Source organism: Xanthomonas sp. DAR 35659 (genome assembly GCF_041242975.1).
GTDB lineage: Bacteria > Pseudomonadota > Gammaproteobacteria > Xanthomonadales > Xanthomonadaceae > Xanthomonas_A > Xanthomonas_A medicagonis.
On the sequence record NZ_CP162488.1, the window covers coordinates 1,180,067 to 1,236,682 of the forward strand.

The 56,616-nt window shown below is 70.0% G+C and carries 48 protein-coding genes, 1 other RNA gene and 1 pseudogene (2 of these 50 only partly in view); 22 read left to right on the top strand and 28 right to left on the bottom strand.

Annotated elements, in window-relative coordinates; all coding sequences use genetic code 11:
- Positions 1-526 carry the 3' portion of an SDR family oxidoreductase gene (locus tag AB3X07_RS05030; RefSeq protein WP_369943311.1) on the top strand. Its footprint begins 290 nt before the window's first position, so 526 of the gene's 816 nt are visible here — the last part of the coding sequence; the start codon falls outside the window, past its left edge; the stop codon is at positions 524-526.
- A 388-nt stretch (positions 527-914) separates the two neighbouring features.
- On the opposite strand, the gene AB3X07_RS05035 is transcribed toward AB3X07_RS05030, so the two are convergent.
- Positions 915-2,150: a phosphodiester glycosidase family protein gene (locus tag AB3X07_RS05035; RefSeq protein ID WP_369943312.1), complete on the bottom strand. Its 1,236-nt coding sequence runs from the start codon at positions 2,148-2,150 to the stop codon at positions 915-917.
- On the bottom strand, positions 2,140-4,791 hold the full coding sequence (locus AB3X07_RS05040) for a TonB-dependent receptor (RefSeq protein WP_369943314.1): 2,652 nt from the start codon (positions 4,789-4,791) through the stop codon (positions 2,140-2,142). The genes AB3X07_RS05035 and AB3X07_RS05040 overlap by 11 nt, the downstream gene beginning before the upstream one ends.
- A 160-nt stretch (positions 4,792-4,951) precedes the next feature.
- Here AB3X07_RS05040 and AB3X07_RS05045 point away from each other — a divergent pair, with 160 nt between their 5' ends.
- Together AB3X07_RS05045 and AB3X07_RS05050 are read left to right on the top strand one after the other, a co-directional pair.
- Entirely contained in the window at positions 4,952-6,112 is a 1,161-nt protein-coding gene (locus tag AB3X07_RS05045) for an ROK family transcriptional regulator (protein WP_369943316.1), read from the top strand.
- A gap of 135 nt (positions 6,113-6,247) precedes the next feature.
- Positions 6,248-6,670: a VOC family protein gene (locus tag AB3X07_RS05050; RefSeq protein WP_369943318.1), complete on the top strand. Its 423-nt coding sequence runs from the start codon at positions 6,248-6,250 to the stop codon at positions 6,668-6,670.
- Positions 6,671-6,673: 3 nt separating this feature from the next.
- On the opposite strand, the gene AB3X07_RS05055 is transcribed toward AB3X07_RS05050, so the two are convergent.
- The gene (locus AB3X07_RS05055; protein ID WP_369943320.1) at positions 6,674-7,543 is read right to left on the bottom strand and encodes an ion transporter; all 870 of its coding nucleotides are present in this window, start codon (positions 7,541-7,543) and stop codon (positions 6,674-6,676) included.
- A gap of 215 nt (positions 7,544-7,758) precedes the next feature.
- Between AB3X07_RS05055 and AB3X07_RS05060 the strand changes: the two genes are divergently transcribed.
- Positions 7,759-8,991 (top strand): acetylornithine transaminase, encoded by a 1,233-nt coding sequence (locus tag AB3X07_RS05060; RefSeq protein WP_369943321.1) that lies wholly within the window; start codon positions 7,759-7,761, stop codon positions 8,989-8,991.
- Positions 8,992-9,504: 513 nt separating this feature from the next.
- On the opposite strand, the gene AB3X07_RS05065 is transcribed toward AB3X07_RS05060, so the two are convergent.
- Positions 9,505-10,122 carry an HAD-IA family hydrolase gene (locus tag AB3X07_RS05065; RefSeq protein ID WP_369943323.1) on the bottom strand — a complete coding sequence of 206 codons (618 nt, stop codon included), beginning with the start codon at positions 10,120-10,122 and terminating at the stop codon, positions 9,505-9,507.
- 283 nt (positions 10,123-10,405) lie between these two features.
- Here AB3X07_RS05065 and AB3X07_RS05070 point away from each other — a divergent pair, with 283 nt between their 5' ends.
- The 7 genes from AB3X07_RS05070 (at position 10,406) to azu (ending at position 17,746) form a co-directional block, all read left to right on the top strand.
- A complete protein-coding gene (locus tag AB3X07_RS05070) occupies positions 10,406-11,197 on the top strand; it encodes a TonB-dependent receptor plug domain-containing protein (RefSeq protein ID WP_369943325.1) in 792 nt (263 codons plus the stop codon).
- 41 nt (positions 11,198-11,238) lie between these two features.
- On the top strand, positions 11,239-13,101 hold the full coding sequence (locus AB3X07_RS05075; protein WP_369944656.1) for a TonB-dependent receptor plug domain-containing protein: 1,863 nt from the start codon (positions 11,239-11,241) through the stop codon (positions 13,099-13,101).
- 244 nt (positions 13,102-13,345) lie between these two features.
- Positions 13,346-14,944, top strand: coding sequence for an NAD(P)/FAD-dependent oxidoreductase (locus AB3X07_RS05080; protein ID WP_369943327.1), 1,599 nt, complete (start codon positions 13,346-13,348; stop codon positions 14,942-14,944).
- Positions 14,941-15,369: a c-type cytochrome gene (locus AB3X07_RS05085; protein ID WP_369943329.1), complete on the top strand. Its 429-nt coding sequence runs from the start codon at positions 14,941-14,943 to the stop codon at positions 15,367-15,369. The genes AB3X07_RS05080 and AB3X07_RS05085 overlap by 4 nt, the downstream gene beginning before the upstream one ends.
- 46 nt (positions 15,370-15,415) lie before the next feature.
- Positions 15,416-15,925: a RidA family protein gene (locus AB3X07_RS05090; protein WP_369943331.1), complete on the top strand. Its 510-nt coding sequence runs from the start codon at positions 15,416-15,418 to the stop codon at positions 15,923-15,925.
- A 30-nt stretch (positions 15,926-15,955) separates the two neighbouring features.
- A complete protein-coding gene (locus AB3X07_RS05095; protein WP_369943332.1) occupies positions 15,956-17,146 on the top strand; it encodes a pyridoxal phosphate-dependent aminotransferase in 1,191 nt (396 codons plus the stop codon).
- Positions 17,147-17,242: 96 nt separating this feature from the next.
- Entirely contained in the window at positions 17,243-17,746 is a 504-nt protein-coding gene (gene azu, locus AB3X07_RS05100; RefSeq protein WP_369943334.1) for an azurin, read from the top strand.
- A gap of 200 nt (positions 17,747-17,946) precedes the next feature.
- On the opposite strand, the pseudogene AB3X07_RS05105 reads toward azu, so the two are convergent.
- Positions 17,947-20,727: pseudogene (locus AB3X07_RS05105) on the bottom strand (LuxR C-terminal-related transcriptional regulator).
- Positions 20,728-20,947: 220 nt separating this feature from the next.
- Positions 20,948-22,240: a glutamate-1-semialdehyde 2,1-aminomutase gene (hemL, locus tag AB3X07_RS05110; protein WP_369943336.1), complete on the bottom strand. Its 1,293-nt coding sequence runs from the start codon at positions 22,238-22,240 to the stop codon at positions 20,948-20,950.
- Between the two features lie 335 nt (positions 22,241-22,575).
- On the opposite strand from hemL, the gene AB3X07_RS05115 reads away from it, so the two are divergent.
- Complete coding sequence (locus tag AB3X07_RS05115) at positions 22,576-25,737, top strand: TonB-dependent receptor (RefSeq protein WP_369943338.1); 3,162 nt, start codon at positions 22,576-22,578, stop codon at positions 25,735-25,737.
- A 139-nt stretch (positions 25,738-25,876) separates the two neighbouring features.
- On the opposite strand, the gene thiE is transcribed toward AB3X07_RS05115, so the two are convergent.
- The gene (thiE, locus tag AB3X07_RS05120; RefSeq protein ID WP_369943340.1) at positions 25,877-26,500 is read right to left on the bottom strand and encodes a thiamine phosphate synthase; all 624 of its coding nucleotides are present in this window, start codon (positions 26,498-26,500) and stop codon (positions 25,877-25,879) included.
- A gap of 72 nt (positions 26,501-26,572) precedes the next feature.
- Between thiE and AB3X07_RS05125 the strand changes: the two genes are divergently transcribed.
- From AB3X07_RS05125 to AB3X07_RS05135, 3 genes are all read left to right on the top strand, one after another.
- A complete protein-coding gene (locus AB3X07_RS05125) occupies positions 26,573-26,764 on the top strand; it encodes a rubredoxin (protein ID WP_369943342.1) in 192 nt (63 codons plus the stop codon).
- 340 nt (positions 26,765-27,104) lie between these two features.
- Positions 27,105-27,746, top strand: coding sequence for an SMI1/KNR4 family protein (locus tag AB3X07_RS05130; protein WP_369943343.1), 642 nt, complete (start codon positions 27,105-27,107; stop codon positions 27,744-27,746).
- 75 nt (positions 27,747-27,821) lie between these two features.
- On the top strand, positions 27,822-28,214 hold the full coding sequence (locus AB3X07_RS05135; protein ID WP_369943345.1) for a hypothetical protein: 393 nt from the start codon (positions 27,822-27,824) through the stop codon (positions 28,212-28,214).
- A gap of 444 nt (positions 28,215-28,658) precedes the next feature.
- Here AB3X07_RS05135 and AB3X07_RS05140 read toward each other — a convergent pair whose 3' ends face one another.
- The 10 genes from AB3X07_RS05140 to AB3X07_RS05185 form a co-directional block, all read right to left on the bottom strand.
- The gene (locus tag AB3X07_RS05140) at positions 28,659-29,573 is read right to left on the bottom strand and encodes a SirB1 family protein (RefSeq protein WP_369944657.1); all 915 of its coding nucleotides are present in this window, start codon (positions 29,571-29,573) and stop codon (positions 28,659-28,661) included.
- A gap of 39 nt (positions 29,574-29,612) precedes the next feature.
- Entirely contained in the window at positions 29,613-30,062 is a 450-nt protein-coding gene (locus tag AB3X07_RS05145) for a DUF192 domain-containing protein (protein ID WP_369943346.1), read from the bottom strand.
- Positions 30,063-30,239: 177 nt separating this feature from the next.
- Complete coding sequence (gene rpiA, locus AB3X07_RS05150) at positions 30,240-30,887, bottom strand: ribose-5-phosphate isomerase RpiA (protein WP_369943348.1); 648 nt, start codon at positions 30,885-30,887, stop codon at positions 30,240-30,242.
- A 93-nt stretch (positions 30,888-30,980) separates the two neighbouring features.
- The gene (locus AB3X07_RS05155) at positions 30,981-31,451 is read right to left on the bottom strand and encodes an EVE domain-containing protein (RefSeq protein ID WP_369943349.1); all 471 of its coding nucleotides are present in this window, start codon (positions 31,449-31,451) and stop codon (positions 30,981-30,983) included.
- Positions 31,448-32,041, bottom strand: a complete 594-nt coding sequence (locus AB3X07_RS05160; RefSeq protein ID WP_369943351.1) for a 5-formyltetrahydrofolate cyclo-ligase — start codon at positions 32,039-32,041, stop codon at positions 31,448-31,450. Before AB3X07_RS05160 ends, AB3X07_RS05155 begins: the two co-directional genes overlap by 4 nt.
- Positions 32,042-32,122: 81 nt before the next feature.
- Positions 32,123-32,902, bottom strand: coding sequence for an acyl-CoA thioesterase (locus AB3X07_RS05165; RefSeq protein ID WP_369943353.1), 780 nt, complete (start codon positions 32,900-32,902; stop codon positions 32,123-32,125).
- A 146-nt stretch (positions 32,903-33,048) separates the two neighbouring features.
- Positions 33,049-33,233: non-coding RNA, 6S RNA (gene ssrS, locus AB3X07_RS05170), on the bottom strand.
- Positions 33,234-33,331: 98 nt separating this feature from the next.
- Complete coding sequence (locus AB3X07_RS05175; RefSeq protein ID WP_369943355.1) at positions 33,332-33,625, bottom strand: cell division protein ZapA; 294 nt, start codon at positions 33,623-33,625, stop codon at positions 33,332-33,334.
- Complete coding sequence (locus AB3X07_RS05180) at positions 33,622-33,843, bottom strand: TIGR02449 family protein (protein ID WP_369943357.1); 222 nt, start codon at positions 33,841-33,843, stop codon at positions 33,622-33,624. Before AB3X07_RS05180 ends, AB3X07_RS05175 begins: the two co-directional genes overlap by 4 nt.
- Positions 33,844-33,910: 67 nt before the next feature.
- Positions 33,911-36,130 carry a putative bifunctional diguanylate cyclase/phosphodiesterase gene (locus AB3X07_RS05185; protein ID WP_369943359.1) on the bottom strand — a complete coding sequence of 740 codons (2,220 nt, stop codon included), beginning with the start codon at positions 36,128-36,130 and terminating at the stop codon, positions 33,911-33,913.
- A 156-nt stretch (positions 36,131-36,286) separates the two neighbouring features.
- Here AB3X07_RS05185 and AB3X07_RS05190 point away from each other — a divergent pair, with 156 nt between their 5' ends.
- The 3 genes from AB3X07_RS05190 (at position 36,287) to AB3X07_RS05200 (ending at position 39,215) form a co-directional block, all read left to right on the top strand.
- Entirely contained in the window at positions 36,287-36,832 is a 546-nt protein-coding gene (locus tag AB3X07_RS05190) for a YecA family protein (RefSeq protein ID WP_369943361.1), read from the top strand.
- Complete coding sequence (locus AB3X07_RS05195; protein ID WP_369943363.1) at positions 36,832-38,157, top strand: aminopeptidase P N-terminal domain-containing protein; 1,326 nt, start codon at positions 36,832-36,834, stop codon at positions 38,155-38,157. The genes AB3X07_RS05190 and AB3X07_RS05195 overlap by 1 nt, the downstream gene beginning before the upstream one ends.
- Positions 38,158-38,393: 236 nt before the next feature.
- Positions 38,394-39,215, top strand: coding sequence for a hypothetical protein (locus tag AB3X07_RS05200; RefSeq protein WP_369943365.1), 822 nt, complete (start codon positions 38,394-38,396; stop codon positions 39,213-39,215).
- Between the two features lie 84 nt (positions 39,216-39,299).
- Here AB3X07_RS05200 and AB3X07_RS05205 read toward each other — a convergent pair whose 3' ends face one another.
- The gene (locus AB3X07_RS05205; RefSeq protein ID WP_369943367.1) at positions 39,300-42,434 is read right to left on the bottom strand and encodes a multidrug efflux RND transporter permease subunit; all 3,135 of its coding nucleotides are present in this window, start codon (positions 42,432-42,434) and stop codon (positions 39,300-39,302) included.
- 15 nt (positions 42,435-42,449) lie between these two features.
- Positions 42,450-43,601: an efflux RND transporter periplasmic adaptor subunit gene (locus AB3X07_RS05210; protein WP_369943369.1), complete on the bottom strand. Its 1,152-nt coding sequence runs from the start codon at positions 43,599-43,601 to the stop codon at positions 42,450-42,452.
- A 165-nt stretch (positions 43,602-43,766) separates the two neighbouring features.
- Here AB3X07_RS05210 and AB3X07_RS05215 point away from each other — a divergent pair, with 165 nt between their 5' ends.
- The gene (locus tag AB3X07_RS05215; RefSeq protein ID WP_369943371.1) at positions 43,767-44,501 is read left to right on the top strand and encodes a response regulator; all 735 of its coding nucleotides are present in this window, start codon (positions 43,767-43,769) and stop codon (positions 44,499-44,501) included.
- Positions 44,498-45,586, top strand: a complete 1,089-nt coding sequence (locus AB3X07_RS05220) for an ATP-binding protein (RefSeq protein WP_369943373.1) — start codon at positions 44,498-44,500, stop codon at positions 45,584-45,586. Before AB3X07_RS05215 ends, AB3X07_RS05220 begins: the two co-directional genes overlap by 4 nt.
- Positions 45,587-45,621: 35 nt before the next feature.
- Here AB3X07_RS05220 and AB3X07_RS05225 read toward each other — a convergent pair whose 3' ends face one another.
- The 3 genes from AB3X07_RS05225 to pepQ all read right to left on the bottom strand — a co-directional run bounded on the left by AB3X07_RS05225 (position 45,622) and on the right by pepQ (position 48,394).
- Complete coding sequence (locus tag AB3X07_RS05225) at positions 45,622-46,257, bottom strand: cytochrome b (RefSeq protein WP_369943375.1); 636 nt, start codon at positions 46,255-46,257, stop codon at positions 45,622-45,624.
- 34 nt (positions 46,258-46,291) lie between these two features.
- Entirely contained in the window at positions 46,292-46,885 is a 594-nt protein-coding gene (locus AB3X07_RS05230) for a TetR/AcrR family transcriptional regulator (RefSeq protein ID WP_369943377.1), read from the bottom strand.
- Positions 46,886-47,065: 180 nt separating this feature from the next.
- Positions 47,066-48,394: a Xaa-Pro dipeptidase gene (gene pepQ, locus AB3X07_RS05235; RefSeq protein ID WP_369943379.1), complete on the bottom strand. Its 1,329-nt coding sequence runs from the start codon at positions 48,392-48,394 to the stop codon at positions 47,066-47,068.
- A gap of 443 nt (positions 48,395-48,837) precedes the next feature.
- On the opposite strand from pepQ, the gene AB3X07_RS05240 reads away from it, so the two are divergent.
- Positions 48,838-49,761 (top strand): IS110 family transposase, encoded by a 924-nt coding sequence (locus AB3X07_RS05240; protein ID WP_369938742.1) that lies wholly within the window; start codon positions 48,838-48,840, stop codon positions 49,759-49,761.
- 40 nt (positions 49,762-49,801) lie between these two features.
- Here the strand turns inward: AB3X07_RS05240 and AB3X07_RS05245 are convergent, their stop codons facing one another.
- From AB3X07_RS05245 to rph, 6 genes are all read right to left on the bottom strand, one after another.
- On the bottom strand, positions 49,802-50,143 hold the full coding sequence (locus AB3X07_RS05245; RefSeq protein ID WP_369943381.1) for a PilZ domain-containing protein: 342 nt from the start codon (positions 50,141-50,143) through the stop codon (positions 49,802-49,804).
- A complete protein-coding gene (locus AB3X07_RS05250; RefSeq protein ID WP_369943383.1) occupies positions 50,140-52,662 on the bottom strand; it encodes a DUF1631 domain-containing protein in 2,523 nt (840 codons plus the stop codon). The genes AB3X07_RS05245 and AB3X07_RS05250 overlap by 4 nt, the downstream gene beginning before the upstream one ends.
- Before the next feature lie 89 nt (positions 52,663-52,751).
- A complete protein-coding gene (hemW, locus tag AB3X07_RS05255) occupies positions 52,752-53,981 on the bottom strand; it encodes a radical SAM family heme chaperone HemW (protein WP_369943385.1) in 1,230 nt (409 codons plus the stop codon).
- A 98-nt stretch (positions 53,982-54,079) separates the two neighbouring features.
- On the bottom strand, positions 54,080-54,691 hold the full coding sequence (gene rdgB / locus AB3X07_RS05260) for an RdgB/HAM1 family non-canonical purine NTP pyrophosphatase (RefSeq protein WP_369943387.1): 612 nt from the start codon (positions 54,689-54,691) through the stop codon (positions 54,080-54,082).
- Positions 54,688-55,077: a VOC family protein gene (locus AB3X07_RS05265; protein WP_369943389.1), complete on the bottom strand. Its 390-nt coding sequence runs from the start codon at positions 55,075-55,077 to the stop codon at positions 54,688-54,690. The genes rdgB and AB3X07_RS05265 overlap by 4 nt, the downstream gene beginning before the upstream one ends.
- Positions 55,074-55,799 carry a ribonuclease PH gene (gene rph / locus AB3X07_RS05270; RefSeq protein WP_369943391.1) on the bottom strand — a complete coding sequence of 242 codons (726 nt, stop codon included), beginning with the start codon at positions 55,797-55,799 and terminating at the stop codon, positions 55,074-55,076. Before rph ends, AB3X07_RS05265 begins: the two co-directional genes overlap by 4 nt.
- A 104-nt stretch (positions 55,800-55,903) precedes the next feature.
- On the opposite strand from rph, the gene AB3X07_RS05275 reads away from it, so the two are divergent.
- Positions 55,904-56,616, top strand: partial view of a YicC/YloC family endoribonuclease gene (locus tag AB3X07_RS05275; protein WP_369943393.1) — the 5' portion only. The gene runs 148 nt beyond the window's last position; only the first 713 of its 861 coding nucleotides appear in the window; its start codon is at positions 55,904-55,906; its stop codon lies off the right edge, out of view.

Sequence of the window (56,616 nt, forward strand, 5' to 3'; positions counted from 1 at the left end):
CAGCGCGATCTGGCTGCGCGGCGCGCTGGACACGCCGATGAAGCGCTTCGACCTGATGCAGCAGGTCAATGCGCGCGGCAGCTTCCTGTGCGCGCAGGCCTGCCTGCCGCATCTGCTGCGCAGCGCCAACCCGCACATCCTGACCCTGGCGCCGCCGCCGTCGCTGGATCCGAAATGGTGGGCGCCGCATACCGGCTACACCCTGGCGAAGATGGGCATGAGCTTCGTCACCCTGGGCCTGGCCGGCGAGTTCGGCCCGCAGGGCGTGGCGGTCAACGCGCTGTGGCCGCGCACGCTGATCGCCACCGAAGCGCTGAACATGATTCCCGGTGTCGCTGCGGGCAACGGCCGGCGTCCGGAGATCATGGCCGATGCGGCGCATGCGGTGCTGACGCGCACCGCGGCCGGGTTCCATGGCCAGTTCCTGATCGACGACGAGGTGCTGGCCGCCGCCGGCGTGACCGACCTGTCCGGCTACGCGCTGGATCCGTCGCAGCCATTGCTGCCGGATCTGTTCCTGGATTGAGTGGCGTTGCGCGCGCGTGCGCGCTGGCGCGGCGGGGTGGGCACAGGGGCGTTGTGGCCGCGCCGTGCGATGCGATGCGTCCAGAGAGGCTGGCGACCCTGTAGGAGGGGCTTCAGCCCCGACCGGCATTGTCCGCGGCCAGCAAGCGTCCCGCGTCGTCTACAAGACCGGAGTCGCTCCGTAGAGAACTCCGGAAATGGACGTGCGGCCTGCTCGCCGGGCGAACGAAGGGGGCGGACTTCAGTCCCGACGCCGGCCGGTCGCGATACACCCACCGCTCGTGCATGGGAATGCGGTGGGCGCGATGGTGCGCCGTGGCACGGCGGCGAGCGGGCCTTGGGCGATCGGCGCCGCGCACATCCGTAGCGCGCCATTCCACGGCTTTGTCTCATGGCTGCACACGCACGCCGAGATGGTTGGCGACCGGGCGTTCGCGGCCGGGGATGCCGGTGTGGATGCTGCTGTTGAGCACGCGCACCTGGCCGTCCACGCGCGCGGCCATGGTGCTGGAGCCGCCGCCGTCGAGATTGATCGCGCTGCTGGCGCCGAGCTGCTCGAAGACCGCGCTTAATTCGTCCAGGGTCATGCCTTCGCTGTAGTGCGGCTGGCGACCGTCCACCACCACCAGCCACAGCGTCTGCCGCTTCGCGTCCAGGCCCAGTGCGGTGCGCGGCTCGCGTGCGTCGTAGTACGCCGCGCGGCTGGACTCGCGCGGCTGACGCCTGCCGTCGAGCAGCAGCACCGGGCCGGCGCCGATGCCGACGCGGCTGCCACGCGGGCAACCGCCGCGGCCGCGGACGATGTGCGCGCCGTGGCGGCCGGCGCAGAAGGCGCCGTTCACGCGCGCGTCTTCGGTCGCGCTGTCCGAGTCGAGGCGGCCGTCGCTGAGCGCCAGGCCTTCGGCAGTGACGCCGCTGCCGGCCAACGGCACGAAGGGCCTGTCGAGCAGGTGACCGCCGTCGAACGGCAGGAAGTAGTCGGCATTGATCGCCAGCGCCAGGCCGTGCTCGCGGACGAAGGTGCTGGTCGGCGTGGCGACGAATTCCTTGCCGCCGCTGCGCTCGCCAGGGGTGCCGACCAGTTCCAGCCCGGGCGTGCGCAGGTCGATCTGCGCGATATGCAGCATGGCCGGCACCGGCGTGCCGCGCGCCTCATGCCAATAGCGCACGCCCGGCGCCAGTGGGATCGGGGCGCTGCTGCCGTGCGGACGCTGCAGCTGCGGCTCGATCGCCACGCGCGCGCCGGCGTCGGCCGCCTGCACCGCGGCCAGGACCGCATCGAGGCGTCGCGGCGGCGTGCGCAGCAGCAGGCGGCGCTGCGGTGCGACCCGCAGCAATTGCGTCAGGTCCGCGCAGCGCGCGCCGTCGCAGCGTGCGTCGAAGCCGGCGCGTGCCGGTCCGGTCTCGGCGTCGGCGACCTGCAGGACGATGCGTGCACCATCGCCCGCGCGGCAGTCGTGCATCGCCTTCATCACGTCGTCGTCGAATGCGCCCCAGCAATCGGCACCGAGGACGGTTTCGATCGGCACGAAAGTCGGCGCGGCCGGCGCCGGTTCGGCCGCGTGGGTCGAGGCGGCGAGCAGCGCCGCGCCGAGGGGCAACAGCCAGCGCAATTCAGAACGCATAGTCCACTCCGAAGTAGTAGGCGCGGCCGTTGTCCAACTGCTCGCGCAGCAACGCCTGGTCCACGCCGATCATGCGCGAGAGCTTGGCGTCGGTGAGGTTCTTGCCCTGTACGGTGACGCGCAGGTGCTCGCCGATGCGGTAGGCCAGCTGCAGGTCGTAGGTGGTGATCGCGTCGTAGTAGCGGTCGTTGACCGGGGTGTCGGTGGCGAAGGCGATCAGCTGCTTGTCGGTGTAGTTGCCGCTCAGGCGCGCGCTGAACCGTCCCAGGTCGTACAGCAGCGAGGCGTTGGCGGTGCGCTTGGGCGACTCCATGAGCGCCGGCAGCGAACGCAGGCTGCCATCGGCCATCTGCACGTCGGCGGTGCGCGCGTCGAGCATGGTCACGTTGAACATGCCGCCGAAGTGCGCCAGCGCCGTGGGCAGGAAGTCGAAGTGGGTGTCGATCGCGGTGAACTCCACGCCGCGCACGCGCGCGTCGCTGGCGTTGACCGCCTGGGTCGTGGTGACCTGGTAGGTACCGATCAATCCGCCCGGATTGGTTTGGGTCTCGGTCGAAGTCAGACGCACGATCTCGTCGCGGATGCGCTTCTGGAACAGACCCAGCGAGACCTGCGCGTCGCGATCCGGATACCACTCCAGCGACAGGTCGAGATTGTCGGCGCGGCGCGGACGCAGCGCCGGATTGCCGATGCTGCGCGAGAGGGTGAACGCGGTGGCGCTGACCGTGGGCGTGCTGTTCTGGCCCAGGTCGGCATAGGTCGGCTGGCCGAGCGTGCGGCTGCCGGCCAGGCGCAGTTTCAGCGTCGGCGCGATGTCCCAGCCGACGTTCGCCGACGGCAGCAGGAACTGCATGCTGCTGTCGCTGCGCTGGCCGACGTAGTTGCTGGTGCTGTTCAGCGGTTGCGGCACCGGGCTGACCACCGAGCGCCGCAGGGTCTCGTTGCGCAGTCCGAACGCCAGCTGGGTGACGCTGCCGTGCCAGGTGCCCATCAGGTAGGCGGCGCCGCCGTGCTCGGCGATGGAGAAGTCGCTGAGCGTGCTGTTGCGCAGGTTGCTCGCGGCCAGCGCATAGCGGCTCGGATTGGCGGCGAAGAAGGCCGCGACCTTGGCCGGGTCGATCAGCAGCATGCAGCTGAAGTCGGCGTACGGACACACCTGCGTCGGATCGCGGCCGACATCGGCCAGGCTGACCTTGCCGGTCGGGGTGTAGCGCACTTCGTCCAGGTTGTAGCGCTGGTCCAGGCTACGGTACTGCAGGCCGGTGCGCAGGCCCCAGCCGAGCGCATCGGCGTTGGCGTTCTGGCTGTAGTCCAGTTTCAGCGTGGTGGTGTCGGTGCTGCTGTTCTCCACGCGGTTGAAGAAGTACGACTGCTGGTAGTTGGCGGCGTTGCCGTAGTAGCCGGGATTGTTCAGCGTCAGCAGCGGGCGCGCGTCGGGGCGCACCGTGTAGCCGAAGCCCAACTGCGGCGAGGCGGCGCCGACGAACACGTCCTCGCGCGTGTCCTGGCGGTAGCTGCCGCGCGCGCGGTTGACCAGGAAGTCCAGGTGCCCGGTGGGGTTGCTGATGTAGCGGCCGTCGAACTGGGCATAGCGCAGTTCGCGGTTCTGCTCGAATGCATCGGCGTCCACCTGCGCGTTGCCCTGTGCGTAGCTGCCGGTGGTGGCCGAGGCCACGGTGGCGTTGCCGCTGCGGTTGATGAACTGCGCGCGGCGCTGCTCGTCGTTGTCGTGCTCGAAGCGCCCGGCGCTGAGGTTCATCGACAGCGAATCCATATCGTCGTACTGCAGCTTGCCGAACACGCTACGGCGCTGGCGGATGTTGTCGTAGATCAGCGGGCGGAAGCGGTCGGGCGCCAGCGCCATGCCGGTGGTGTCCTGGTTCGGGGTCAGGGCCTGGCGCACGCCGTTGCGGTAATAGCTGTAGCTGTCGATCGCGGTGTCCAGCGACGAGGAGTCGCGGCGGAAGTAATCGGCTGACAGCACCACGCCGAAGCGGCCATCGGCGCCGAAGGTGTTGCTCAGCGTGCCCTGCACCTGGCCGGACGGGCCGGAATCGTGCAGGTAGCGTTGGTTCTCCCAGTCGGCCAGGTTGGCGCGGACCGCGGCGAACGGACCGGGGCTGTCGAAGGCGCTGCGCGTGCGCAGCGCGGCCACGCCGCCGATCGCGTTGGCGTCCATGTCGGCGCGAAACGACTTGTAGATGTCGACCTGCTGCGCCAGCGAGGCCGGGATCACGTCCAGCGACTGGATGCGGCGGCTGGTCTCGGTCGAGGGCAGGGCGACGCCGTCGATCAGCACCGCGTTGTAGTCGGGATTGAATCCGCGCAGGCTCATGAACTGCGCTTCGCCGCGGCCGTTGTTGATCACCATCGATACGCCGGGCACGCGCTGCAGCGCTTCGCCCAGTCCGAAGTCCGGGATCGAGCCGACGTCGTCGGCGGAGACGCCGTCGGAGATCACCTCGGCTTCGCGCTTGGCGCCGATCGCCTGGCGGATCGACAACTGCTGGCCGCTGACGGTGATGGTGTCCAGCAGGGTCGGATCGGCCGCCGGCGCGCTGTTTGCAACGTCGGTGTCGGCGGCGGCGGGGCTGGCCGCGGCGTGGGCCGCGGTCGCGGCGCTCAGCGCCAAGGCCAGCATGGAACGGCGGAGTGGGCTGCCGGAGCGGCGACAGCGGTTGGACGGACGGTGCATCTGGATCCCCCGGGGTGCGTGAGTCTGGCAATTTACTAACTCAACGTGAATTAAATATTTCACCCGCGCCCGGTATGCTTTCCGTGCCTTCCGCCACGCCGCTCTCATGCCCGTTCCCGTCGCCGCTTCGCTGCCGCCCGCTTCCCGTTCCGTGCATGCCACGCATGCCGATCTCACCGACAACGAGCGGCGCATGCTCGACAGTTTGCGTCTGTTCGGCACCGTCACCCGCGCCGACCTCAGCCGCATCACCGGGCTGACCGTGCAATCGGCGGTGCGCCTGATCGATGCCCTGGCCGAGCGCGGACTGGTGCGCATCGGTGCCTCGCTGGCGCACGGCGGTCGCGGCAAACCGGGTGCGGCGATCGCGCTCGATCCCGCGCACGGTCATACCGTCGGCTACGCGATCGCCACCGACGCGCTGTCGCTGGCGCTGCTGGATTTCAGCGGCCAGATCCGCGCCACCGCCGAGCATCCATTGCGTTCGACCGAGCCGGCGGCACTGCTGGCGCAACTGCGTGAGGCCGATGCGGCGCTGCTGGCCGAGGCCGGATGCGGACTCGGGCCGCGGCTGGGCGCGGGCGTGGCGATGACCGGGTTCTTCGTCGATGGCACCGAACGCATGAACCCGCCCGATCCGCTGCGCGAACTGGGCGCGCTGTCGATCGGCGACTGGCTGGCCGAGGCGCTGGGCCTGCCGGTGTGGGTGGACAACGACGGCAGCGTCGCCGCGGTCGGCGAGAGCCTGCTCGGGGTCGGCCGCCAGTACCGCGATTTCGCCTATCTGTATTTCAGCTACGGCCTCGGCGGCGGCGTGGTGATCGACGGCGCCTGCCTGCGCGGCGCGCACGGCAATGCCGGCGAATTCGCCGGCATGCTGCCTGGGCTGGGCCTGGAGCGCGGCACGCTGGAGCTGCTGCGGCAGATGCTGATCGAGGACGGGGTGATGCTGGCCGACGTCCGCGCGCTGGTGGCGGCCTACGATCCGTCCTGGCCGACGATCGAGCGCTGGATCGCGCGCGCGGTGCCGGGTCTGTCGCTGATCGTCTCGGCGATCACCGCGGTGTTCGATCCGCAGGCCGTGGTGTTCGGCGGGCGCCTGCCGCGCGATCTGGCGCTGCGCCTGATCCCGCAGTTGCGCATCGACAACCAGCCGCGCCGCGGCCAGGCGCGGCCGTTGCCGGTGCTGTTGCCGGCGGCGGCGATGGCCGACGCCAGCGCGGTCGGAGCGGCCACGCTGCCGTTGAAGGCCTGCTACTTCCGCTGAAGAGCTGGCGCACGGCGGCCGTGCCCGCGTCTGCACGCCGCGGGCGCTACCCTATGCGCCTGTGCCAGGACCGCGCGGCGGCACACCGCGGCGCATGGTAGTCCTGCCCGTTTCCCCCTCAATGGAGTTGTCGCGATGAAATACCTGCACGCCATGATCCGCGTCCACGATCTGGAGAAGACCAGCACGTTCTTCACCGAAGGCCTGGGCCTGCACGAGACCCGGCGCATCGAGAACGCGGCCGGCAAGTTCACCCTGGTGTACTTCGGCGCGCCGGAGAACCCGGAGGCCGAAGTCGAGCTGACCTACAACTGGGGCTCGGACGAGGACTACGGCAGCGCGCGCAACTTCGGCCACCTGGCGTTCGAGGTCGACGACATCTACGCGATCTGCGCGCACCTGCAGGCGCAGGGCGTGGTCATCAATCGCCCGCCGCGCGACGGGCGCATGGCCTTCGTGCGCAGCCCGGACCTGATCTCGATCGAACTGCTGCAGAAGGGCGAGGCGCTGGCCCCGGCCGAGCCGTGGGCGTCGATGCCCAACACCGGCGTGTGGTGAGGCTCAGGCCGCGGCGTCGGGCAGGGGCTGGCCGCAGTTGCGGCAATAGCCGGCGCCGGGGTCGTGGCCTTGCAGGCCGCAGTGCGTGCAGTTGCGTCGGTCCGGCGCGTGGCGGCGGTCGGCATCGCGCAGGCTGTTGGCCAGTTCGGCGGTGTAGATGCCGGTGGGCACGGCGATGATGCTGTAGCCGATCAGGATCAGCACCGAGGTGATGGCGCGGCCCAGCGGGGTGAGCGGGGCGATGTCGCCGAAGCCGACCGTGGCCATCGTCACCACCGCCCAGTACATCGCGGTGGGGATGCTGGTGAAGCCGTTGGCCGGGCCTTCGACCACGTACATCAACGCGCCGAAGATCACCACCAGGGTGATCACCGTGAACAGGAACACGAACACCTTGCGCCGGCTGCGCCACAACGCGTCCACCAGCAGGCTGCTTTCCTCGACGTAGCGGGTCAGCTTGAGGATGCGGAACAGGCGCAGCACCCGCAGCACGCGCACCACCAGCAGCGTCTGCGCGCCGGGCAGCCGAAACGAGATGTAGGTGGGCAGGGTCGACAGCAGGTCGATCACGCCCCAGAAGCTCAGCGCGTAGCGCAGCGGGCGCTTCACCGTGGCCAGGCGCAACGCGTACTCGGCGGTGAACAGCGCGGTGAAGCCCCACTCCAGCACGTACAGCGTGCCGGCGTGGCGGGCGTGCAGCGCCGGCACGCTGTCGGCCATGATCACCGCGACGCTGGCCACGATCGCCGCGACCAGCAACAGGTCGAAGTTGCGCGAAGACCGGGTGTCGTGCCGATAGATGATGTCGAACCAACGACGCCGCCAGCCGTGCTCGGTCGCCGGGGCGAGGTGGGAATCGAGGAAAAAGCGCATGCGCCCATGCTACCCGAGCCGCATTGCGGGCGTGGACACGCGTGCGCGGCGTAGCCGGCGCCGGCGTGCGGACGGGGCTTCGCGGCGGCATTCGGGCAGGCTCGCGTTGCCGCGGCGGACGGCGGACCACCTGTCGTTCCAGGCGCCCGCGGGCGGTCCCGGGCAGGCTGCCGGCGGACATATAATCGGAACCTTTCCCGCAGGATGTTCCCCCGATGACCGCTTCCTCCGCCGCGGATCTGATCGCCCTCGGTCAGCACTACTACCTGCCGATCTACCGCCCGCGCCAGTTGGTGCTGGAGCGCGGCCAGGGCGCCAAGGTGTGGGACAGCGAAGGCCGCGACTACATCGACCTGTCCGCCGGCATCGCGGTCTGCGGGCTCGGCCACAACGATCCGGACCTGAGCGCCGCGCTGCTTGAGCAGGCCGGCAAGCTGTGGCACACCAGCAATGTGTTCTACAGCGAACCGCCGCTGCGCCTGGCCGAGGAGCTGGTCACCGCCTCGCGCTTCGCGCGCAAGGTGTTCCTGTGCAATTCCGGCAGCGAGGCCAACGAGGCGGCGATCAAGCTGGTGCGCAAGTGGGCCGCCAGCCAGGGCCGCGCGCCGGACCGGCGGGTCATCGTCACCTTCCGCGGCAGTTTCCACGGCCGCACCCTGGCCGCGGTCACCGCCACCGCGCAGCCGAAGTACCAGGAAGGCTACGAGCCGCTGCCCGGCGGTTTCCGTTATGTGGACTTCAACGACATCGTGCAGTTGGAAACGGCGATGGCGGCCGGCGACGTGGCCGCGGTGATGCTCGAGCCGGTGCAGGGCGAGGGCGGGGTGATGCCGGCCGCGTCGGGCTTCCTGGCGCGGGTGCGCGCGCTGTGCGACCACCACGGCGCGCTGCTGGTGCTGGACGAGATCCAGTGCGGCATGGGCCGTACCGGCACCCTGTTCGCGCACTGGCAGGACCAGGTGACGCCGGACATCGTGACCCTGGCCAAGGCGCTGGGCGGCGGTTTCCCGATCGGCGCGCTGCTGGCCGGGCCCAAGGTCGCCGAGGTCATGCAGTTCGGCGCGCACGGCAGCACCTTCGGCGGCAATCCGCTAGCCGCGGCGGTGGCGCGGGTGGCGCTGCGCAAGCTGGCGTCGGCGCCGATCGCGGCGAACGTGTCGCGGCAGGCGGCGGCGCTGCGGCAGGGGCTGGCCGCGCTCAATGAGGAGTTCGCGCTGTTTGCGCAGGTGCGTGGGCGTGGGTTGATGCTGGGCGCGGTGCTGAATCAGGCGCATGCGGGGCAGGCCGGGGCGATCCTGGATCATGCCGCTGCGCATGGGGTGTTGACGTTGCAGGCCGGGCCGGATGTGTTGCGGTTCGTGCCTTCGTTGAATATCACCGATCAGGAAGTGGCCGAGGGGTTGAAGCGGTTGCGGGCGGCGTTACTGGCTTATGTCGGTACGCGTTGAGGCGGATTGCTGTGTGGGTGTCGGTTGGCTTTTGATGCGATGGCACGGCAACGGCAACGGCAACGGCAACGGCAACGGCAACGGCAATAGCAGAAGCAGAAGCAGAAGCAGAAGCAGAGCTTTCGCCTGGCGGCGAGTTACTTTTCTTTGCTTGTGCAAAGAAAAGTAACCAAAAGAAAGCACACCCTGCCTGCGCGCCCTCCGCGCTGCGCGCTCCGGGTCCGCGAATAGGACGGGATTCGCGGAAGGGGCATCCTGCCCCTGCCGCGAACGGCGCACATCCATGTGCGCCGCCCCTTCGGGGTTTTTCCCGCCCTATTCGCCGCTACGGAAGGGAACCCGATAAAGCAAAGCCACAGCAACAGCAGAATCAACAGCCACAGCCACAGCCACAGCCACACAGCAACAGCCGCAGCCATACAGCAAAAGCCACAGCAACAGCCACGGCAGGATGGCTGCGGGCGTAGTGGCAGATGCAGCGGATGCGGGCTCTGTCGGCGATAGGCGTGTCGTCTAGCCCAGGCCGTGCCGCGCGAGGGCGCGGCGCAGGGCGCGCGCGCCGCTGGCGGTCTCCGCGGCCATGCCGATCGCGCGGGCGCCGCGCACGTTGACGAACAGGTCGTCGATGAACAGGGCGTGCCGCGCCGCGACGCCGAAATGGTCGAGTGCACGACGGTACACCTCGGCCTGCGGTTTGCGTCCGCCGAGTGCGCCGCTGCACAGCACGCGCCCGCGCAGCAGCGGGAACAGCGCCGGCACGATCTGCGGGATCGCCTGCGCCATCAGGGCGCCGTTGTTGGTCAGCACGCCGATGTCGACCCTGTCGGCCAGCGCCAGGATGCGTTCGATTACGCCGGGATCGCCGCGGCTGCCGGCCACGCGCGCGGCGATCCAGTCGGCTTCGCTCACCGGCGCGCCGAGTCCTTCGCCCAGCCGCTGCAGATAGACGGCGGTGGCGATCTCGCCGCCGTCGTAGGCGGCTTCCAGTCCGGCGCCGAACAGGACCTCCCGCACCCGTGCCGTGTCGCAGTCGCAGTGGGCGGCCAGGTGCGCGATGCGTGCCGTGCGCGAGTAGGTCGCCAGCACGCCGTCGAAGTCGAGCAGCAGCAAGGTCGGGCGTGGATGGATCAACGCGGCCACCGCGTTTGGCGCTGCGCGCGACGGTGGGACATGGGGCGAGCTCCACGTGGCGGTGGCCGAGAGTAACCCACTGCCCGCGGCGATGCGCGCCACTACCCACGCCGCGATGCCCGCCCCGTCCCCGCCCACCCGCTCGCGGCGCACCTACCCGTCGGATCCGGCCGTCCGGCGTCGTGCGCTGGCTATGGTCCCTGCACGCCGCGAGTGCGGCGCCGCCGGTCGGGGAGCCGGCGCACATCCACGCCACGTCCACGTCACTTAGGGGGTCTTGACCATGAGCAAGCGCTTGAACGCCGATCGACTGGCGGAATCGGTACGCAGGGTGCTGTGCGGTGCGCGGCAACGGCACGGCGTGGCCACGCTGACGCTGCTACTGGCCAGCGCACAGGCGCTGCCGGCGCTGGCGGAGGAGCCGGGTGGCGAGGCCAAGACGCTGGACGCGATCACGGTCATTTCGACCGGCACGCGCAAGGCCAACATGGCGGTGACCGACAGCCCGGCGCCGATCCAGTTGGTGAGCGCGGACATGCTCAAGCAGTCGGCCGCACCCGACCTGATCAACGCCATCGCCAACCAGGTGCCGTCCTACAACGCCAACCAGACCGGCAACGACATGGCGAGCCAGACGCTCACCGCCAGCCTGCGCAACCTCTCGCCCAACCACACGCTGGTGCTGGTCAACGGCAAACGCCGCCACATCACCTCCAACGTCAACACCACCACCGGCGCGGCCTCGGCCGATCTGTCGTTCATTCCGGCCGCGGCGATCGATCATGTCGAAGTGCTGACCGACGGCGCCGCGGCGCTGTACGGGTCGGACGCGATCGCCGGCGTCATCAACATCATCCTCAAGAAGAACCACGACGGCGGCGAAGTGGACGCCGGTTATGCCGGCTACAAGGATGGCGGCGGCGGCACCGATGCGTGGGTGCCAATATCGGCTTCGGCAGCGACGCGGCGTATTTCAGCCTCAGCGCCGAGGTCGAGAACCGCAAGACCGTGTACCGGCTCGGTTCGTACAGCTATGCCGATTGCGTGGCCAACTACGCCGATTGCTCGGCGGTGAATCCGAGCATGGCCGAGTTCCTGGCCGACGACGTCGACGGCATGACCCTCAACGGCCGCTTCCCCAACGTCAACGCCTGGCTCAATCCGCCCGAAGTCCATCGCAAGGCGCTGTTCTTCAATTCGGGAGCGGTGCTCAGCGACACCCTGGAGTTCTACGCGTTCGGCAGCTACGGCAAGAAGACCGCGCAGTCGGAGGAGAACTACCGCCGTCCCAGCCAGGACGGCGGCTACGTCGATCCGGTGACCGGCGCGGTCAGCCACAAGTATCCGCTGGGCTTCAATCCGTCGGAGGCGTCGGACGAGGTCGACTACGAGTTGACCGCCGGGCTGAAGGGCGCGCTGGCCGACTGGTCCTGGGATTTCTCCAGCAGCTACGGCAAGAACGAGATGGACGTGTACACGCTGAATTCGATGAATTTCAGCCTGTGGCAGGACGATGGCTACTCGCCCGAGGACTTCTACGACGGCAGCTTCTGGGCCAGCCAGTGGACCACCAACCTCAACGCCACGCGCGATTTCGACCTCGGCCTGTCGCAGCCGCTGACCTTCAACGCCGGCGTGGAGTACCGCCGCGATCAGTACGGCATCGATCCGGGCGATCCGACCTCGTACTACGGCGCCGGCGCGTCCTCGTTTCCCGGCTACAACCCGCTGTTCAACACCGGCTCCTACAGCCGCCACAGCTACGCCGCCTACGCCGACGTGGTGTTCAATCCGACCGAGAAGTGGTTGCTGGACGTGGCCGGGCGCTACGAGAACTACAGCGACTTCGGCAGCAAGGTCGTCGGCAAGCTGACCACCCGCTTCGACCTCACCGACACCTTCGCGGTACGCGGCACCGCCAGCACCGGCTTCCGCGCGCCCACCCTGCAGGAAGGCTTCTACTCGGCGGTGCAGGTCGGCCCGACCAGCGCCACCCCAACCCTGCAACCGAACAGCGCGGCGGCGGCGGCGCTGGGCTTCGGCAACCTGAAGCCGGAGACCAGCACCAACTACAGCCTGGGCTTCGTGTTCCGGCCGATGCCCAACTTCGACAGCACGCTGGACTTCTACCGCATCACCATTTCCGACCGCATCGGCGTGGGCACCTTCGAGTATTCCAAGGCCGGGCAGCCGGGCGACACCAACGGCGACGGCACGCCCGATGCTGCCTACAACGCCGCACTGGGCCAGGCGCTGGTCGACTTCGGCTATCTCGGCGGCATCGATCCCGCCGCGCCGGGCGGCTCGCTCGACGCCACCGCGCGGCAGAACATCTCGGTGGCGATCTTCAACAATACGCTCAAGACCCGCACCAGCGGCGTGGACTGGGTGACCAACTACATCACCGAGTTCGACTGGGGCTCGATCGACTGGATGCTGGCGGCCAACTACAACAAGACCGAGGTGCTCAGCGCCAAGCCGGCGCCGGAGGTGCTCGGCGGCGCCACCATGTACAGCCCGGCGACGCTGATCAATCTGGAGAACAATGCGCCCAAGTATCGGGTCAACCTGGGCGCCACGTTCAACGTCGGCAAGTTCAGCCTGCGCGTGACCGAGGCGGTGTACGGGCCGCAGTACCAGCTGATAGCGCCGTACGACGAGTGGAACGGCGACATCTTTCCCGACAGCGTGCTGAGCCAGCTCGACGTGGTCGACGTCAATGGCGCGCCGTACTACAAGCAGAAGATCGGCACGATGGCGCTGACCAACGTCGAGCTGACGTTCCGGCCCACCGAACAGCTGACCGTCAGCGTCGGCGGCGACAACGTGTTCAACACCTATCCCGACAAGATCCCGTCGGCGGCGTACGACTACCTCGAGAAGAACTACCTCAGCTACTACAACTCGCCGTATCTGACCGGTAGCCCGGTCGGCTACTTCGGCGCGCGCTACTACGCCAAGCTGACCTACCGCTTCTGAGCGGTTCGAGCCCCTCTCCCACCGGGAGAGGGGTTGGGGTGAGGGTACGGCGCGAAAGCGCCTCGCGGGATTTGGTGCATGAGGCTGCGCCCGTACCCTCATCCGCCCCTTCGGGGCACCTTCTCCCGCAGGGAGAAGGAAGAGCCGGCCCTACCCACTCCATCGCGACCTACCCGCCGCACGCGGCCTGCACCGCCGCCGCGGCGGCTATGGTCGATCCGCAATCCGTGAGGCGATGTCGACGATGCAGGCAACAACCAGGGGAGTCATGACCCGCCGCCAATTGCTCGCCAGGATCGGCCTGGCCGGCGGCGGCGCGATGATGTACCAGGCGATGCACAGCCTGGGCATGGCGGCCGAATCCCGTTTCAACGGCGTGCCGCGGCTGGATGGCGACGCCAAGGGCGCCTCGGTGCTGGTGCTCGGCGCCGGCCTGGCCGGGCTGACCGCGGCCTACGAACTGCGCAAGGCCGGCTATCGGGTGCAGGTGCTCGAATACAACGCGCGTCCCGGCGGCCGCAACTGGACGCTGCGCGGCGGCGATCGCTATACCGAACTCGGCGGCTTCGAGCAGCACTGCGGGTTCGACGAGGGCATGTACCTAAACCCCGGCCCGTGGCGCATCCCGCACCATCACAAGGCGGTGCTGTCCTACTGCAAGCAGTTCGGGGTGGCGCTGGAACCGTTCGTGCAGGTCAACTTCAACGCGTTGCTGCACAGCCGCGAGGGGTTCGGCGGCAAGCCGCAGCGCTTCCGCGACATCGACGCCGACTACAAGGGGCACGTGGCCGAACTGCTGGCCAAGAGCACCCGGCAGGGCGCCCTGGATGCGCAGGTGCAGCGCGAGGACCAGGAGATCCTGCTCGAGTCGTTGCGCAACTGGGGCGCGCTGGACAAGGACTTCGGCTACGTCAAAGGCCGCGAGAGCAGCGAGCGCCGCGGCTTCGCCAAGTATCCCGGCGGCGGCCTGTCCGGCAAGCCGCAATTCTCCGAACCGTTCAGCACCCAGGACATCCTGCGCTCGCGGCTGTGGGCCACGCTGGCGGCCGGCAACAACTACGAGATGCAGACCGCGATGTTCCAGCCGGTCGGCGGCATGGACCAGATCGGCAAGGCGTTCGCGCGCGAGCTCGGCGACGCGATCCGCTACAACGCCCGGGTCACCCGCATCGACCAGGACGCGCACGGGGTCAGCGTCGCCTACCAGGACGGCACCGGCAGCGAACAGGTGGCGAACGCCGATTGGTGCGTGTGCACGATCCCGCTGTCGATCCTCAGCCGCATTCCGCTCGCGGTGGGCGAGAAGATGGCCGCGGCGATCGGCCAGGTGCCGTACGCGGCATCGGTGAAGGTGGGGCTGCAGTTCAAGCGCCGCTTCTGGGAAGAGGACGAGGCGATCTACGGCGGCATCAGCTACACCGACTTGCCGATCACCCTGATCAGCTATCCGAGCACCGGTTTCCAGAGCGCCGGCAAGGGCGTGCTGCTCGGCGCCTACGTGTGGGGACTGGAGGCGTTCGAGTTCACCTCGATGACGCCGCAGCAGCGCGTGGCCAAGGCGGTGGAGTACGGCACGCAGTTGCATCCGCAGTATCCGCGCGAGTTCGACAACGGCATCGCCGTGGGCTGGCACCGGGTGCCGTTCACCCATGGCTGTTTCGGCATGTGGAGCGACGCTGCGCGCGCCGAGCACTACGAGAACCTGTGCCGGATCGATGGCCGCATCGCGCTCGCCGGCGAACACGCCTCGTACATTCCGGCCTGGCAGGAAGGGGCCATCACCTCGGCGCTGGATGCGATCGAACGCCTGCATCGCCGTGTCGTCAATGGAGTCCGCGCATGAAACTTCAGCGTCACTGGGTGCTCGCTGCGGCGGTCGCCGCCGGCGTGCTCGCGCCGATGCTGCCGCCGGCGATCGGTCCGGCCGCGGCGCAGAGTTCCGATGCCACGCCGTTGTATCCGCAGGCCGCCTTCTCCACGGCCTCCGGCGCCACGGTGTACGCGGCGATCTGCCAGAGCTGCCACATGCCCGGCGGGCAGGGCGCGCGTGGCGGCGGCGAGTATCCGGCGCTGGCCGGCAATCCCAAGGTGGCCGCGGCGCCGTACGTGGCGATGATGGTGCTCGATGGCCGCGGCGGCATGCCCGGCTTCGCCGGCATGCTCAACGACCAGCAGGTCGCCGAGGTGGTGCACTATGTGCGCAGCCAGTTCGGCAACGACTATCCCGGCAAGCTCAGCGCCGACGAGGTGCGCACGCTGCGGCACTGAGCCGCGACCGGTTCCATTTTCCCCTTTCGACCGCGAGGAGTTCCGCATGCGCCGTTCGTTCGTTTCCCGCTCGCTCCGTGCCGGCCTGTGCACCGCGCTGTGGCTGCCCGCCCTGGCCGGTGCCGCCGAGATCGTGCGCCACAAGATTCCCGACAGTGATTTTCCGATTTCCGCGGCGGTGGAGATTCCGGCCGGCAAGACCACGGTCTATCTCAGCGGCGCGGTGCCGCGGCCGATCGATGCCAGCGCGCCCAAGGATTCGCCCGCCGCCTACGGCGATACCAAGGCGCAGACGATCAGCGTGCTCTCGCAGATCGAGGCGCAACTGAAAGGCATGGGCCTGGGCATGCGCGACGTGGTCAAGATGCAAGCGTTCCTGGTCGGCGATCCGGCGCTGGGCGGGAAGATGGATTTCGCCGGTTTCATGGAGGGCTACCGGCAGTTCTTCGGCACGCCCACGCAGCCCAACCTGCCGTCGCGCTCGGCGTTCCAGATCGCGGCGCTGGGCAATCCGCTGTACCGCATCGAGATCGAAGTGGTCGCCGTGCGTCCGTAAGTCCTTGCCCTGTCTTCCAAGGAGTCCGTCATGCAGCAGCCGTCGCGTTCGCGCCGCACTTTCCTCAAGGACGCGGCGCTGGTCGCCGCGGCCGGCTTCGGCACGCCCTGGCTGGCGCAGGCCGCGTCCGGCCCCGTGCAGGCGGCCGACGCCGAACTGGCGCCGGTGCTGATCAACGCCAACGAATATCCCGGCGGCCCGTCGCCGGCCGCGCAGCGGGCGATCGCGGCGATCGCGTCCAGCGGCGGCCGTTACCTGGGCGAGCTGCAGATGGAACTGCTGCAGACCCTTGCCGACCAGTCGGGCGTGGGGATCGATCACCTCATGGCCTACGCCGGCTCCACCGAGCCGCTGGACTACACCATGCTGGCATTCACCTCGCCCAGCGCGTCGCTGGTCACCGCCGATCCCACCTTCGAGTCCGGCTGGCGCGCCGCGGCGCGCAACGGCGCCAAGGTGATCAAGGTGCCGCTGCGCCAGGACGACGCGCACGACGTGCAGGCGATGTGCGCCGCCGACGCCAACGCCGGCGTGCTCTACATCTGCAATCCGAACAATCCCACCGGTTCGGTGACGCCGCGCAAGGACCTGGACTACGCGCTGGCGCACAAGCCCAAGGGCAGCGTGCTGGTGGTCGACGAGGCGTATCTGCATTTTTCCGACAGCGCCAGCAGCATGGTCGATCGCGTCGCCGCCGGCGACGACGTGATCGTGCTGCGCACCTTCTCCAAGCTCTACGGCATGGCCGGCATCCGCCTGGGCTATGCGGTGGCGCGGCCGGACTTGCTGGCCAAGCTGAAGTTCTACAGCGTCAACAGCCTGCCGGTGACCGCGGTCGCCGCCGGCCTGGCCAGCCTGCGCGATCCGGCGCTGGTGCCGCAGCGGCGCGCGCTCAACAGCGCCATTCGCCACGACGTGGTGCGCTGGCTCGGCGCGCAGGGCTATGCGTGCACGGCGTCGGAAAGCAATTGCTTCATGCTCGACGTGAAGCGCCCGGCGCAGGCGTTCATGGACGCGATGGCCACGTATGGCGTATTCGTCGGCCGCAGCTGGGCGCTATGGCCGAACCGCTCGCGCATCACCGTCGGCACCGCGCCGGAGATGGCACGGTTCAAGCGTGCGTTCGCGCAGGTCGCGGCCGGCAAGCGCGGCCCGTTGCCGGTGCCGGCGCCGCGGATGGCGCTGCATGATCCGATGCACGGTTTCTTCCGCAACGCCTGAGCAGCGTGCGTACCGGATGTTGCGGTGCACGAGCGCCTGTCGTTGACAAACATTCGCGCAAAGGCCGACAGTCGTGGCGATGCCGCCGCGCAGCGCATGCTGCCTTCGCATCGTGGTGCCGTTCCCATTGCCAAGGAGTTCGTCTTGAAAGCGAAGTCGTTGTCCCCTCTGCTGGTCCTCGCCGCGCTCGCGTTCGCGCCGGCCGCCTGGGCCAAGACCTGCGCGGTGACCATCACCGGTACCGACCAGATGTCCTTCGACCAGCCGCAGATCAAGGTCGCCGCCGACTGCACCGAGGTGGCGCTGACGCTCAAGCACAGCGGCAAGCTCGCCGCCGCGGTGATGGGCCACAACTGGGTGCTGACCAAGACCGCGGACTTCCAGGCGGTGGCCAACGCCGGCACCAGTTCCAGCCTGGCCGACAATTACCTGCCGAAGAACGACGCGCGGATCATCGCGCACACCAAGGTGATCGGCGCCGGGCAATCGGACACGATCAAGTTCTCCACCGCCAAGTTGAGCAAGGGCGGCGACTACACGTTCTTCTGCTCGTTCCCGGGGCACTGGGCGATGATGAAGGGCAAGTTCGTATTCGGCTGAGCCGCGCCGCGCTGCAGGTTGCGGCCAGCGATCCGCGCGCTTTTCGAACATGATGGCGCTGCAGGCCAGGCCAGGCCAGGCCTGCGTCAGCGTCCACTCACTGTAGGAGCGGCTTCAGCCGCGACCGGGCTTTCCCGACAAGGTCCGGTCGCGGCTGAAGCCGCTCCTACAGGACCGCGACGACGCGCGCGATTGCGCGATCATGCTCGGTCCTGTGCGCAGTCGGGCGCCGCGCCGCGCTGCAGCAGCCCGCGTTGCAGCGCGCTGGCCAGCGCGGCTTCGCGGGTGCCGGCTTCCAGCTTGCGGTATAGGTTCTTCAGGTGGAACTTGACCGTGTTCTCCGACAGCGCCAGGCGCCGCGCGATCTGCTTGTTGGCGGCGCCCTGCGCCAGCAGCGCCAGCACTTCCAGTTCGCGTTCGCTGAACAGGTCGGCGCCGCTGTCCTGGTCGTGGCGCAGCTTGTCCAGCAGCGCCTGGATGGTCATCGCCAGCGTGGTGTTCGGCGCTGCCTGCGGATCCTGCTGGCGCGCCATGCGCAGCAAGGCCTTGCCCGGCACGCCCAGTTCCAGCACGCATTGCCAGGCCTGGGTGCCGGCCACGTGCTGCAGCGCGTGCCGCAGGTAGGGCAGGGCGGTGGCGGATTCGCCGCGGTCGTGCAGCACCAGCGCGATGCGCGCACGCACCCGCGCCAGGTGCACCTGGTTGTCGGCGGTCAGGCAGGCCGCCTCCACGCTTTGCAGCACCGCCAGCGCGGCGCGGGTGCGTCCGCCCAGGCGATGCCAGCGGGCCAGGGCGAAGCCGAGCGCGGCGAGGAAGCGCCAGTCCTGCGGCTGGCTCAGCGCATGCGCGAACCGGGCCTCGCCGCCGGTGCGCGCGACCAGCACGTCGATCGCCGGCGACGGCGGCTGGTCGAGCAGCACGTGCAGCCGCCAGGCCAGCGCCAGGTCGGCGAGCCGGCCCAGGTGCCGCGCGTGCGCGATGCGGTCGATATGGTCGAGCAGGTCCAGCGCGGCGCGATCGCTGCGGTCGTGCTGGCGCGCCAGCACCAGCGCGGTCTCGTAGCCGGCGGCGTAGATGTCCAGCCAGCCGTCGTGCTGTTCCAGGAACCCCAGCGCCGGCTGCAGGCAGTCGGCGGCTTCGTCGTAGCGGCCGTGCTCGCATTGCAGCTGCGCCAGCAGGCACTGGCCCACCGCCTGCAGGGTGGGATCGAGCTGCTGCTGGCGCTGGGCGATGGCCAGCGCCTGGCGACAGGTGGCTTCGGCGCGCTCCAGTTGGCCGCGGTAGTAGTGGCTCTGCGCCAGGTGGACCAGCGCATAGCTGGTGCCGACCTCGCTGCCGCTGGCCTGCATCGCGCCGTCGGCCAGTTGCGCATAGCGCTCGGCGCCGGCGAAATCGGCGCGGCCCAGGGCGGTGGTGGCGCAGATGCACCACAGCGTGCCGCGGCCCAGGCTGTCGTCCTCGTCCAGCGCCGCTGCTTGCGCCGCGATCTGCGCCAGTCCGCGCGGGTTGGCGCAGACCTGGTCGAGCAGGTCGCGCAGCAACGCCACCACCATCGTGTAGTCGCGCTCGAACGGCGCGCGCACGGGTTCGGGGAAGTCGCGGAAGCGTTCCAGCAGGGTCTGCGCGTGCGCGAACTCGCCCAGCTTCATGTGCAGGTAGGCCTGGGTCAGATTCAGCGCCGGCCATTCGCCGATGCTGCGGCGCGGGAAGCGGCGCAGCAGCGCACGGATCGGCGCGGTGCCGTGGCGCAGCAGCAACTGCCAGGTGCCGGCGCGGGCAATGCAGTCGGCGGCGCTGTCGATCGCGCCGCCGCGCACCGCATGCCGCACCGCTTCGGGCAACTGCCCGTGCGCGTCGAACCAGTGCGCAGCGCGCCGGTGCAACTGCGGCGCCAGCCCGGGCGTGTCGCGCTCCAGTTGCTGGGACAGATAATCGGCGAACAACGGATGGAAGCGGAACCACTCGTGTTCGCCATCCAGCGCCACCAGCAGGCCCTGGAAATGCGCCAGCCGCTCCAGCAGGCGGCCGCTGTCGTCGCGCTGGCGCACCGCGTCGGCGAGCGCGGCGTTGAACCGTTCCAGCGGCGAGAGCTGCAGCAGCAAGGCGCGCAAGTCCGGATCCAGGTCGTTGAGCACCTGCTCGGCCAGATACGCCGCCAACGCGGCGGTGCGCCCGGAGAACCGGTCCAGGTCGTCTCGGCGGCGTTCGTCGCCGCCCAGCCACAGCCCGGCCAGTTGCAGCGCCACGGCCCAGCCCTCGGTCTGCCGGCGCAGCTGTTGCGCCATCGCCATCGGCACCTGCGGCCCCAGCAGTGCCAGCGTCTCGGCGTCGTCGAGCGCGAGTTCGCGGGCGCCGATGCGTTCCAGTTGGCCTTGCAGCGCCCAGCGCGCCAACGGCAGCGCGGGCGCGCGCCGGGTGGCCAGCAGCAGGTGCAATTGGCCGCCGGCGTGTTCGACCAGCCGCGTCACCACCTCGTCGAGCGCGCTGGCGTGGCCGCGGTCGTAGTCGTCGAGGATCACCAGCAGGCGCCGCGGCGCGGCGCGGATCGCGCGGATCAGTGCCGGCAGGGTGGACGCCACCTCCAGGTCCTGGCCCTGCTGCTGCAGTGCGGCCTGCAAGGGGGCGCCGAGGTCGATCCCGGCGCCGCGCGCGGCCAGCGCCAGGTAGGCGAGGAAGCGCCCCGGATCGGCGTCGTCCTCGTCCAGCGACAGCCATGCCACCGCGGCCTCGCCGCGTTCGCGCAGGCGCTAGTGCCATTGCCCGAGCAAGGTGGTCTTGCCGAAGCCGGGTGGCGCCAGCAACAGGGTCAGCGGCAGGTCGGCGGCACGGTCCAGGTGCTGCAGCAAGGCCTCCCGCGCGACCGTGGCCACGCGCGAGCGCGGCGGCGCCAGTTTGTCGGCCAGTACCCAGTCGGGCAGGGCGGCACTGTCGTGCATGCCCGGAGGGAAACGCGGATTCAACAGCGTGACAGGCTTGAGCATGTCGCCATGAATGATGTGCAGCGGTCGCCCTCGCGCCCTCTGGCGGTTCGGGTGACGGTACGGAGTCGGACGCGTGCCGGTTCGCCGCGCGGATCGCGGAGAACGCGTTTACGTCGCCGATTCCACGGGCCCCCGCCCTGATGCCGTCCTGGCCGTGAACGTTGAACTTATGACACGGCCGCGACAAAAGCAAAGTCGCGACCGGGTGCACGGTTTGCGTTCAGCCGGCGGCGACCACGCCGAAGGCCTCGCGCGCCGCGGCCAGCGTGGCCTGCAGCACGCCTTCGTCGTGCGCGCTGGACAGGAAGCCGGCCTCGTAGGCCGACGGCGCCAGGAACACGCCGCGCTCCAGCATCGCGTGGAAGAAGCGGTTGAACGCGGCGATGTCGCAGGCCGTGGCCTGGGCGTAGGTCTCGACCTTCTCGGTGGTGAAGAACAGCCCGAACATCGCGCCCACCTGGTTGGTGGTCACCGCCACGCCGGCGTCGGCCGCGGCCTGCTCCAGTCCGGCGCACAGCGCGGCGGTGGCCGCGTCCAGGCGCTGGTGGAAGCCCGGCGCCTGCACCAGTTCCAGCATCGCCAGGCCGGCGGCCATCGCCACCGGATTGCCGCTGAGCGTGCCGGCCTGGTAGATCGGCCCGGACGGGGCGATTTGCCGCATCAGCTCGGCGCGGCCGCCGTAGGCGCCGACCGGCATGCCGCCGCCGATGATCTTGCCGAAGGTGGTCAGGTCCGGCACCACGCCGTAGTGCGCCTGCGCGCCACCCAGCGCGACGCGGAAGCCGGTCATCACCTCGTCGAAGATCAGAAGCGCACCGTGCCGCGTGCACAGCGCACGCAGGTGCTGCAGATAGCCGTCGCGCGGCGGGATGCAATTGGCGTTGCCGACCACCGGTTCGATGATGACCGCGGCGATCTCGCTGCCGATCTCGTCGAACAGCGCGGTGGCGCCGTCGAAGTCGTTGTAGCTGAGCGTGGCGGTGAGTTCGCTCAGGCCCGCTGGCACGCCCGGCGAGGTCGGCACGCCCAGGGTCAGCATGCCGCTGCCGGCCTTGACCAGGAACGAGTCGCCGTGGCCGTGGTAGCAGCCTTCGAACTTGACGATGCGGCTGCGCCCGGTGGCGCCGCGCGCCAGGCGCACCGCCGACAGGGTGGCTTCGGTTCCGGAATTGACCATGCGCACCATCTCGCACGAGGGCACCAGGCGGGTGATGGTGTCGGCCATCGTCACCTCGGCCGGGCACGGCGCGCCGAACGACAGGCCGTCGCCGATCGCGCGCTGCACCGCCTCGCGCACCGCCGGGTGGTTGTGCCCGGCGATCATCGGACCCCACGAGCCGACGTAGTCGATGTAGCGGTTGCCGTCCACGTCGTACAGGTAGGGGCCGTCGGCGCGCTGCACGAAGAACGGCTCGCCGCCCACCGATTTGAAGGCGCGGACCGGCGAGTTGACGCCGCCGGGGATCAGCGATTGCGCCTGGGCGAAGAGGGCGTGCGAGCGGGCATGGTGCATGGGCGGGAATCCTTGGCGAGCTGGCCGGGCCGGTGGGCCGGGCGCGGAGCGATGCCGCCTATTGTCGCGGCTGGCGCCTGCGCGTGCCATGGCGCCGCGCTTCGGTTGCGGACCTACCCGCTCGCCAGGCACCTACCCGCCGCGGCCGGCTCCGCCCTGTGATCCGCTGCCTAGTATCGGAACGTCCAGGGGCGCACGGCCCGCTCGCCGACGGGCGAGCGGGCCGTGCGATGGACGGAGGTGCCACAGGGGGCGCGGGGCGCGCCATCGGCCATTGGCGCCGCGCCCGCATTTTTTCGTTGGGTGGCCAACGATTCTATTTTCGGGGAGAGAGCATGCACCGTACGATCCGCAGGAGCGCCTTGGCGCTCGCGTTGGCGCTTGCCGCCGGCACTGGCCATGCGCAGTCCACCACCGGCAGCATCGTCGGCAGCGTGCCGCCCGGTACCGGCGAGAGCAGCGTGCTGATCACCAACACCAGCGGCTTCAGCCGCGAGGTCAAGGTGGACGAACGCGGCCGCTACGCGCAGGGCAATCTGCCGCTGGGCACCTACACGGTCACGCTCAAGCGCGACGGCCAGGTGGTGGAGACGCGCGACAATGTCAGCCTGGTGGTCGGCGCCGGCACCGAGGTCGCCTTCGGCGGCCCGGCGCAGACGCTGGATGCGGTCAACGTGGTGGCCGGCAACGTGGCCAGGATCGACGTGGCCAGCGTCGACAGCCGCACCGTGATCACCGCCGAGCAATTGGCGGTGCTGCCGCTGGGACGCAGCGCCGAGGCCATCGCCTTGCTGGCGCCGGGCGTGGTCGCCAACAGCGGCGGCTACGACAACGGCCCGCTCGGCGGTTCGCTGGCCAGCTTCGGCGGCTCTGCGGCGAGCGAGAACGCCTACTACCTCAACGGCTTCAACACCACCGACCCGGCCAGCAGCCTGGGCGGGCTGACCCTGCCGTATGGCGCGATCGACCAGCAGGAAATCTTCACCGGCGGCTATGGCGCGCAATACGGCCGTTCCAACGGCGGCGTGATCAGCCAGGTCGGCAAGCGCGGCAGTAACGACTGGCACTTCGGCGCGGCGGTGATCTGGCAGCCGGACAGCCTCAGCGCCCGGCAGAGCGACCTGTATTTCCGCAAGGACAGCGTGTACTGGGATCCGAACAACGCCAAGTACACCGCCGGCAACTACATGCCGTTGAGTGAGACCACGGCCGACCAGACCACCTACAGCGCCTATCTCGGCGGCCCGCTGGTGCAGGACCGGCTGTTCTTCTTCCTGGCGTTGGAGCAGGTCGATTCCAGCGGGACGCGCGTCGCCGACGCGCGTGTCACCTCCGGCGGCATTTCCGGCTCGCCGTGGACCCGCTACGACTACAAGCAGACCCGCGCCTACGCCAAGATCGACTGGCAGATCAGCGACAACCACCTGCTCGAAGTCACCGGCGCGCAGGACAAGGCGCGCACCAACGGCAATATCTACGGCTACGACTACGTCAATCGCGAGGTCGGCAGCTACCGGGGCCGCGAAGGCAAGAACGAGTTCGGCCCGACCCTGTTCCTGGGCAAGTACACCGGCTATTTCGGCGACAACCTCACCTTGACCGCGCTTTACGGCAAGGAGCGCCTGCCCGACAGACTCACCGCGATCGGCTACGACGCCGGCAACGGCCCGTTCCTCAACAGCATCGCCAACCAGAATCCGGCCTATACCGGCGGCACCACGATCGGCAACGCGCAGACGGTGGTCTCGATCACCGATCCGGACCGCGAATACAAGAAGGACAACCTGCGCCTGAATCTCAACTGGCGCCTCGGCGACCACAGCATCGATGTCGGCATCGACAACCAGAAGAGCGAGGCGATCAAGATCGGCTCGTACAAGTCCGGCCCCGGCTATGCCTGGACCTACGGCTATACCCCGGACCCGTACGGCCTGAACAGCGGCGGCCAGGTCAGCCGCTCGGTGGCCGAGGACGGCAGCGTCGGCGTACCCAGCCCCGGGCTGGCCGATCCCACCTACGGCAGCACCGGCTACTACGTCACCCAGGACATCGACACCAATCTGTATTCCTACGACGCCAAGCAGACCGCGTATTACGTCGAAGACCATTGGCAAGCCACCGAGAAACTGCTGCTCTCGCTCGGCGTGCGCAACGACAGCTTCACCAACTACACCCCGTTCGGCCAGGCCTACATCGAGCTGAAGAACCAGTGGGCGCCGCGGCTGGGTTTCAGCTGGGACGTCCACGGCGATTCCAGCCTGAAGGTGTACGGCAACATCGGCCGCTACTACCTCGGCCTGCCGCTGTCGCCGGCCGGCCTGTTCACGCCCGCGGTATCGACCAGCACGTACTACACGTACAGCGGCATCAACGCCGACGGCACGCCGATCCTGGCCACGCAACTGGCGCCGCCGGTGTCGGCCAACTCACGCTTCGGCCGCCTCGCCGACGTGCGTACCGCGGTGGCCGAGGACATCAAGGGCGAGAACCAGGACGAGTTGATCCTCGGCTTCACCACCGTGTTGCCGAACGACTGGGTGTTCGGCGTGCGCGGCACCCATCGCCGGCTCAACGACGGCATCGACGACACCAACCTCGACAACTCCAACGCTGGCCTGGTGGCCGCGGCGGCGGCGGCGGGCGTGGACATCGACTGGACCAAGAACGCCAGCGCGGCGCTGGTCAATCCGGGCAAGACCAACACGTACCGGGTGATCGGCACCGACGGCCAGGTGCATGCCCTGACCGTGACCCGCGAGCAGGGCGGCTACCCCGCATTCAAACGCCGCTATTCGGCGCTGGAATTCAACCTGGAACGCCCGTTCGACGGTCGCTGGTACACCAAGATGAGCTACGTGTGGTCGCACAGCTACGGCACCACGGAAGGCCAGCTGCGGTCGGACCTGTGGCGCACCGGCGGCGCGCTGGGCAGCTACCGGGGCCAGGCGGCGACCTCGACCACGCAGAGCTGGGACCACGCTGCGCTGATGGAGCACTTCAACGGCAACCAGTCCAACGACCGCCGCCACCAGCTCAAGGCGTACGGTTTCTACCAGTTGAACGAGGAATGGGGGGCTTCCGGCAATCTGAGCCTGATTTCCGGCGCGCCACGCCCATGCCTGGGCTATTACTACGGCAGCAACTACGGCGCCGGCGATCGCGACCCGGCCGGCTATGCCAATCCCAGCATCACCGGCGGCACGTACCATTTCTGCTACAACCCGGCCACCGGCACCGGCGAGCCGGCGCCGCCGGGATCGCACGGCAATCTCAGCTGGGTGGCGCAGCTCGATCTCGGCGTGACCTACAAGCCGACGTTCGCCGAAGGCAAATTGGCGCTGAGCCTGGACGTGTTCAACGTCACCAACCGGCAGACGGTGACCAACGTCTATCCGTTTTCCGAATTGAACCCGGGCGAAGTCAATCCGCTATGGAACCAGGCGGTGGCCTACCAGCCGCCGCGCTCGGCACGGGTGACGCTGAGCTACGATTTCTGAGGGCTTAGTCCCTCTCCCTCGGGAGAGGGGTTGGGGTGAGGGTCCGGCGCGAAAGCGACGCGCGGTGTTCAGTGCACGAAGCCTCGCAGCAAGGACACTCCGCCAGCAGCAGATTCGATCGCCGCGCCGTCACCCGGCCTCAGTCGAAGCAGGCGCCGTACGCAGCCAGCGCCGCGCGTGGATCGGCCGCATCGAACACGCCGCTGATCACCGCCAGCAGGTCGGCACCGGCGGCGACCAGGGGGCGGGCGTTGTCGGGCGTGAGGCCGCCGATCGCAACGCGCGGCAGGCCCAACACCGCCGCGTCGCGCAGCAGGCCAGGGTTGGCGCGGCGCGTGGTGACCTTGCTGCGCGTGGGGAAGAATGCGCCGAAGGCGACGTAGCTGGCGCCGGCCGCGGCGGCGGCGCGGGCCAGCGCGAGGTCGTCGTAGCACGAGGCGCCGATCAGCGCGTTCGGGCCGAGCGCGGCGCGGGCGGCGGCCAGGTCGCCATCGTCCTCGCCCAAGTGCACGCCGGCGGCGCCGACCGCCTGCGCCAGCGCCACGTCGTCGTTGACGATCAGCGGCACCCCGGCCTGCACGCACAGCGCCTGCAGCGCCGTGGCTTGCGCATGCCGTTGCGCCGGGTCGGCGAGCTTGTTGCGGTACTGCAGCCAGGTCACACCCTGATCCAGCAGCGGCGCCACGCGCGCCAGCAGGCGCGCGCCATCGGCTTCGTCGGGGGTGATCAGGTACACGCCGCGCGGCGCCGGGGATGCGTTCATGGAGGAGCCTTCCGGTGCGTGGGCGGCGATGGGACAATGCCGGTCCGCCCGACTGTGACCTGCGATTATCCAATGAGCGACGCCACCGCCACCACCTATCGCACCTGGATGTGCGTCGTCTGCGGGTTCATCTACAACGAGGCCGACGGCCTGCCGGAAGAAGGCATCGCCCCGGGCACGCGCTGGGAAGATGTGCCCGAGACCTGGACCTGCCCGGATTGCGGCGTGACCAAGGACGATTTCGAGATGGTCGAGATGGAGTGAGGCAAGCGGCGACGCCGTGCCGCCGATCGAGGACGCGCGCTGTCCTCCGCCGTCTGATGGCGAGCAAAGGCAGTAAATGCTGTGTTGTGACCATGCGCGCGAGTCGCTGTGGCTGGAGCGCGGCCACCGCGATCGTTAGCCAGCGACGACGGGATGCCGGGCGGGACCCTCGCGCTGCGTTCGCCTGCGCCGAGTCCGTTCGTCGCCGGCGGCGATTTCGAGATGGAAGCCCGCAGAGGCTGACTTGTCGAGGCGGTGAAGCGCCGTGCTTCATCGCGTTGCGAATCGCTCCTGCGCAGAATGGGGCCAGGATGGGATCGACGATGCAGAGGGCCAGGCGGTGACCAAGGCGATCGATTGTGTGTCCGGTGTCTGGCATCGGCGTCCTCCCGCGCACGAAGCGGCGATCGCGCAGCTGGAGCGCACGCTGGCGCTGGCGTTTCCGCCCGACTACCGGGCCTTCCTGCGCTGGTCCAACGGCGGCGAGGGCAGGGTCGGGACCGCGTACTTTTCCTTCTGGCCGGTGGAGGACATCCGTGCGCGGAACGTCTCGGCCGGCATCGCCAAGTCCCTGTCCGCGCGCTTCGTGGGCATCGGTTCCAATGGTGGCGGCGAGTGCTACGCGCTCGATTACACCGCCGGTGCGGCGTCGCCGGTGTTCAGCGTGGTGCCGCTGGGCGACCTGGACCCTGCCAGCGTGTTCGCCATTGCGCCAACGCTGAGCGACGCCTTGGAGAAGGCGCGATGCGGCGCGTTCAGCGATGCCGAGTACAACGCGAACGCATCCGGGCCGTTGACCGAGCAGATGCGTGCGTTACAGGCGAAAAATGTCCTGTTGAAGGCAGAGGCTTGCTGGCAGGCGAAGGATTACGGCGGCTACCTGGCGTGGATGCGCCGGCCTGGCGTCGAACCGACGCCAGTGTCGATGAAGCGGATGGAGATCGCGAGAAAACAGGTGGCGGCTTCGAATGGAATGCCATAGCCGCGTGTGCGGCACCGCGTTGGTGCCGTCGTGCTGCGCTATGCGACAGCTTGTCCATGGACCAGGGAGGATGCCGTGATCGAATGGTGGGTGGGGCCGCGCAGCAGGAAGGAGGTGTCGTTCGCATTCGACGCCTCGGCGGCGGGAAGTTTCCTGGCGATGTTGCGCGATGCCCGGGCGAACGGAAGCAGCGGCTCGATCGAGGCGATGCGGGTGCGCCATGGCGAGGGCAGTGCCTCGTCGATCGAAGTGGAGCGCGTGCGCGACGAGGCCGAGGAATGCATCGTCCTGAAGCGCGGCGTGAGGCTGCGTCTGGCCGACGATGCCCTGGACTATGCGATCTTCAAACTGGCGGCGTTCGTGGAAGAAGGCTGCTTTTCTCCAGCGGAATACTGCGCCCTGCCGTCTCCCGACAGAGGCGACGTGCAGGTGTATTTCGTGGGTCAGGGCGAGGGTGCATCCATCTGAGCGGCGGATCGCATCGCTGCCAGCGATGATGGGCGGGGGCGGTCGCCAAACGCCTTCTTGCCTCTGTCCAGGCGATGCCACTTTTTTGAGGGCGGCTTCGGGTTATCTCTAGTACCTCCAAAACGCTACCCAAACAGTTGCAGGTGATTGATGCACGCAGCGCGCGATTCTCGGAATCGAGAGGCTATTGGAGGTTCCCTCCAGTCGCGATAGGCGTTACCGGTGGAGCTCGTCGCGACTGAAGTCGCTCCCACACTGACTTCCCCAAGCGAATGGAGCGGCTGGACGGCGTGCAGACCCGGGTGATCGGCTAGGCATGAGCGCGGGCAGCGCGGCGCGTTACCTGCGCACCAACGCGCTTGTTCAGGACGAGAGCCCAGCGATATCGGTGCATCACGCGAGCAGAACGAGCACGCCGCTGCCCCCGATTCCCCACTCCCAGCCTCAATGCATCCGCTGCCCGCGCGCACTCAGCTCCACCAGGCGTTCGCGGATCGGCAGCACATCGCTGGCTTCCGGATTGAGTTGCAGGTAGCGGCCCAGGTCGCGGCGCGCGCCGGGCACGTAGTCCATCTGCAGATAGGCCATGCCGCGGTCGCGCAGGGCTTCGGGCTGGTCCGGCATCAGCTTGAGCACGCGGTCGGCGCTGCGCGCGGCACGGTCCCATTCGTCGCGCTCGGCATAGACGCCGTGCAGGTTGCGCAGCACCCGGGTCAGGATCGCGCGGTGCGGCGCCGGGTCCAGGATCTGCAGCAGGGCGCGATCGTCCGGGGTCTCGCCGCCCAGGTGCGGACGCGCGCGTTCGCGTAACTCTTCCACCGCCAGCGGGCGGCCGCCGTTGAACGGGTCCATCACCAGCAGGCCGTCGTCCACCGGCAGGCGCACCAGGAAGTGCCCAGGGAAGGACACGCCGTCGAGCGGGATGTCCAGCCGCCGCGCCACTTCCATCTGCACCAGCGCCAGCGAGATCGGGTTGCCCAGGCGCCGCTCGAACACCTGGTTCATGTAGCTGTTGCGCGGGTCGTAGTACTCGTCGTGGTTGCCGGTGTAACCGAGTTCCTCGAACAGGTGGCGATTGATCGCGGCCATCTTCAGCGGCCACGGTTCGATCGTCGCCACCTCGTGGCGCAGGTGCTCGGCGTGGTTCTGCGCCAGCGCGTCGTAGTGGTCGGCATCCAGTTCCGGATACTCGTCGCGCGCGATCAGCAGGGCCGTGGCCAGCAGCGGCAGCGCGTCGTCGTCCAGCGCGGCCAGGGTGTTCCAGTTCGGCAGTGTCAGTCGCTCGACCATGCGCCAAGACTGGCCGCAAAGTGCGACGCGATCAAGTCCGGGGGTTCCCGACAGCGGTGTCGGGTTCAGCGCGATGGCAGCGTCGGATTTTTCCGACGCCGGGGCGGCTCAGCGACCCTTTGGAATGCCTGGGCCGAAGGTCAGTTCGGCGCCGTCCTTCAACTTGAGCTGCGCGGCCTGGCCGGCGTTGAGCTCCAGCACGTACAGCGCCGGCGCATTGCTGGGATACGGCGGGCAGGCGTTGCCGGCCGAGCACGGCGGCACGTCGCGCTGCTGCGTCACCAGCTTGCGCTTGCTGTCGAAGTACAGGATGTCCAGCGCGATCTTGGTGTTCTTCATCCAGTACGCCTGCGGTTCCTCGCGGTCGTGGATGAACAGCATGCCGTGGTCGGGGTCCATCTGGTCGCGGAACATCAGCCCGCGCGCGCGGGTCGCGTCGTCCTTGGCCAGTTCCACCTGGTAGCGGTGGCCGGCCAGTTCCACCCAGGTACCGCCGGCGCTGGCGCAGCCGCTGAGGGTCAGCAGGACGAGGACGAACAGGGCGCGGAACAGGGACATGGCGGTGCCGGGGCAGGGGATCAGCGCGCACCTTGTTGCATGGTGCGCGGCGAGTCAAGAGTGCGGGGATTGGGGCGTCGGGATTGGGGATTCGTAAAAGCGGGGAGCTGGGACTGAGCGGCTCCTGCTCTTGCGAATCCCCAATCCCGACTCCCCAATCCTGGCGCGCGCAGCGCGCTAAAGGACGCGCGGCGGCTCGCCGCCGACGATGACCACGTCGGCCGGGCGGCGCGCGAACAGGCCGACGCAGACCACGCCGGGGATCTGGTTCAGTTCGCGCTCCAGCGCCACCGGGTCGGTGATGGAGAGGTGGTGCACGTCCAGCACCACGTTGCCGTTGTCGGTGATCACGCCGTCGCGCCACACCGGCTGGCCGCCGGTGCGCGCCAGGATCTCGCGCGCGACCAGGCTGCGCGCCATCGGGATCACCTCGATCGGCAGCGGGAACGCGCCCAGGGTCTGCACCTGCTTGCTCGGGTCGACGATGCAGATGAAGCGCTCGCTGGCCTCGGCGATGATCTTCTCGCGGGTCAGCGCGGCGCCACCGCCCTTGATCAGGCACTTGTTCGGGTCGCACTCGTCGGCGCCGTCCACGTACAGCGACAGGTTGCCGGTGTGGTTCAGCTCCAGCACCTCGATGCCGTGCTGGCGCAGCCGCGCGGTGCTCTGCTCGGAGCTGGACACCGCGCCCTTGATGCGGTGGCCGATACGGCCCAGCGCGTCGATGAAGAAGGCGACGGTGGAGCCGGTGCCGACGCCGACGATCATGCCGTCCTGGACGTAATCGATGGCTTTCTCGGCGGCAAGGCGTTTGGCTTCTGACATGGGAAACGCTCGGGAGTGGGGATTCGGGATTGGGGAATCGTGACAAGCGGCGGACGGGTGGGCGGGAGGCGAATCCCCAATCCCCAATCCCGGCTATTCGAGCGCCAGCAGCAGCTTCCACTGCGCGGCGCTGACCGGGAACACCGACAGGCGGTTGCCGCGCGCGACCAGCGGGAAGCCCTCGCCGAGCGCCTCGGCGTGCTGCTTGATCTCGTCCAGCGCGATGGTGCGCGCGAGCTTGCGCTCGAAGGCCACGTCCACCAGGTACCAGCGCGGCTGTTCGCGCGTCGCCTTGGGGTCGTGGTAGTCGGAGCCGGGATCGAACTGGGTGGCGTCCGGGTACGCCGCGCTGGCCACCGTGGCGGTGCCGACGATGCCCGGCACCTTGCAGTTGGAGTGGTAGAACAGGATGCCGTCGCCGACCTTCATGCCGTCGCGCATGAAGTTGCGCGCCTGGTAGTTGCGCACGCCGTTCCAGGGTTCGGTGCCGACCCGCTGCAGGTCGTCGATCGAGAACGCGTCCGGTTCGGACTTCATCAGCCAGTAGCGCTTGCGTGCGGTCATGCGGGGGTGTCGGTCGCGGTCAGAAGAGTGAGGGAGTCGGTGCAGACCGCGTCCAGCGCCACGTCCCAGGCGGCGACCGGCAATGCGTCGACCTGCTGCGCGTCGAACGCGGCGCCGACCAGCCAGGGCGGCGGCGCCTGCCGCTGGCGGAACGCGAAGCTGCGATCATACCAGCCGCCTCCCATGCCCAGGCGGCCGCCGCCGGCGTCGAAGCCGACCAGCGGCGCCACCACCAGCGCCATCTGCTCCGGCGCCAGCGTGGCCTCGGCGGCGACCTCCGGCTCGGGGATGCCGTAGCGGTTGGCGACCAGTGGCTGCCCCGGACGCCACGGCGCGAAGCGCAGGGTCTTGCCGCTGAGCACCGGCAGGCAGTACTGCACGTCGGCCGGCAGGCTCAGTTGCCAGCGATGCAGGGCGATCTCCCCGTCCATCGCCCAATAGCCGGCGACGTGGCCGTGCTGCGGCGCGAACGGCAGGTCCAGCAGCCGCTGCGCCAGCGCATCGGCGGCGGCCAGACGCGCTGGCGCGGAGAGTGCGCGCCGGCGCGCGCGCAGTTGCTGGCGCAGGGAGTCGCGGTCGTCGGCAGTCATTGGGCAGGCGATAGGGAGATGCCGCTATTGTCGGTGCCGGCGCGCGCACTGGCTACTGGCGCCTGCCGACGCGACGCGGCGTCAGGCGTAGATCGCCACCGTCTGCCGCCCGGACAGCACCAGCCGGCCGGCTTCATCCCAGATCTGCATGTCCTGCAACGAGTAGCCGTCCTCGGCGTGGCGGCTGGCCGAATGCATCAGGAACCAGTCGCCAGCGCTGGCCGGCTGGGGGAAGTCCAGGGTCCAGGTCATCGAGCTGACCGGCGCCGGCGCGCTGAAGGCGGTCATCGCCGCGGGCGGCAGGCAGTCGCCGAGCGCGACCAGGGCCACGCTGGGGTCCACGCCGCGGGCGTCGCGATGGCGCGCCCACACCAGCAGCTCCGGGTCGCTGGCGGCGGACACCGGCAGCGACCCGCCGGCCAGGCGCATTTCGAAATTGGCGAAGAACGCCGGGGTGAACTCGGTGGCGGCGATCGGCGCGGCGGCCTCGGGCCCGCCCACCGTTGGCCGGGCCGGCATGAAGTCGTGGGCGATGCGGCTGGGCCGCGGCTGCGCGAACAGCAGCGCCGCACGCAAGGCGGCCTGGCCGTCGGCCAGGCAATCGACCGCGACCGAGGTGGCGGACTTGCCCTGGCGCAGCACCTGCGCCTCGAAGCGCAGGGTGGCGTCGGCCGGGCCGACGAACCAGATGTGCGCCGACTTCAGCGGCGGCAGCGCCGACGGTGCCGTGCGCAGCGCGGTCTGCAGCGCCAACGCGGCGGACAGGCCGCCGAAGGCGGTGCGGCCCTGCCGCCAGCTGGCGGGCACGTCGAAGCCGGCGGCGGGATCGAAGCGGTCGATGAGGTGGGTGAGCGTCGACAATGCGCGATCTCCGTGGCGGGGGCGCCAGTATCCCGGGTTTCACGCGGCACGAGAACGGGTGGCGCCTGCGCCGCGGCCCACGGTTGCCGGAATCGCGGACGCACAAAAGGAAACGGCGCCTTGCGGCGCCGTTTCCTGGAACAATTGCATTCTCCGCCGTGACGATGCGTGCGAAACGACCTTGAACCCGGGGTTCAAGTGGGATGGCTGGGGAACCATCGGGCTTCCCGCTACGAGGCGGACCTGCACACCCGATTCCGTCGCCACCCCGTGGTCGTCATTAAGGGACAAGGCGAATGTTTGCACACGCTGTCGTTCACAGCAGAGAACGCGAGTGGAGTATAGCGCCGTCGTCGCGCTTGGCTAGTCCGTTCGTCGGTCGCGCGGTACGGCGCAATTCACGTTGATGATCGAATTGCTATGCGCGCCTCAGCGCGTCGTATCGACCACGCCGTCGAGGCGACGATTGAGATCGGCCAGTGTGCGCGCGATCTCGGTATCGCGCCGCGTCTGCTCGTCGCGCAGCTGTTGCAGTTCGTGCGCCAGGTTCAGCGCCGCCAGCACCGCGACCCGGTCCACCGCGGCCATGCGGTTGCTGCCGCGCACCTCGCGCATCTTCGCGTCGAGCAGGCGCGCGGCGGCGACCAGGCTGTCGCGTTCCTCCGCTTCGACGCCGACGGTGTACTCGCGATCGAGGATGCGGACGCTGACCGGTTCGCTCACGTGTGCTGCTCCAACGATTTGAGCCGGGCGATCATCGCTTCCACCCGCGAACGCGCCTGCTCGTTCTTGGTGAGCAGTTGCGAGCGCTCGCCGATCAGCTGTTCCTGCTGCTGGCGCAGGCTGCGGTTCTCGTCGGCCAGGCGCTGGCAGCGCTCGACCAGCGTTTCCACGCGGGCGCCGAGGGCGCGCAGCTGGGCGAGGGTGTCGGGGGTGTCCATGGCGCTCACGATAGGCATGCGCCAGAGCGGCGGTCAAGACGCCGCGCGGCGGCGCGATGGCCGCCGCTCAGGCGGGTAGCCGCAGCGGCTGCCGCAGCAGTTGCAGGAAGGCTTCCGGTTCCAGCGCCGGCGCCACCAGGTGGCCCTGGATCTCGTCGCAGCCGTGTTCGCGCAGGAACGCCAGTTGCCCAGGCTGTTCCACGCCCTCGGCGACCACCTTCAGCGCCAGCGAGTGGCCCATCGCGATGATGGTGCTGGTGATCGCCTCGTCGTCCGGATCGCGGGTCAGGTCGCCGATGAACTCCTGATCGATCTTCAAGGTATTGATCGGCAAGCGCTTCAGGTAGGCCAGCGACGAATAGCCGGTGCCGAAGTCGTCGATCGCCAGCGTCAGGCCCAGCGCGCGGCAGGCGTGCAGGGTGGCCGCGTTCTTGCCAACCTGCGACATCACCACGCTCTCGGTCAGCTCCAGCTCGACGTTGCCGGCCGGGACCCCGGTCTCGGCCAGGATCCGTTGCATCAGCGCCGGCAGGTCGCCGCGCTCGAGCTGGATCGCCGACACGTTGACCGACATGCACAGGTCGGTCAGGCCCAGCGCGCGCCAGTCGCGCAGGGTGGAGCAGGCCTGGCGCAGCACCCATTCGCCGATCTCCAGGATCAGCCCGCTCTCCTCGGCCAGCGGAATGAACTGGCTCGGCGAGACCGGACCGAAATCGGCGCTGTGCCAGCGCAGCAGCGCCTCCACGCCGACCACGCGTTGCGTATGCAGCGAATAGCGCGGCTGGTAGACCAGCTTGAGTTCCTGGTCGAGCGGGATCTTGCGCAGGGTGCTGGCCAGCGTGGCGCGGTGGCGGGTGGCTTCGTCCATCCGCGCCGAATACACCTGGATGTTGCGGCGGCCGGCGGCCTTGGCCTGGTACATCGCGGTGTCGGCGTGCTTGAGCAGTTCGCTGGGCAGCAACGCGTGCTGCGGGAACAGCGAGATGCCGATGGATGGGGAGATCGCCACTTCGCGGCGGTCGTCCAGCCGCAGCGGCGCGTCGAAGGCGGTCAGCACGCGTGCGGCGACCGCTTCGGCCTCGACCTGATCGGCGACGTCCTCCACGACGACGGTGAATTCGTCGCCGGCCAGGCGCGCGACCGTGTGCTGCGGGCCCACCGCCTGCTGCAGGCGTTCGGCGACCGCGCGCAGCACGCGGTCGCCGGTGGCGTGGCCGAGCGAATCGTTGATGTCCTTGAACCGGTCCAGGTCCAGGAACAGCACCGCCACCGAACTGCCCTGGCGCCGCGCCCGCACGATCGCCCGCGCCAGCCGCTCGGACAGCAGCGCGCGGTTGGGCAGGCTGGTCAGCGTGTCGTAGTTGGCCAGGTAGCGCAGTTCCTGCTCGGCGCGTTTCTGGTCGGTGATGTCTTCCAGCACCACCACGTAGAAGCTGTGGCGGCCGTCGGCGTCGACCAGGGTATTGCGGCGCACCAGGCACAGGATCTCCTGGCCGTCCTTGCGCCGCTTCCAGGCTTCGCCGCGCCAGTGCCGGCCGTGCTCGAACGCGGACGGGGCGGAGGCGTCCGGCGCGTGGTCGAGCAGCGTCATCGGCTGGCCCAGCACTTCGCGCTCGCTGTAGCCGGTGATGCGGGTGAAGGCCGGATTGACCGAAATGAAGCGGCCCTCCTCGTCCAGCACCGCGACCGCCTCGCTCATGCTGCGCAGCACTTCGCCGGCGATGCGCCGCTCCAGGTCGGCCTGGCGGTGCGAGCTGATGTCGCGCGCGCTGCCGGCGAGCCGGCGCGGCCTGCCGTCGGCGCCGTACTCGACCACGCGCCCGCGGACCCGCGCCCACAGCCACACGCCGTCGCCGACCAGGTCCACGCGATACTCGTCCGTGTAGACCGGCGTCAGCCCCTGCAGGTGCTCGCGCAGCGTGCGCTCGGCCCGCGGCACGTCGTCGGGGTGGATGCGCAGCGGCTCGTGCTCGCGGGTCACCATCGCGATCTCCCGCGCGTGCGGCGCGGCGTCGTCCACGCGCATCCGGCGCAGCGTGCGCTGCTGCAGGTCGTAGTCCCAGAAGTGCTCGCCGGACGCCCACAACGCCAGTTTCAGGTGATGGTCGCGCTGCTGCAGTTGCTGCTGGCGCTGCACCTGCTGGCGCATGCGCCGCCGCCACTGCCGCGCCTGCAGCGCGATCACCAGCGCGGCCACGGCCAGGACCGCGGCGGCCGCCGCCCAGCCCCACCGCCAGTCGCTGCCGGCATACCGCGTGATGGCCGCAGCGACGTGCTCGATCGACATGATGGACGGGGCTTCGAACGAGAAAGGGTGGTGGAGTGTAGGCGCCGGTCGGAAGCCTCCACAAGCAGCGTGACGCATGCGGATTGCTACACTGCGCAGTCCCGCTCCAGCGCCGCGCCCCCGACCGGCGGCCGGCGCCCAACAGGCCTTGCGTCCATGACCGAACTTCCCACCGCCGACGACATCAACCGCGCCAGCCAGCAACTGGGCCTGGCCGCGTCGGCGGCCGAACTCCACGGCGCCCTGTGCGGCTGGCTGGCCGGCGGCGGTGCCGCCCTGGCGGCCTGGCCGTCGGCGGTGCTGGCCGACGCCGGCATCGCCGCGCCGCGTCAGGGCGATGCGCTGGACCGCCTGCGCGAGGCCACCGCCGCGCAGCTGGAGGACCGCGATTTCGCCTTCGACCTGGTGCTGGCCGATGCCGGCGCGGCGCTGTCCGAGCGGGCCGATGGCCTGTTCGAGTGGTGCCGCGGCTTCCTCGGCGGCTTCGGCCTGGCCGCCGGCGCCACGCCGCCGTTGTCCGAGGAGGGCGCCGAGGCGCTGCAGGACCTGGCGCGGCTGGCGCAGGCCAGCGCCGAGGATTTCGACAGCGCCGACGAGGACGAGGATGCGCTGGCCGAGATCGAGGAATTCGTGCGTGTGGCGGTGCTGCTGCTGCACAGCGATTGCGTGCTCGGCCCGCGCCACCGGCAACGCCTGAACTGATGAAACGGCTGACCGGGATCGGCACCGCCGAGTACGCGCGCCGGCGCAGGCGCTTGATGGACATGGCCGGTGAGCACGCCATCCTGGTGCTGCCCAGCGCGCCGGAGCGGGTGCGCAGCCACGACACCCATTACCCGTACCGGCAGGATTCGGACTTCTGGTACCTGAGCGGTTTCCCCGAGCCGGAGGCGGTGCTGGTGCTGGTGCCGGGCCGCAAGCACGGCGAGGCGCTGCTGTTCTGCCGCGAGCGCGATCCCGAACGCGAGGCCTGGGACGGCCCGCGCGCCGGCCAGGAGGGCGCGGTCGAACGCTACGGCATGGACGATGCGTATCCGATCGAGGATCTCGACGAGATCCTGCCCGGCCTGCTGGAAGGCCGTTCGCGGGTGTACTACCACTTCGGTCGCGACGTCGATTTCGATCTGAAGCTGATCGGCTGGGTCAAGCGCGTGCGCGAGCAGGTGCGGCATGGCGCGCAGCCGCCGCACGAGTTCCTGGAGCTGGGCCACCTGTTGCACGAGCAACGCCTGTTCAAGTCGCGCGACGAGGTCGCGCTGATGCAGGTGGCGGCCGATCTCAGCGTGGCCGGGCACCGCGCGGCGATGCGGCTGGCGCGCGCGGGCCTGCACGAGTACCAGTTACAGGCCGAGATCGAGCGCGAGTTCCGCGCCGGCGACGCCTGGCCGGCCTACGGCAGCATCGTCGGCGCCGGCGCCAATGCCTGCGTGCTGCACTATCGCGCCAATGCCGCGCGCCTGCGCGAGGGCGAGCTGGTGCTGGTCGATGCCGGCGCCGAGTACCGCGGCTATGCCGCCGACATCACCCGCACCTTCCCGGTGAATGGGCGCTTCAGCGCCGAACAGCGCGCCCTGCACGACCTGGTCGGCGCCGCGCACGCGGCGGCGCTGGCGCAGGCGCGGCCGGGCGTGGCCTACGAGGCCGGCCACCTGGCTGCGGTGCAGACCCTGACCGAAGGCCTGCTGCGCCTGGGGTTGCTCAAGGGCTCGCTGCAACAGAACGTCGCCGACGGCCACTACCGGCGCTTCTACCGGCACAAGACCGGGCACTGGCTGGGCCTGGACGTGCACGACGTCGGCGACTATAAGTTGGCCGGTGCCTCGCGCCTGCTGGAGCCGGGCATGGTATTCACCATCGAGCCGGGGCTGTACGTGGCGCCGGACGACAAGCAGGTCGAGGCGAAGTGGCGCGGCATCGGCATCCGCACCGAGGACGACGTGCTGATCACCGACGACGGCCACCGGGTGCTCACCGACGCGCTGGCGCGCAGCGCCGAGCAGATCGAGGCGGAGATGGCCGCGCGCTGACCGCGCTTGCCCGCCCGCCGTGCCTTGCACATAGTGTGCGGGTATCAGGGGGAATCATCTTGAAGATCATTGTGTCGGGGCTGCTCGCGGCAGCGGTGTGGCTTTCACCCAGCGCGGGCGCGGCGCCGCAGGCGCAAGATGCGGCGCCTGCGCCTGCGCCAGCGCCGATAGGCGTTGCGGGCAGCGTTCCCAGCATGGCGCTGGCCGATCTGGAGACGCTGTTGTCGGTTCGCTCCGTGCCTGCGGCCCGGGAGCAGTTGTTGGCGCAGTTGGTGGCCCTGGCCGGCAAGGGCGATGGCGCGTCGGCCTTCTACCTCGGCGTGCTGTACCGCCATGGCGATGCGCATCCGGCGCATTTGGTGGAGCGCGACCTGGATACCGCGCGCTATTGGCTGGAGAAATGCCTCGGCATGACGCGATGTCCGTTGCTGGCGCTGGCCTCGTTGGCGGAGCTGGAGCTGTCGGCGCATAACCCGAAGCCGGCGATGCAGTGGGCGCAGGCGTGGATCGCATTGGATCGCGAGCTCGCCGCGCGCGAGCGCGAGATCCAGGGCCGCACGCTCCGGCCCAGCCAACTCAATCGCGATACCGCCTATCATGCCTATCTGTTGGAACGGTGCTACGCCGCCATGCCGTCAGGCGACCGCGACGCGGTCGGCCTGGCCTGGTTCAACGAACTCCGGCGGCAGCGCGGCAAGATGCTGGATCGCATGCTGTTCGCGCAGATCGACGCGCTGCAGGCGCAGGGCGCGGACGAGGACGCTGGGCTGGCGCCACGCGCCGAGAACCAGCGGCGCAAGACCGTGCGCGACAGTCCGATGGACTTGCCGGTCACCCCGGCATTGACCCTGTTCCTGCTCCGTGGCAACCCGCAAGGCGGGCGTCCGGAATCGTCGCTGGTGATCGAGGCATTGCCATCGCCGAGCGCGGCGCGCGGACTCGAGGCGTTGGCGCGCGATTTCAAGACCGCGCCTTATCCCGCTGCGGCAGGGCAGCGGCGCTACGACACGGTGCCCATGAGCTTCAACCGCGGTCCCTATGCGTTGACCGGCAAGTAGGGACGTCGGCCCGGAGGCCGCCGCAGCGCACACAGGGCGTGGCCCGGATATTCGGGGCCGCCGCCGCTGCAGGCCCTCTCGCGCTCACTGCCGCGCACCCGCGCGCGCGGCGTCGCGCTGCGCGCGCCAGGCCGCCAGCCGTTCCTGCATGCCGATCACGAACACGAAGAACGCCGGCACGAAGAACACCGCCAGCACGGTGCCGCTGACCATGCCGCCGAACACGCCGGTGCCGATCGCGTGCTGGGTCTCGGCGCTGGCGCCGGAGGCCAGCATCAGCGGCACCACGCCCAGCGCGAACGCCAACGAGGTCATCAGGATCGGGCGCAGGCGCAGCCGCGCCGCATGCACCGCCGCTTCCGCCAGGCTCTGTCCCTCGGCGCGCAGTTGCCGGGCGAACTCCACGATCAGGATCGCGTTCTTGGCCGACAGGCCGATGATGGTGATCATGCCGACCTTGAAGAACACGTCGTTCGGCAAGCCGCGCAGCATGACCGCCGCCACCGCGCCGAGCAGCCCGAGCGGCACCACCAGCATCACCGACAGCGGGATGCTCCAGCTTTCGTACAGCGCCGCCAGCACCAGGAACACCACCAACGCCGACAGCAGCGCCAGCATCGGCGCCTGCGCCGCGGTCTGGCGTTCCTGCAGCGACTGCCCGGTCCAGGCCACGGCGAAGCCCGGCGGCAGCTGCGCCGCCAGGCGCTCCATCTCCGCCATCGCCGCGCCGCTGGAGATGCCGGGCGCCGCGCCGCCGGCGATGCGCACGGCGGGGAAGCCCTGGAAGCGCATCAACTGTTGCGGCGAGTCGATCCAGGCCGGCGCCACCACGTCGCGCAGCGGCAGCATGCCGCCGGAGGCGGTGCGCATGCGCAGGCCCAGCACGTCGTCCAGTTGCATGCGCGCCGGCGCGTCGGCCTGCACGATCACCTGCTGCATGCGACCGCCATTGGGGAAGTCGTTGACGTACAGCGAGCCCATCGCCGCGGACAGGGTCGCGCTGACCGTGCCGAATGACAGCCCCATCGCCTCGGCCCGTTCCCGATCGATCCGCAGTTCGATGCTCTTGCCTGGCGGCATGCCGTCGGCATAGACGTCACTGAGCAGCGGGCTGCGCGCGGCCAGCGCCAGCAGCCGCGCCTGCGCGGCCAGCAGCGCCGCGTCGCCGCGGTTGCCGCGGTCCTGCAGGAACAGGGTGAAGCCCGACGACGTGCCCAGTTCGTCGATCGCCGGCGGCATCAGGCTCATCACCGTGCCTTCGGCGGTGTCGGCCATCGCCTGCTGCGCCAGCGCCGCCTCCTGCGCCGCGGTGGCGCCGTCGCGCGCGTCCCAGTCCTTGAGCATGGTGAAGGCCATCGCCGCGTTCGGTCCGGCGCCGGCGAAGCTGAAGCCCTGGATGACCATGTTCGAGGCCAGCGCCGGGCGCGTGGCCACGTGCGCCTCGAAGGCCTTCACCACCTCCAGCGTGCGTTCGCTGGTGGCGCCGACCGGCAACTGGATCGAGGTCATGAAATAGCCCTGGTCCTCTTCCGGAAGGAACGAGGACGGCAACTGCCGCGCCGCGAACGCCAGTGCGACACAGATCAGGCAGAACGCCGCCATCATCCGCCCGCTGCGCCGCACCAGGCGCGCCACGCGCGCCGCGTAGCCGCCGGTGAGGCGTTCGAAGTGGCGATTGAAGGCGCCGAAGACGCCGCGCTTGGCGTGGTGGCCCGGCGGCAGCGGACGCAGCAGCGTCGCGCACAGCGCCGGGGTCAGGGTCAGTGCCAGGAACGCCGAGAACAGGATCGCCACCGCCATCGACAGGGTGAACTGCCTGTAGATCACGCCGACCGATCCGGCCGCGAACGCCATCGGGATGAACACCGCGGTCAGCACCAGGGTGATGCCGACCACCGCGCCGGTGATCTCGCGCATCGCCTTGGCGGTGGCCGCGCGCGGCGACAGCCCTTCGCCGGCCATCAGCCGCTCGACGTTCTCCACCACCACGATGGCGTCGTCGACGATGATGCCGATCGCCAGCACCATGCCGAACATGGTCAGCACGTTGATCGAGAACCCGGCCAGCAGCATCACCGCGAAGGTGCCGAGCAGCGCGATCGGCGCGACGATGGCCGGGATCAGCGTGTAGCGCACGTTCTGCAGGAACAGGTACATCACCAGGAACACCAGCAGCATCGCTTCGAGCAGGGTGTGGATCACCTTCTCGATGGAGATCTTCACGAACGGCGCGGTGTTGAACGGGATGGAGTAGGTCATCCCGGCCGGCATCCCGGCGGCCAGTTCCTGCAGCCGCTCCTGCACCGCCTGCGCGGTGCGCACGGCGTTGGCGCCGGGCGAGAGCTGGATGGCGGCGCTGGTCGCCGCGGTGCCGTTCTCGCGGTTGGAGAAGGCGTAGGACTGCGCGCCGAGTGCCACCCGCGCCACGTCGCCGAGCACGATCCTGGCGCCGTCGGGGCTGGCGCGCAGCACGATCGCGGCGAACTGTTCCGGCGTGGACAGCTGCCCGGCGACCGTCAGCGGCACGGTCAGGCGTTGTCCGGGCACGGTCGGCTCGTCGCCGATCCGGCCCGGCGCGATCTGCGCGTTCTGCTGTTCGATCGCCTGGGTCAGGTCGCTCAGCGCCAGCCCGTAGGCGGTCAGCTTGTCCGGGTCGACCCACACGCGCATCGCCTGTTCGGCGCCGAACAGCTGCACGCGGCCGACGCCGTCGATCCGGCGCAGTTCCTGCACGATGGTGCGCGCCATGTAGTCGTTGAGCGCGACCTCGTCGTAGCGGCCGTCGGGCGAGGTCAGGCCGACCAGCATCAGGAAGCCGGAGGCGGCCGATTCCACCTGCAGGCCGCTCTGCCGCACCGCCTGCGGCAGTCGCGGCTCCACCGCCTTGATCCGGTTCTGCACGTCGACCTGCGCCAGCTCCGGATCGGTGCCCGGCTTGAAGGTCGCGGTGATCTGCGCGGTGCCGGAGGTGTCCACCGAGGATTCGAAGTAGAGCAGGTTCTTGACCCCGGCCAGCTCGCGTTCGACCAGTCCGACCACCGAGTCGTTCAACGTCTGCGGGGTGGCGCCCGGGTAGCTCGCGTAGAGCGTCACCGATGGCGGCGCCACCGAGGGATAGCGCGCGACCGGCAGCCGCGCGATGGCGAGGGTGCCGAACAGCACGATGAACAGCGCGATCACCCAGGCGAACACCGGGCGCTCGATGAAGAACTGGGGCATGCCGGCGTCCTCCGCTCAGTGCGCGCGTGCGGTGGGGGCGGCGGCGGGATCGCGCCAGGGGCGGGCACTCACGGCGATGCCGGCGCTCAGGCGTTCGATTCCCTCGACGACCACCTGCTGGCCCGCATGCAGCCCGGATGCGATCCGGTAGCGGCGCTCGACCAGTTCGCCCAGCTCCACCGAGGCGCTGCGCGCGCGCCCGCGCGCATCGATCACCCAGACGTAGGCCTGCGCGCCGATTCGGGTGACCGCCTGCTGGGGAACGCTGAGCGCCTGCGCATAGGTGGCGCGCGGCACCCGCGCTCTGGCGTACATCCCGGGCAACAGGCGCCGCTGCGGGTTGTCGACCAGGATGCGCAGCAGCACGTCGCCGGTGCTGGCGTCGACCGTGCTGCCGGAGAACAGCACGCGCCCGTCGAGCCCGGAGGGCCGCCCGTCGCGGTCGAGCAGTTGCGCGCGCAGGCCGTCGGCGTCGGCTGCCGGCGCATGCGCCGCCTCGCCGGCGCGGTCCAGCGCGCGCGCCGGCTGGCGCACATCGAGGTAGACCTGGTCGATCTGCTGCACCACCGCCATCGGCGCGCTGTCGCTGGGCGAGACCAGCGCGCCTTCGGTGAGCAGGGCCTGGTCGATGCGACCGGAGATCGGCGCATCGACCGTGGCGAAGGCCAGGTCCAGGCGCCGCCGCGACAGCGTCGCGCGCGCTTCGGCGACGTCGGCCGCGGCCTGTTCGCGTTGCGCCAGCGCGTCGTCGTAGGTCTGCCGGCTGACCAGGTCCGCGTGCACCAGGCGTTCCAGCCGCGCGGCCTGCGTGCTGGCGCGCGCCAGCGCGGCCTGCGCGCGTTGCAGCGCGGCCGCCGTGGTGTCGACGTCGGCCTTGAACGGGGCCGGATTGATCTGGAACAGCGCCGCGCCACGCGTCACTTCGGCGCCCTGCTCGAAGAAGCGCCGTTGCACGATGCCGCCGACCTGCGGCCGAATCTGCGCGCTGCGCAGCGCGGAGATGCGCCCCGGCAGATCCACGCTGACGGCGAACGGCTGCGGGCGCAGGGTCAGCACGGTGACCTGCGGGGGTGTCGGCACGGCCAGGTCCTGTTCGCCGCTGCCGCAGCCGGCCACGGCCAGTGCCGTCAGGCCGGCCATCGCCAGAGTTCGGTACCGCTGTCGCATGCACATGCCTCACGAGCCTCGATGGTGTCGCCGTACCGCATGCGCGGCCGGAGTACGCAGCGAGGAAGCGTGACAGCCGCGCGTTGCGGCGCGTTCGATGCAGTGTGGAGATATGATGGAGACCCGTCGGCCACTCGGCGCCCACGCAGTCGTTCCCGCGTCTCCATGTCCGCCATTGCCTCCGCCGCCCCCGCGGTGCCGGCGACCGCCGCGCTGGTCCTGATCGCCGAGGACGAGCGCGAGATCGCCGACATCCTCGCCGCGTATCTCGCCCGCAGCGGATTGCGCACGGCCTATGCCGCCGACGGGGACGCCGCGCTGGCCATGCACCACAGCCTGGATCCGGACCTGGTCCTGCTCGACGTGCAGATGCCCGGTGTGGACGGATGGCAGGTGCTCGCCGAACTGCGCCAGCGTGGGCAGACCCCGGTGATCATGTTGACCGCGCTCGATCACGATCTGGACAAGCTGATGGGCCTGCGCCTGGGCGCCGACGACTACGTGGTGAAGCCGTTCAATCCGGCGGAAGTGGTGGCGCGGGTGCAGGCGGTGCTGCGGCGGCTCCAGGGCGGCGCCGCGCGTGCCGCGCGCGCGCTGCAGGTGGGCGCGTTCCAGTTGGATCTGGACGCGCACGAGGCGAGCGTGCGCGTCGGCGAGCGGCGCCATACGCTGGAACTGACCCTGACCGAATTCAAGCTCCTCAGCCGGTTGATGCGCGCGCCGCGCCGCGTGTTCAGCCGTGCCGAACTGCTGAGCGCCTGCCTGCCCGAGGGCGACAGCCAGGAACGCACGGTGGACAGCCACGTCAGCAAGTTGCGCAAGAAGCTCGAGGCGCTGGGCGTCCAGGGCACGCCGGTCAGCGTGCGCGGCGTCGGCTACCGGTTCGGGCCCGGCCGATGAGCCGCGAGCCCGGACTGCGCCGGCAGATCGTGCTGTCGCTGGGCGTGCTGGCGCTGGGCATCATCCTGCTCTCGGTGGTCGGTTCCTACGTGTTCTACGCGCTGGCCGTGGCGTATCTGCCGGGCAGCATTTCCGAGACCTGGCTGCCCTCGCGCGTGGAACTGGCCTGGATCGTCAGCACCGCGCTGGCCGCGCTGGCGGTGGCGGTGCTGGTGGCGATGCGCCTGTCGCGGCGCATCCTGACCCCGTTGAACTCGGTCGCCCACAGCCTGCGCGAGATCGCCCAGGGCAATCTGCAGGCGCGCGCGGCGATCGACGGGCGGGCGCTGGGCGAGACCGCGCAACTGGTGCGCGACTGCAACACGATGGCCGAGCGCCTGCAGGGCATGACCCGCGAGCGCGAGTTCTGGAACGCCGCCATCGCCCACGAACTGCGCACCCCGGTCACCATCCTGCGCGGGCGCTTGCAGGGGTTGGCGGAAGGCGTGTTCGCGCCGGAGCCGGAGACCTTCCAGGGCCTGCTGCGCCAGGTCGAGGGATTGAGCCGCCTGATCGAGGACCTGCGCGCGCTCAGCCTCAACGACAGCGGCCATCTGGAGCTGCAACTGGCGCCGGTCTTGCTGGAGCAGGAACTGTCGGCGGTGGTCCAGGCCTTCGCGGCCGACCTGGCCGCGCGCGGTATCGCCTTGCAGGTGGAACTGGAGTCGCGGACCTGCGTGGTGTGCGATGCGCTGCGTATCCGCCAGGCCGTGATGGCCCTGCTGCAGAATGCGCTGGCCTACGCCGATCCCGGCACGGTGCGGGTGCATGCGGGCAGCCACGGCGGCATGTGCGAGGTGCGGGTCGAGGACGATGGCCCGGGCATCGAGGCGGCTACCGCGACGCAGGTGTTCGAAGCCTTTCGCCGCGGCGATCCCTCGCGCTCGCGCAAGAGCGGCGGCAGCGGCCTGGGCCTGGCGGTGGTCAAGGCCATTGCCGAAGCGCATGGCGGTACCGCGTCCTGCCGGCCGTCGGGCACCGGCGGCACCATCTTCCTGCTGCGCTGGCCGACGCCGCCGGACGTGCCGCGCGCGGCGCAGGTCTGAGTCCTGGCAGGCTGCGGCCGCCGCGCGCGCTGCGCTCAGGTCGCCGGCGGATGCTCTCCAGCCGCGACCGCGGGTGCCTGCGCGGCGCGCACGACGCGCCACGGCAGCATGCGCGCGAGCACGTCGTCGCGGCGCACCCAGTGATGGAACAGCGCCGCGGCGACATGCAGCGCGACCACCAGCCACGCGATCCATTTGCCGATGAAGTGATGCACGGCGTCGATGGGCGCCTCGAACGCCTCCCAACTGAGCTGGTAGTGCCGGCTGATCCAGCCGAACAGCGCCGTGTCGTTGAATCCGGTCACCCGGAACAGGCCGAAGTCGGTGGCGGCGCCGGTCCCCACGTAGCCGGTCAACGGCATGACGATCAGCAGCGCGTACAGGCCCAAGTGCGCCGCATGCGCGAGGCGGTGCTCCAGCGCCGACCCCGGCGGATCGTCCGGCTGCACGTCCAGCCAGCGCCACAGCAGCCGCGGCAGCACCAGGAAGCCCACCAACAGACCAAGCGCCCAATGGATGTTGAGCACCGGCAAGGACGCGTCGGAGGTGTCGTCCATGCACCAGATGACGTAGTAGACGACCACGTAGGCGCCGATGAACGCGGCGGCGGTGGTCCAATGGAACAGCTTGGCGAGGAAGCCGAAGCGGCTTGCGGTATTGCGCCATTGCATTGCGGGAGCTCCCGGCGGGGGCGGAGACGGTGGTTCAGCGGGCGAGCAGGCTGCCGAGCAGCCGGTCCAGGCCGTCGAGCGCATCGGCCAGGCGCGCCTGCTGGTCGCCCTCCGGTTCGGCGATCCAGAACGAGGCTTCGGTGATGGCGCCATAGAGCATCCGCGCCATCACGCCGGCATGCAGCGGGGCGACCGTGCCTTCGGCGATCAGGGTCTCCAGCGCGGATTGCAGCGCGGCGATGCCCACCGATTGCGCGGCCTGCGGCACGTCGCCGAACACGGCGCGCGCATCCTGCAGGATGATGCGCCGGATCTCCGGTTCCAGCGCCAACTCCAGATAGGTGCGGCAGCGCCGGCGAAAGCCGTCCCACGGCGTCGGCGCCGCATCGGACACGGCCTGCAGGCGGGCGCCGACCTCGACCTCGATCTGTTCGATGACCGCGGTCAGCAGCCCTTCCTTGCCGCCGAAATGATGGTAGAGCGCGCCACGCGTCAGCCCCGCCTCGGCGGTGAAGTCGTCCATCGAGGTGTGCGCGAACCCTTGCGTGGCGAATGCATGCCGCGCCGCGGCCAGCAGCCTGGCGCGGGTGTCCTCGATCATGGCGGTGCGGGAGCGGCGGGGCGGCATGGGAAATCCCATTGACATACGCGGCGTATGTTATTTCATACGCCGCGTATGTCAATGCTGCCGCTAGCGCGCGCGACGCCGCTGGCCGGCTGTGCGCGCTCTGCCCGCACCGGCCGTTTCAGCGATTCGGTGGAGCGTGGCGGTCGGGCCGCGTGCGCGGCCCGCAGCGCTTGGCGGCGCTCAGTCCGCGGCGGCGAACGCCGGGCGGGTCAGGTTCTCCGGATCGCCGTCGGTGCACGCCACTTCGTCCTCGATGCGGATGCCGCCGTAGGGCTTGAATCGCGCCACGCGGCCCCAGTCGATGCTGGCGCCGTGGCCGGCCTGCTTCGCGTCCTCCAGCAGCATGTCGATGAAGTACACGCCCGGTTCGATCGTCACCACCATGCCCGGCTCCAGCACGCGGGTCATGCGCAGGTAGGGATGGCCGGCGGGGCGGTCGATGCGTCCGCCGCGGTCGTCGGCGGCGAAGCCGGCCACGTCATGCACCTGCAGGCCGATCGGATGGCCGAGGCCGTGCGGGAAGAACGCGGCGCTGAGCCCGGTGGCCAGAGCCGCCTCCGGCGACACGGTGATCACGCCGAAGTCCTTCAGCACGCCCATCAGGGCCAGGTGCGCGTCGAGGTGCAACTGCTTGTAGTCCACGCCCGCGCGCACGTTCCGGCCCATGCGGATCTGCGCGGCATCGACCGCGTCGATCAGCGCCTGGAACTCGCTGCCACGGTCGGCGGCGTAGCTGCGGGTGATGTCGCTGGCGTAGCCGTGCGCGGAGGCGCCGGCATCGATCAGGAAGCTGCGCGGCTGCGCCGGCGCCTGCCGCTCCAGTTCGGTGTAGTGCAGCACCGCGCCGTGCTCGTTGAGCGCAACGATGTTCCCGTACGGCAATTCGTTGGCGTCCTGTCCGACCGCGCGGCAATACGCCATGTGGATCTCGAACTCGCTGCCGCCGTCGCGGAACGCGGCTTCGGCGGCGCGATGCCCGCGCACCGCCGACCGCTGCGCCTGGCGCATCAGCGCCAACTCGTAGGGCGTCTTGTACGCGCGGTGGTACTCCAGGTAGTGCACCACCGCGTCGGGATTGTTCGGCACGTAATCGCCCAGCGCGCTCTGCGCCTCGCCGAGGATCGCGCAACGCGCCGCCGGCCCGGGCAGCAGCGCCAACGCCTCTTCCGGCGTGCGGATGACGTGGATGTCGCAGTGCTCGACCCACCAGCCGTTCGGCGCCGCCGGCACCACGTGCCAGTAGTCGCGCGGCTGGTGGAAGATCAGTTGCGGGCGACGCCCCGGTGTGTACACCAGCCAACTGTTCGGCACCCGGGTCAGCGGCAGCCAGGCCTTGAACTGCGGGTTCACCGCATACGGATAGTCGCGGTCGTCGAACACCTGGTAGTGCAGGGTGCCGCTGGGCACCAGCAGGTGATCGAAGCCGCCACGCGCCAGCGCGGTGTCGGCGCGCTGCGCCAGGATGCGCAGGTGGTCGGCGTAGAGGACGCTGGGGTCGTGCTGGTTCATGGTGGCGGCTCGGTCGGCGATGCGAAAAGAGAGGCGCCAAGTTTGCCGCAAACCTCTCGGGCATGTTGACGCGCCACGTGCGCATGCATGGCATGCGGTGTGCGTGGGCGTATCCGCGCAGCGTCAGCCGCTTCAACGATCGCCGGAGGTGGTTGGCCGATGGAATTGTAGGAGCGGCTTCAGCCGCGACAGGCGCCTTGAGGGGGTCTGTCGCGGCTAAAGCCGCTTGTGTCAAAAGAGGGTCTATCGTTGAAGGTGAGAGCGGGGTGCGGCAGGCCGTTAAGCCGCAGTGCCAAGCGAGCACGAGTAGGAGTCAGTGCCGCCGCACCCCGGTTCTCCTGCCTGACAAGCCCGAACAGTTGCCTGAGCCGGGAGCTCGAACATCACAAGCCTGGGCATTGGCAGGAGCGCTCTCGACCCTAAGTCTACTGCGGAGAACGTCTATGCGGCGCTTTGTCGGGATCGATGTTGCCAAGGCCGAACTGGTCATTCATGTGCTGCCGGACGGACTGGCCTGGACCCAGCCCAACACGCCGCAAGGGCGCGTTGAGCTGGTCCAGCGTCTGGCGAGGCTGGAGTGCGAACGGATCGTGCTGGAAGCCAGCGGCGGCTACGAACATGAGGTGCTGCGGACGCTGCGGCAGGCCAACCTGCCGGCGGTGCGGATGTGTGCGCAGCGCCCACGTGCGTTGGCCAAGGCGCTGGGCATCAAGGCCAAGACCGACGCCCTGGACGCGCGTCTGTTGGCCGTGACAGCCCAAGCCATTGTGGCCCCCCCGACGGACGTGTTGCCCGAGCACCTGCAGCACCTGCGCGAACTGCTGGATCTGCGCAATGCTCTGGTCGGCCAGCACGACGCCCTGCGGCGGCGTCTGGAGCACATCACCAGCCCGGAGGTGCGGCGCCACTGCCAGGAAGCGATCGACCTACTGAAGCGGCAGAGCGATGCGCTGAAGCGAGACCTTCAGCAGCAGGCCGACGCGTGTTCGACCCTGCCCAAGGTGCCGGGGCTGGGGCCGATCCTGCGCGCCACCCTGGCCGCACGCCTGCCGGAACTGGGAACGCTGCCGCCGCGCAAGCTGGCCGCCCTGGTCGGGCTGGCGCCGTTCAATCACGACAGCGGCCGCTGGCAAGGCCAGCGCCGCATCAAAGGCGGGCGCAGCGACGTGCGCCGCGCGCTGTACATGGCCACCTGGGCCAGCATCCGCGCCAAATCCCCCTTGGCCCAAACCTATGCGCGCCTGCAAGCGGCCGGCAAACCGGCCAAGGTCGCCATCGTCGCCTGCATGCACAAGTACCTACGCTGGCTCAATGCCATCGCGCGCGATCAGGCTTCTTACGCGCCTCCCGTCATCGCTGCTGCATGACAGTTGACTCCTACAGGGTGCCCGTGTTGCTGCCAGCGCGTTAGCCGCCCGGCCCGGCATTGATCCACTGCCGCAGCAACTCGCGGTGCGCCGGCGAGATGGTCAGGAAGCGGAAGCCGGCCCAGGCCTGGCCCGGCGCATGCGCGCGTTCGCTCCACAGCAGGTGCACGCCGACGTCGATCTGCGTGTCGCCGCCGAGCTGCGGCATCGCGAAGCGCAACTGGTACAGCGCGTCCTCGTGCAACGGGGCGGACGCCAGCAGCAGCATGCCGTGCTCGGACAGGTTGCCGAGCCGGCCGACCACGGCGTCTTCCATCACGTCCAGGACCGGCACCATATCCGGCACCTGCCGGCGCGGCGAGCGGCGGGCTTCGGCGGTCATGCGTCGTCCTCCACGGCGGGGGTGGGCGCGGGCGCGCCGGCCAGGGTGCGCAGCGCGCGCACGGTGGCCTGCCAGGCGCGGTCGATCAGGCGCGCGCGGTCCTCGGTGACGATCCGCGCCTGGCCCTGCGCCAGCAGCCGCGACAGCGCGTCCAGCGAGTACTCGGCGGTCTTGTGCCCGCGCTGGTTGACGAACAGGGCGCGGTCGGTGATCGGGCTGTACCAGGACAGGCGCTGCCGCTTGAGGTCGCCCTGCTGGTTGGTGACGAACTCGAACCAGGTGCCGAACGGCAGGCTGCGCAGGCGCGCGTACGCGGCCTGCTCGGTGACGGTGCGCGGCGCCAGCGGCGGGCGCTCGTCCTCGCCCTGGTCGCCGAGGCGGCTGCGCGCCTTGAGCCGGGCGCTGAGTTCGGTCCGCGAGGTCTGCGTATCGCCGCCGCCCGGGGTGGACAGGCGGCGCGCGATCGCCGCGGCCTCGTCCTGGTGGTAGCCCACCTGCAGCAGGGCGCCGCGCACGTCGTCGGCCAGGCCCGGGTCCGGCGCGCCGCCGCTGTCGCCGCAGGTGACTTCGGCGATGCACTGGGTCAGTTGCTGGCGCTCGCGCCATGCGTCCGACTCCTCGCCCTGGCGCAGCAGGGTCAGCACCAGCACGTCCGACCAGGCCTGCTTCAGCAAGGCCTGCACGAACTTGGGCGGCTGCCAGGTGTGGCACAGCGTCTCCAGGGTGGCGGCGGCCAGTTGCTTGGCCATTTCCAGCCGTTCCTTGCCGCGCGCCGCCTCGATGTGCCGGCGTTCGGCGATCTCGGCCTTGTGCGCCAATGCGCGGTAGTGCGTCTGGATGTCCTGGTGGGCCTGCTCGAAGACCTGTTCGTCGCCTTCGTAATCCTCGACCACCCGGTCCACGGTCTGGTTCAGCTTGACCAGCAGTTGCGGGTCGGTGTCCTCGTCGCTGAGCCAGGTCGCGCCGGATTCGGCGACCGCATTGAGCAGTTCGCGCGCCGGATGCCGCTGCCGCACGAAGAACGCCGGATCCTGCAGCGCGGCGCGTACCAGCGGCACCTGCAACCGTTCCAGCAGCGCGGCCGCGGGCGCATCGCTGCGCACTTCGCGCTCGATCTCGGCGTACAGCAGGCCCAGCAACTCGAAGGTGTCGGCGTCCTGCGGCGCCAGCGCGGGCTGCGCGCCGTGCGTGGCGTCCAGCTTGGCCAGCAAGGCGGCCTGCACGTCGCGCAGTTGGCGGCGGCCGCGCGGTCCGGTCTGCGCGCCGTACGCCGGCGGCTGCGCCTGCAGTTCGCCCAGTGCCTGCAGCAGCGCCGCGGTCGGTACCGCGGGCGTGGTCGCGCGCGCCGCTGCCGCGGCGGGGGCGGTCGCTGCCGCGAGAGCGCCGGGTGCGGCAGGCCTGCCGACTGCCGGTGGCGGCGCACCGGGCGGGCCGCTGGCTGGCGCGGCGGGCGCCGCTCCGCCAGGTGCCACCGCGCCCGCCGCCGCCACCTGGGTGCGGGCGGCCGCGAGCAACTGGCGCAGCGCGGCCAGATCGGTCGGTTCGGTACCGGGTGGCGCCGCCGTCGCGCCGGTGGCGCTGGTGGCGCCAGTCGCCGGGGTGCTCGCACCGTCCGCGACGCGTGCCTGGGCCGTGGCCGCGGACGGCGCGCCAGCGGCGCTGTGCATGGCCGCGCCGGATGCGGCATCGGCACGGGGACCAGGCCCGCCGGCGGGTGCGGGCTGTCCCGACCAACCGGTGGCCGGGCGCGGCGCGGAAGGCAGGCGCGGCGCGGCGCGCGCGCCGGCTGCCGGTTCCGCCGGCTGACGCGCCACGTACGGCAGATAGACCAGCCCCGGCAGCACGCCGGCGTGGGTCAGCAGGACGTTGGCGCGCTCCACGATCCCGCCATAGCGCGCCAGCACCTGGCGCTCGAAGGCGCGGTACAGGGTCAGTTGCGCGTCCAGCCCCAACTGCAGCTCTTCTCCCGCCTCGCGCAGGATCCGGCACAGCGGGTGCGGGCCCAGCGGAGTCTGCTCCGGCTCGAACGCCGGCCGCGCGGCGAGCACGCCGAAACGCTGGCCGAGCAGTTGCAGCGGGATGCCGGCACGCATCACCTCGCGCCGGGCGATGTCGTGCAGCACGATGTCGCGGTCGATGTCCACGTCGGACACCAGGGTCAGCATCTGCATCGCCGGGCCGGCCTTCTCCTGCGGGCGCGGGCCGACCGGGGCCGGCGACAGCCGCAGGCCGGCCAGGGTCGCTTCCAACTGCGCCTTGTAGAACGGCGCGAAGCGCTCGCGGCGTGCGCGCAGGCCCTGCAGTTCCTGGTAGATGTCCTGTTGCAGGTGACTGCTGCGCGCGCGTTCGGCCTGATCGAACAACTCGCGCTCCAACTCGGCCATGGTCGCCTGCAGCGGGGCGTCCAGCGCCTGCCACAGCAGCGTCTTCAGCGCATCCAGGATGTCGCGCACGCGGCTGGGCAGGGCGGCGCCGGCAAGCGTCGCCGGGCTGGCCGACGGGGTAGCAGACAATGACATCCTGTGATCGCCGTTTACTTTTTCCGGGTCCGGTATGTAGCACGTTTCCGGCGTCGCAACCACGCCCGGCCATGCCGGCCCAGGCGGCGTCAGCTCAGGAACAGCGCGACCACGTCGTTGGTGAAGCGCCGCCCCAGTTCGGTCGGCACGACCCACCCGGCGTCCACCCGCGCCCAGTCGCGCGCCTGCGCCTGGGCCAGCGCCGGCGCGATCGCCGCCACGGGCAGGCCGGTGCGTGCGGCGAAGTCGCGCAGGGCGAAGCCATCGTTCAGGCGCAGCGCATTGAGCATGTACTCGAACGGCCGCCGCTCCGGGGCGATCCATTCGTCGCCGCCGATCGCCGCCGGGGTACCGGCCGCGGCCAGGAACGCCTGCGGGTGCTTGTGCTTCCAGCGCCGCAGGATGCTCTGTTCGGCGCCGGAGCTGATCTTGCCGTGGGCGCCGGCGCCGATGCCCAGGTAGTCGCCGAAGGTCCAGTAGTTGAGGTTGTGCGCGCAGCGCTGGCCGGCGCGCGCATAGGCGCTGACTTCGTACTGCGCGTAGCCGGCCTCGGCCAACAGCGCCTGGCAGCGCTCCTGCATGTCCCAGGCGTCGTCGTCCTCCGGGATGCCCTGCGGCGGCCGCGCGGCGAACACGGTGTTCGGTTCCAGGGTCAGTTGATAGTGGCTGAGATGGGTGGGCTGCAGCGCCAGCGCCCGTGCGATGTCGCGCTCGGCCTCGGCCAGGGTCTGCTGCGGCAGCGCGTACATCAGGTCCAGGTTGACATTGGCGTAGCCGGCGTCCTGCGCCAGCTTCACCGCGCGCTCGGCCTCGGCGCTGTCGTGGATGCGCCCCAGCCGTTGCAGCGCGTCGTCGTCGAAACTCTGGATGCCGAAGCTCAGGCGGTTCACCCCGGCTGCCAGGTAGCGGTCGAAGCGGCCATGCTCGGCGGTGCCCGGGTTGGTCTCCAGGGTGATCTCCAGGCCCGGCGCGAAGCGCAGCCGGGCGCTGGCCGCCTGCAGGAAGCGGTCGATCGCCTCGGGCGGGAACAGGCTGGGCGTGCCGCCGCCGAAGAACACGCTGTTGACCACGCGGCCCCAGACCAGCGGCAGGTCCTGGTCCAGGTCGCGGATCAGCGCCTCCACATAGGCGTCGAACGGCAGCGCGCCCTTGGCCGCGTGCGAATTGAAATCGCAATATGGGCATTTGCGCACGCACCACGGCAGGTGCACGTAGAGCGAGAGCGGCGGCGGCACCAAGGGCGGGGCGTAGTCGTGCGCGGCCGGGTCCGGGCAGGCGGCGCCGGGCGGATGCTGGCAGTGGTCGTGGGGATGCGGCATGGCGGGCGGAAGTGGGCGAGGGGCGTGGGATCAGCGCGTGGCGCGCCGGGGCGGACCGACGCGCCATGGCGCAGGCCATCGCCGCGACCGCTGTGCGCTCATTCGCTGGCTGTCGCCGGCAACAGCTCGGCCAGGCGCTGCTTGAGCTGTTGCAGGGCGATGCCGCGATGGCTGATGCGGTTCTTCAGCGCCAGCGGCATCTCGGCCGCGGTCTGGCCGTGGTCCGGGTCCAGGAACACCGGGTCGTAGCCATGTCCGCCGTTGCCGGCGCGCGCCCGTGCGATGCGGCCGCGCCAGCGGCCTTCCACCAGCAGCGGTTGCGGATCCTCAGCGTGCCGCAGCAGTACCAGTACGCAATAGAAGTGCGCGCCGCGCTGCGCGTCGGGGACGTCGCGCAGCGCGTGCAACAGCTTGTCGATGTTGGCCTGCGCGTTGCCGTGTTCGCCGGCATAACGCGCCGAGTACAGGCCGGGCGCGCCGTACAGCGCATCCACGCAGATGCCGGAGTCGTCCGCCAGCGCCGGCAGGCCGGTGATGCGGGCGGCGTGGCGCGCCTTGAGCAGCGCGTTCTCCACGAAGGTCAGGCCGGTTTCGTCGGCATCGCTGACGCCGAGCGTGGATTGCGCGATCAGCTCGACCCCGACGTCGGCGAGCAGGGCATGCAGTTCTTCGAGTTTGCCGGCGTTGCTGCTGGCCAGGACCAGTTTCATGCGGTGGGCTCCAGCAGGTCCCAGGTGTTGCCGTACAGGTCGCGGAACACCGCGACCGTGGCATAGGGTTCGTGGCGCGGCGCTTCCAGGAATTCCACGCCGGCGGCCAGCATCGCCGCATGGTCGCGCTGGAAGTCGTCGGTGTGCAGGAAGAAGCCGACGCGGCCGCCGGTCTGGTCGCCGATCCGGCTGCGCTGGGCGTCGTCGCTGGCGCGCGCCAGCAGCAGCGCCGCGGCGCTGGCGTCGCCGGGGCCGACCACGACCCAGCGCTTGTCGCCCTGGTCCACGTCCTGCAGCAACTGGAATCCCAGCTTGCCGGTGTACCAGGCAATCGCTTCGTCGTAGTCGGCCACCACCAGGGTAGTCAGCGCCAGGCGCCGCTTCATTGCGCCAGCGCCGCGCGCTGCACGGCCAGCAATTCGCCGATGCCGCGCTCGGCTAGGCCGAGCAGCGCGTCCAGTTCGTCGCGGCGGAACGCGTGGCCTTCGGCGGTGCCCTGCAGCTCGATGAAGCCGCCGCCGTCGTTCATCACCACGTTCATGTCGGTGTCGCAGTCGCTGTCCTCGGCGTAGTCCAAGTCCAGCACCGGGGTGCCGCGGTACACGCCGACCGAGACCGCGGCGACCGCGCCGAGCACCACCGGCTTCTTCAGGTCGCCGCGCTTCTGCAGCCAGTTCACCGCGTCCACCAGCGCCACGTAGGCGCCGGTGATGGCGGCAGTGCGGGTGCCGCCGTCTGCCTGCAGCACGTCGCAGTCCAGAGTGATGGTGCGCTCGCCCAGCGCGTTGCGGTCCACGCAGGCGCGCAGCGCGCGGCCGATCAGGCGCTGGATCTCCAGCGTGCGTCCGCCCTGCTTGCCGCGCGCGGCCTCGCGGTCCGATCGCGAATGGGTGGCGCGCGGCAGCATGCCGTACTCGGCGGTGACCCAGCCTTCGCCCTTGCCGCGCAGGAAGCCCGGCACGCGGTTCTCGACGCTGGCGTTGCACAGCACGCGGGTGTCGCCGAAGCTGACCAGCACCGAGCCTTCGGCATGGCGGGTGAAGGCGCGTTCGATGCGCACCGGGCGCAGCTGATCGGCCGTGCGGCCGCTGGGACGGGAAAAGGACATGGAGGGTCGATCCGGAGGTGGCGTGTGAGGGCCGGGCGCGGCTGCGGGCCGGGCCGGCGGGGCGCTAGGGTACCATTCGCGCTTTGCACGCACCGGAACTCCGCATGATCCGCAGCATGACCGCCTTCGCCGGCGCCGAGCGCATCACTCCCTGGGGCACGCTGGGCTGCGAGTTGCGCTCGGTCAACCACCGTTTCCTGGAAGTGGGCGTGCGCCTGCCGGAGGAACTGCGCGCGCTGGAACCGCAATTGCGCGAACGCGTGGCCGCGCGCATCAGCCGCGGCAAGCTGGACCTGATGCTGCGCCTGCGCGCGCCCGACGCGGCGCAGACGCTGGCGGTGAACGAGCCGCTGGTCGAGCAGTTGGCGGTGCTCGCGCAACGGCTCGGCGCGCGCTTCCCGCAATTGCAGGTGCAGTTCGCCGACTTGTTGCAGTTGCCCGGCGTACTGCAGGGGCAGGCGGTCGATGCGGCTGCGCTGCAGGCGCAGGCACTGGAACTGCTGGACGAGGTGCTGGCCGAGTTCGTGGCCGCGCGCGAGCGCGAAGGCGGCAAGCTCGCCGCAGCCATTCTCGAGCGCGTCGATGCGGTGGAGCGCATCGCCGGCGAGGTCAAGGAGCTGATCCCGGCCATCCGCGAGGGGCAGCGCGCCAAGCTGGCCGCGCGCCTGGCCGACCTGCCGCACCCGGTCGATCCCGGCCGCGCCGAGCAGGAACTGGTGCTGTGGTTGCAGAAGCTCGACGTGGACGAGGAACTGGACCGGCTCGGCAGCCACATCAAGGAAATCCGTCGCGTGTTGCGCCAGCCCGAACCGGCGGG

What these genes read in the sequence shown, in the direction of transcription:
- AB3X07_RS05035 (WP_369943312.1), bottom strand. Translation starts at nt 2,150, where the DNA reads ATGCGTTCTGAATTGCGCTGGCTGTTGCCCCTCGGCGCGGCGCTGCTC.
- AB3X07_RS05040 (WP_369943314.1), bottom strand. Translation starts at nt 4,791, where the DNA reads ATGCTGGCCTTGGCGCTGAGCGCCGCGACCGCGGCCCACGCCGCGGCC.
- AB3X07_RS05045 (WP_369943316.1), top strand. Translation starts at nt 4,952, where the DNA reads ATGCCCGTTCCCGTCGCCGCTTCGCTGCCGCCCGCTTCCCGTTCCGTG.
- AB3X07_RS05050 (WP_369943318.1), top strand. Translation starts at nt 6,248, where the DNA reads ATGAAATACCTGCACGCCATGATCCGCGTCCACGATCTGGAGAAGACC.
- AB3X07_RS05055 (WP_369943320.1), bottom strand. Translation starts at nt 7,543, where the DNA reads ATGCGCTTTTTCCTCGATTCCCACCTCGCCCCGGCGACCGAGCACGGC.
- AB3X07_RS05060 (WP_369943321.1), top strand. Translation starts at nt 7,759, where the DNA reads ATGACCGCTTCCTCCGCCGCGGATCTGATCGCCCTCGGTCAGCACTAC.
- AB3X07_RS05070 (WP_369943325.1), top strand. Translation starts at nt 10,406, where the DNA reads ATGAGCAAGCGCTTGAACGCCGATCGACTGGCGGAATCGGTACGCAGG.
- AB3X07_RS05075 (WP_369944656.1), top strand. Translation starts at nt 11,239, where the DNA reads ATGACCCTCAACGGCCGCTTCCCCAACGTCAACGCCTGGCTCAATCCG.
- AB3X07_RS05080 (WP_369943327.1), top strand. Translation starts at nt 13,346, where the DNA reads ATGCAGGCAACAACCAGGGGAGTCATGACCCGCCGCCAATTGCTCGCC.
- AB3X07_RS05085 (WP_369943329.1), top strand. Translation starts at nt 14,941, where the DNA reads ATGAAACTTCAGCGTCACTGGGTGCTCGCTGCGGCGGTCGCCGCCGGC.
- AB3X07_RS05090 (WP_369943331.1), top strand. Translation starts at nt 15,416, where the DNA reads ATGCGCCGTTCGTTCGTTTCCCGCTCGCTCCGTGCCGGCCTGTGCACC.
- AB3X07_RS05095 (WP_369943332.1), top strand. Translation starts at nt 15,956, where the DNA reads ATGCAGCAGCCGTCGCGTTCGCGCCGCACTTTCCTCAAGGACGCGGCG.
- azu (WP_369943334.1), top strand. Translation starts at nt 17,243, where the DNA reads ATGCTGCCTTCGCATCGTGGTGCCGTTCCCATTGCCAAGGAGTTCGTC.
- hemL (WP_369943336.1), bottom strand. Translation starts at nt 22,240, where the DNA reads ATGCACCATGCCCGCTCGCACGCCCTCTTCGCCCAGGCGCAATCGCTG.
- AB3X07_RS05115 (WP_369943338.1), top strand. Translation starts at nt 22,576, where the DNA reads ATGCACCGTACGATCCGCAGGAGCGCCTTGGCGCTCGCGTTGGCGCTT.
- thiE (WP_369943340.1), bottom strand. Translation starts at nt 26,500, where the DNA reads ATGAACGCATCCCCGGCGCCGCGCGGCGTGTACCTGATCACCCCCGAC.
- AB3X07_RS05125 (WP_369943342.1), top strand. Translation starts at nt 26,573, where the DNA reads ATGAGCGACGCCACCGCCACCACCTATCGCACCTGGATGTGCGTCGTC.
- AB3X07_RS05145 (WP_369943346.1), bottom strand. Translation starts at nt 30,062, where the DNA reads ATGTCCCTGTTCCGCGCCCTGTTCGTCCTCGTCCTGCTGACCCTCAGC.
- rpiA (WP_369943348.1), bottom strand. Translation starts at nt 30,887, where the DNA reads ATGTCAGAAGCCAAACGCCTTGCCGCCGAGAAAGCCATCGATTACGTC.
- AB3X07_RS05155 (WP_369943349.1), bottom strand. Translation starts at nt 31,451, where the DNA reads ATGACCGCACGCAAGCGCTACTGGCTGATGAAGTCCGAACCGGACGCG.
- AB3X07_RS05160 (WP_369943351.1), bottom strand. Translation starts at nt 32,041, where the DNA reads ATGACTGCCGACGACCGCGACTCCCTGCGCCAGCAACTGCGCGCGCGC.
- AB3X07_RS05180 (WP_369943357.1), bottom strand. Translation starts at nt 33,843, where the DNA reads ATGGACACCCCCGACACCCTCGCCCAGCTGCGCGCCCTCGGCGCCCGC.
- AB3X07_RS05185 (WP_369943359.1), bottom strand. Translation starts at nt 36,130, where the DNA reads ATGTCGATCGAGCACGTCGCTGCGGCCATCACGCGGTATGCCGGCAGC.
- AB3X07_RS05190 (WP_369943361.1), top strand. Translation starts at nt 36,287, where the DNA reads ATGACCGAACTTCCCACCGCCGACGACATCAACCGCGCCAGCCAGCAA.
- AB3X07_RS05195 (WP_369943363.1), top strand. Translation starts at nt 36,832, where the DNA reads ATGAAACGGCTGACCGGGATCGGCACCGCCGAGTACGCGCGCCGGCGC.
- AB3X07_RS05205 (WP_369943367.1), bottom strand. Translation starts at nt 42,434, where the DNA reads ATGCCCCAGTTCTTCATCGAGCGCCCGGTGTTCGCCTGGGTGATCGCG.
- AB3X07_RS05210 (WP_369943369.1), bottom strand. Translation starts at nt 43,601, where the DNA reads ATGCGACAGCGGTACCGAACTCTGGCGATGGCCGGCCTGACGGCACTG.
- AB3X07_RS05215 (WP_369943371.1), top strand. Translation starts at nt 43,767, where the DNA reads ATGTCCGCCATTGCCTCCGCCGCCCCCGCGGTGCCGGCGACCGCCGCG.
- AB3X07_RS05220 (WP_369943373.1), top strand. Translation starts at nt 44,498, where the DNA reads ATGAGCCGCGAGCCCGGACTGCGCCGGCAGATCGTGCTGTCGCTGGGC.
- AB3X07_RS05225 (WP_369943375.1), bottom strand. Translation starts at nt 46,257, where the DNA reads ATGCAATGGCGCAATACCGCAAGCCGCTTCGGCTTCCTCGCCAAGCTG.
- AB3X07_RS05230 (WP_369943377.1), bottom strand. Translation starts at nt 46,885, where the DNA reads ATGCCGCCCCGCCGCTCCCGCACCGCCATGATCGAGGACACCCGCGCC.
- pepQ (WP_369943379.1), bottom strand. Translation starts at nt 48,394, where the DNA reads ATGAACCAGCACGACCCCAGCGTCCTCTACGCCGACCACCTGCGCATC.
- AB3X07_RS05240 (WP_369938742.1), top strand. Translation starts at nt 48,838, where the DNA reads ATGCGGCGCTTTGTCGGGATCGATGTTGCCAAGGCCGAACTGGTCATT.
- AB3X07_RS05245 (WP_369943381.1), bottom strand. Translation starts at nt 50,143, where the DNA reads ATGACCGCCGAAGCCCGCCGCTCGCCGCGCCGGCAGGTGCCGGATATG.
- AB3X07_RS05250 (WP_369943383.1), bottom strand. Translation starts at nt 52,662, where the DNA reads ATGTCATTGTCTGCTACCCCGTCGGCCAGCCCGGCGACGCTTGCCGGC.
- hemW (WP_369943385.1), bottom strand. Translation starts at nt 53,981, where the DNA reads ATGCCGCATCCCCACGACCACTGCCAGCATCCGCCCGGCGCCGCCTGC.
- rdgB (WP_369943387.1), bottom strand. Translation starts at nt 54,691, where the DNA reads ATGAAACTGGTCCTGGCCAGCAGCAACGCCGGCAAACTCGAAGAACTG.
- AB3X07_RS05265 (WP_369943389.1), bottom strand. Translation starts at nt 55,077, where the DNA reads ATGAAGCGGCGCCTGGCGCTGACTACCCTGGTGGTGGCCGACTACGAC.
- rph (WP_369943391.1), bottom strand. Translation starts at nt 55,799, where the DNA reads ATGTCCTTTTCCCGTCCCAGCGGCCGCACGGCCGATCAGCTGCGCCCG.